The organism is Aeromonas sp. FDAARGOS 1406 (assembly GCF_019048565.1).
In the GTDB taxonomy this organism is placed as follows: Bacteria; Pseudomonadota; Gammaproteobacteria; order Enterobacterales; family Aeromonadaceae; genus Aeromonas; species Aeromonas caviae.
In genome coordinates this window covers 2,622,501-2,678,439 of the sequence record NZ_CP077378.1, presented here as the reverse complement: position 1 = coordinate 2,678,439, position 55,939 = coordinate 2,622,501, and the positions used below count along the sequence as shown (strand labels likewise).

47 protein-coding genes, 4 tRNA genes, 4 pseudogenes and 1 riboswitch (2 of these 56 only partly in view) are annotated in these 55,939 nt (G+C 61.0%); of the genes and pseudogenes, 22 read left to right on the top strand and 33 right to left on the bottom strand.

The window, feature by feature from the left end; genetic code table 11:
* Positions 1-403, bottom strand: partial view of a valine--pyruvate transaminase gene (locus I6L36_RS12575; protein ID WP_053287955.1) — the beginning only. The gene continues 848 nt to the left of window position 1, outside the view; 403 of the gene's 1,251 nt are visible here — the first part of the coding sequence; its start codon is at positions 401-403; the stop codon falls past the left edge of the window.
* A 283-nt stretch (positions 404-686) separates the two neighbouring features.
* Between I6L36_RS12575 and I6L36_RS12570 the strand changes: the two genes are divergently transcribed.
* Complete coding sequence (locus I6L36_RS12570; protein ID WP_041214189.1) at positions 687-920, top strand: hypothetical protein; 234 nt, start codon at positions 687-689, stop codon at positions 918-920.
* Here I6L36_RS12570 and I6L36_RS12565 read toward each other — a convergent pair.
* Complete coding sequence (locus I6L36_RS12565) at positions 850-1,674, bottom strand: helix-turn-helix transcriptional regulator (protein ID WP_053287956.1); 825 nt, start codon at positions 1,672-1,674, stop codon at positions 850-852. The two genes, I6L36_RS12570 and I6L36_RS12565, sit on opposite strands and share 71 nt — an antisense overlap.
* A 92-nt stretch (positions 1,675-1,766) precedes the next feature.
* Between I6L36_RS12565 and I6L36_RS12560 the strand changes: the two genes are divergently transcribed.
* Complete coding sequence (locus I6L36_RS12560) at positions 1,767-2,894, top strand: MFS transporter (RefSeq protein WP_053287957.1); 1,128 nt, start codon at positions 1,767-1,769, stop codon at positions 2,892-2,894.
* Positions 2,895-2,898: 4 nt separating this feature from the next.
* On the opposite strand, the gene I6L36_RS12555 is transcribed toward I6L36_RS12560, so the two are convergent.
* The 10 genes from I6L36_RS12555 to I6L36_RS12510 form a co-directional block, all read right to left on the bottom strand.
* Positions 2,899-3,582, bottom strand: coding sequence for a response regulator (locus I6L36_RS12555; RefSeq protein ID WP_053287958.1), 684 nt, complete (start codon positions 3,580-3,582; stop codon positions 2,899-2,901).
* A gap of 38 nt (positions 3,583-3,620) precedes the next feature.
* Positions 3,621-6,209 carry a sensor histidine kinase KdpD gene (locus I6L36_RS12550; protein WP_216986704.1) on the bottom strand — a complete coding sequence of 863 codons (2,589 nt, stop codon included), beginning with the start codon at positions 6,207-6,209 and terminating at the stop codon, positions 3,621-3,623.
* A 102-nt stretch (positions 6,210-6,311) separates the two neighbouring features.
* Positions 6,312-6,839: a K(+)-transporting ATPase subunit C gene (kdpC, locus tag I6L36_RS12545; protein WP_053287959.1), complete on the bottom strand. Its 528-nt coding sequence runs from the start codon at positions 6,837-6,839 to the stop codon at positions 6,312-6,314.
* 60 nt (positions 6,840-6,899) lie between these two features.
* Entirely contained in the window at positions 6,900-8,957 is a 2,058-nt protein-coding gene (kdpB, locus tag I6L36_RS12540) for a potassium-transporting ATPase subunit KdpB (RefSeq protein ID WP_053287960.1), read from the bottom strand.
* 55 nt (positions 8,958-9,012) lie between these two features.
* Entirely contained in the window at positions 9,013-10,707 is a 1,695-nt protein-coding gene (kdpA, locus tag I6L36_RS12535) for a potassium-transporting ATPase subunit KdpA (protein ID WP_053287961.1), read from the bottom strand.
* A gap of 447 nt (positions 10,708-11,154) precedes the next feature.
* Positions 11,155-12,504 carry a glutathione-disulfide reductase gene (gene gorA / locus I6L36_RS12530; protein WP_053287962.1) on the bottom strand — a complete coding sequence of 450 codons (1,350 nt, stop codon included), beginning with the start codon at positions 12,502-12,504 and terminating at the stop codon, positions 11,155-11,157.
* A gap of 76 nt (positions 12,505-12,580) precedes the next feature.
* Complete coding sequence (locus tag I6L36_RS12525; RefSeq protein ID WP_053287963.1) at positions 12,581-14,539, bottom strand: ATP-binding protein; 1,959 nt, start codon at positions 14,537-14,539, stop codon at positions 12,581-12,583.
* 120 nt (positions 14,540-14,659) lie between these two features.
* Positions 14,660-17,740, bottom strand: a complete 3,081-nt coding sequence (locus I6L36_RS12520; protein WP_039040660.1) for a multidrug efflux RND transporter permease subunit — start codon at positions 17,738-17,740, stop codon at positions 14,660-14,662.
* A gap of 15 nt (positions 17,741-17,755) precedes the next feature.
* Complete coding sequence (locus I6L36_RS12515) at positions 17,756-18,862, bottom strand: efflux RND transporter periplasmic adaptor subunit (protein ID WP_053287964.1); 1,107 nt, start codon at positions 18,860-18,862, stop codon at positions 17,756-17,758.
* Positions 18,859-19,449 (bottom strand): TetR/AcrR family transcriptional regulator, encoded by a 591-nt coding sequence (locus I6L36_RS12510; protein WP_042864666.1) that lies wholly within the window; start codon positions 19,447-19,449, stop codon positions 18,859-18,861. Before I6L36_RS12510 ends, I6L36_RS12515 begins: the two co-directional genes overlap by 4 nt.
* Before the next feature lie 263 nt (positions 19,450-19,712).
* On the opposite strand from I6L36_RS12510, the gene I6L36_RS12505 reads away from it, so the two are divergent.
* From I6L36_RS12505 to I6L36_RS12485, 5 genes are all read left to right on the top strand, one after another.
* Positions 19,713-19,789, top strand: a tRNA-Arg gene (locus tag I6L36_RS12505).
* Between the two features lie 50 nt (positions 19,790-19,839).
* A tRNA-His gene (locus I6L36_RS12500) sits at positions 19,840-19,915 on the top strand.
* Positions 19,916-19,935: 20 nt separating this feature from the next.
* Positions 19,936-20,021 (top strand) — tRNA-Leu (locus I6L36_RS12495).
* 59 nt (positions 20,022-20,080) lie between these two features.
* Positions 20,081-20,157: transfer RNA gene (locus I6L36_RS12490), tRNA-Pro, on the top strand.
* A 171-nt stretch (positions 20,158-20,328) separates the two neighbouring features.
* On the top strand, positions 20,329-20,847 hold the full coding sequence (locus I6L36_RS12485) for a ricin-type beta-trefoil lectin domain protein (protein ID WP_053287965.1): 519 nt from the start codon (positions 20,329-20,331) through the stop codon (positions 20,845-20,847).
* Between the two features lie 70 nt (positions 20,848-20,917).
* On the opposite strand, the gene I6L36_RS12480 is transcribed toward I6L36_RS12485, so the two are convergent.
* The 7 genes from I6L36_RS12480 to I6L36_RS12450 form a co-directional block, all read right to left on the bottom strand.
* Complete coding sequence (locus tag I6L36_RS12480) at positions 20,918-21,721, bottom strand: Cof-type HAD-IIB family hydrolase (RefSeq protein WP_049637091.1); 804 nt, start codon at positions 21,719-21,721, stop codon at positions 20,918-20,920.
* A gap of 103 nt (positions 21,722-21,824) precedes the next feature.
* Entirely contained in the window at positions 21,825-22,865 is a 1,041-nt protein-coding gene (locus I6L36_RS12475) for an alpha/beta fold hydrolase (RefSeq protein ID WP_053287966.1), read from the bottom strand.
* Complete coding sequence (trmH, locus tag I6L36_RS12470) at positions 22,855-23,598, bottom strand: tRNA (guanosine(18)-2'-O)-methyltransferase TrmH (protein WP_053287967.1); 744 nt, start codon at positions 23,596-23,598, stop codon at positions 22,855-22,857. The genes I6L36_RS12475 and trmH overlap by 11 nt, the downstream gene beginning before the upstream one ends.
* 107 nt (positions 23,599-23,705) lie before the next feature.
* Positions 23,706-25,823: a bifunctional GTP diphosphokinase/guanosine-3',5'-bis pyrophosphate 3'-pyrophosphohydrolase gene (gene spoT / locus I6L36_RS12465; protein WP_053287968.1), complete on the bottom strand. Its 2,118-nt coding sequence runs from the start codon at positions 25,821-25,823 to the stop codon at positions 23,706-23,708.
* Positions 25,824-25,958: 135 nt separating this feature from the next.
* Positions 25,959-26,234, bottom strand: a complete 276-nt coding sequence (rpoZ, locus tag I6L36_RS12460; protein ID WP_005307060.1) for a DNA-directed RNA polymerase subunit omega — start codon at positions 26,232-26,234, stop codon at positions 25,959-25,961.
* 79 nt (positions 26,235-26,313) lie between these two features.
* Positions 26,314-26,940: a guanylate kinase gene (gene gmk, locus I6L36_RS12455; protein WP_053287969.1), complete on the bottom strand. Its 627-nt coding sequence runs from the start codon at positions 26,938-26,940 to the stop codon at positions 26,314-26,316.
* 256 nt (positions 26,941-27,196) lie between these two features.
* Complete coding sequence (locus tag I6L36_RS12450; RefSeq protein ID WP_053288182.1) at positions 27,197-28,297, bottom strand: glycosyltransferase family 9 protein; 1,101 nt, start codon at positions 28,295-28,297, stop codon at positions 27,197-27,199.
* Positions 28,298-28,435: 138 nt separating this feature from the next.
* Between I6L36_RS12450 and I6L36_RS12445 the strand changes: the two genes are divergently transcribed.
* Positions 28,436-29,149: a 3-deoxy-D-manno-octulosonic acid kinase gene (locus I6L36_RS12445; protein ID WP_010672321.1), complete on the top strand. Its 714-nt coding sequence runs from the start codon at positions 28,436-28,438 to the stop codon at positions 29,147-29,149.
* Between the two features lie 169 nt (positions 29,150-29,318).
* Entirely contained in the window at positions 29,319-30,182 is an 864-nt protein-coding gene (locus I6L36_RS12440; protein WP_053287970.1) for a sensor domain-containing diguanylate cyclase, read from the top strand.
* Positions 30,183-30,245: 63 nt separating this feature from the next.
* Here I6L36_RS12440 and I6L36_RS12435 read toward each other — a convergent pair whose 3' ends face one another.
* Positions 30,246-31,100: a carboxylate/amino acid/amine transporter gene (locus I6L36_RS12435; RefSeq protein ID WP_053287971.1), complete on the bottom strand. Its 855-nt coding sequence runs from the start codon at positions 31,098-31,100 to the stop codon at positions 30,246-30,248.
* Positions 31,101-31,142: 42 nt separating this feature from the next.
* Here I6L36_RS12435 and I6L36_RS12430 point away from each other — a divergent pair, with 42 nt between their 5' ends.
* Positions 31,143-31,613, top strand: coding sequence for a DUF6314 family protein (locus tag I6L36_RS12430; RefSeq protein WP_039040696.1), 471 nt, complete (start codon positions 31,143-31,145; stop codon positions 31,611-31,613).
* Between the two features lie 105 nt (positions 31,614-31,718).
* Here I6L36_RS12430 and I6L36_RS12425 read toward each other — a convergent pair whose 3' ends face one another.
* The gene (locus I6L36_RS12425) at positions 31,719-31,880 is read right to left on the bottom strand and encodes a hypothetical protein (RefSeq protein ID WP_010672325.1); all 162 of its coding nucleotides are present in this window, start codon (positions 31,878-31,880) and stop codon (positions 31,719-31,721) included.
* Complete coding sequence (locus tag I6L36_RS12420) at positions 31,865-32,764, bottom strand: DMT family transporter (RefSeq protein WP_042882104.1); 900 nt, start codon at positions 32,762-32,764, stop codon at positions 31,865-31,867. Before I6L36_RS12420 ends, I6L36_RS12425 begins: the two co-directional genes overlap by 16 nt.
* Positions 32,765-32,855: 91 nt before the next feature.
* On the opposite strand from I6L36_RS12420, the gene I6L36_RS12415 reads away from it, so the two are divergent.
* Positions 32,856-33,830, top strand: coding sequence for a LysR family transcriptional regulator (locus I6L36_RS12415; protein WP_039040672.1), 975 nt, complete (start codon positions 32,856-32,858; stop codon positions 33,828-33,830).
* Here I6L36_RS12415 and trpS read toward each other — a convergent pair.
* Both trpS and I6L36_RS12405 read right to left on the bottom strand, forming a co-directional pair.
* Positions 33,809-34,822, bottom strand: a complete 1,014-nt coding sequence (trpS, locus tag I6L36_RS12410) for a tryptophan--tRNA ligase (RefSeq protein WP_053287972.1) — start codon at positions 34,820-34,822, stop codon at positions 33,809-33,811. The genes I6L36_RS12415 and trpS overlap by 22 nt on opposite strands.
* A 191-nt stretch (positions 34,823-35,013) precedes the next feature.
* On the bottom strand, positions 35,014-35,448 hold the full coding sequence (locus I6L36_RS12405; RefSeq protein ID WP_010672329.1) for a universal stress protein: 435 nt from the start codon (positions 35,446-35,448) through the stop codon (positions 35,014-35,016).
* A 452-nt stretch (positions 35,449-35,900) separates the two neighbouring features.
* On the opposite strand from I6L36_RS12405, the gene fabV reads away from it, so the two are divergent.
* Positions 35,901-37,088: an enoyl-ACP reductase FabV gene (gene fabV, locus I6L36_RS12400; RefSeq protein WP_048209408.1), complete on the top strand. Its 1,188-nt coding sequence runs from the start codon at positions 35,901-35,903 to the stop codon at positions 37,086-37,088.
* Between the two features lie 18 nt (positions 37,089-37,106).
* Here the strand turns inward: fabV and I6L36_RS12395 are convergent, their stop codons facing one another.
* On the bottom strand, positions 37,107-38,891 hold the full coding sequence (locus tag I6L36_RS12395; RefSeq protein ID WP_216987141.1) for a GGDEF domain-containing protein: 1,785 nt from the start codon (positions 38,889-38,891) through the stop codon (positions 37,107-37,109).
* 209 nt (positions 38,892-39,100) lie between these two features.
* Between I6L36_RS12395 and ftnA the strand changes: the two genes are divergently transcribed.
* A complete protein-coding gene (gene ftnA, locus I6L36_RS12390; protein ID WP_010672333.1) occupies positions 39,101-39,625 on the top strand; it encodes a non-heme ferritin in 525 nt (174 codons plus the stop codon).
* A gap of 162 nt (positions 39,626-39,787) precedes the next feature.
* On the top strand, positions 39,788-40,972 hold the full coding sequence (locus tag I6L36_RS12385; protein WP_053287975.1) for an NAD(P)/FAD-dependent oxidoreductase: 1,185 nt from the start codon (positions 39,788-39,790) through the stop codon (positions 40,970-40,972).
* Between the two features lie 225 nt (positions 40,973-41,197).
* Here I6L36_RS12385 and I6L36_RS12380 read toward each other — a convergent pair whose 3' ends face one another.
* Positions 41,198-42,418, bottom strand: coding sequence for an MFS transporter (locus I6L36_RS12380; RefSeq protein ID WP_053287976.1), 1,221 nt, complete (start codon positions 42,416-42,418; stop codon positions 41,198-41,200).
* A gap of 211 nt (positions 42,419-42,629) precedes the next feature.
* Here I6L36_RS12380 and leuE point away from each other — a divergent pair, with 211 nt between their 5' ends.
* A complete protein-coding gene (gene leuE / locus I6L36_RS12375) occupies positions 42,630-43,268 on the top strand; it encodes a leucine efflux protein LeuE (protein ID WP_010672336.1) in 639 nt (212 codons plus the stop codon).
* On the opposite strand, the gene I6L36_RS12370 is transcribed toward leuE, so the two are convergent.
* Together I6L36_RS12370 and I6L36_RS12365 are read right to left on the bottom strand one after the other, a co-directional pair.
* Positions 43,178-43,966: a fimbria/pilus periplasmic chaperone gene (locus I6L36_RS12370; RefSeq protein ID WP_367948940.1), complete on the bottom strand. Its 789-nt coding sequence runs from the start codon at positions 43,964-43,966 to the stop codon at positions 43,178-43,180. The genes leuE and I6L36_RS12370 overlap by 91 nt on opposite strands.
* Positions 43,967-43,980: 14 nt before the next feature.
* The gene (locus I6L36_RS12365; protein ID WP_234716508.1) at positions 43,981-44,721 is read right to left on the bottom strand and encodes a hypothetical protein; all 741 of its coding nucleotides are present in this window, start codon (positions 44,719-44,721) and stop codon (positions 43,981-43,983) included.
* Between I6L36_RS12365 and I6L36_RS12360 the strand changes: the two are divergent.
* The 3 genes and pseudogenes from I6L36_RS12360 to I6L36_RS12350 all read left to right on the top strand — a co-directional run.
* A pseudogene (locus tag I6L36_RS12360) lies at positions 44,713-45,291 on the top strand (IS5-like element IS5B family transposase); the annotation flags it as partial. The gene I6L36_RS12365 and the pseudogene I6L36_RS12360 sit on opposite strands and share 9 nt — an antisense overlap.
* Positions 45,292-45,397: 106 nt before the next feature.
* Positions 45,398-46,429 carry an IS630-like element ISAhy2 family transposase gene (locus I6L36_RS12355; protein WP_001809438.1) on the top strand — a complete coding sequence of 344 codons (1,032 nt, stop codon included), beginning with the start codon at positions 45,398-45,400 and terminating at the stop codon, positions 46,427-46,429.
* A 7-nt stretch (positions 46,430-46,436) separates the two neighbouring features.
* Positions 46,437-46,754 (top strand): annotated as a pseudogene (locus tag I6L36_RS12350) (transposase); the annotation flags it as partial.
* 32 nt (positions 46,755-46,786) lie between these two features.
* Here I6L36_RS12350 and I6L36_RS12345 read toward each other — a convergent pair.
* Complete coding sequence (locus I6L36_RS12345; protein WP_019706001.1) at positions 46,787-47,734, bottom strand: IS30-like element ISAs2 family transposase; 948 nt, start codon at positions 47,732-47,734, stop codon at positions 46,787-46,789.
* Positions 47,735-47,838: 104 nt separating this feature from the next.
* On the opposite strand from I6L36_RS12345, the pseudogene I6L36_RS12340 reads away from it, so the two are divergent.
* Positions 47,839-47,940: pseudogene (locus I6L36_RS12340) on the top strand (IS5/IS1182 family transposase); the annotation flags it as partial.
* Between the two features lie 248 nt (positions 47,941-48,188).
* Positions 48,189-49,043 (top strand): AraC family transcriptional regulator, encoded by an 855-nt coding sequence (locus tag I6L36_RS12335; protein ID WP_234035509.1) that lies wholly within the window; start codon positions 48,189-48,191, stop codon positions 49,041-49,043.
* Between the two features lie 177 nt (positions 49,044-49,220).
* Here the strand turns inward: I6L36_RS12335 and I6L36_RS12330 are convergent, their stop codons facing one another.
* Positions 49,221-49,751 carry an ester cyclase gene (locus I6L36_RS12330; RefSeq protein ID WP_199769688.1) on the bottom strand — a complete coding sequence of 177 codons (531 nt, stop codon included), beginning with the start codon at positions 49,749-49,751 and terminating at the stop codon, positions 49,221-49,223.
* Between the two features lie 294 nt (positions 49,752-50,045).
* Between I6L36_RS12330 and I6L36_RS12325 the strand changes: the two genes are divergently transcribed.
* The gene (locus I6L36_RS12325; protein WP_216986703.1) at positions 50,046-51,026 is read left to right on the top strand and encodes an IS5-like element IS5 family transposase; all 981 of its coding nucleotides are present in this window, start codon (positions 50,046-50,048) and stop codon (positions 51,024-51,026) included.
* Between the two features lie 145 nt (positions 51,027-51,171).
* On the opposite strand, the pseudogene I6L36_RS12320 reads toward I6L36_RS12325, so the two are convergent.
* The 3 genes and pseudogenes from I6L36_RS12320 to purE form a co-directional block, all read right to left on the bottom strand.
* Positions 51,172-51,990, bottom strand: a pseudogene (locus I6L36_RS12320) (IS110-like element ISAeca3 family transposase); the annotation flags it as partial.
* 113 nt (positions 51,991-52,103) lie between these two features.
* Positions 52,104-53,228, bottom strand: a complete 1,125-nt coding sequence (locus tag I6L36_RS12315; protein ID WP_053287978.1) for a 5-(carboxyamino)imidazole ribonucleotide synthase — start codon at positions 53,226-53,228, stop codon at positions 52,104-52,106.
* Complete coding sequence (purE, locus tag I6L36_RS12310; RefSeq protein ID WP_029313402.1) at positions 53,225-53,734, bottom strand: 5-(carboxyamino)imidazole ribonucleotide mutase; 510 nt, start codon at positions 53,732-53,734, stop codon at positions 53,225-53,227. The genes I6L36_RS12315 and purE overlap by 4 nt, the downstream gene beginning before the upstream one ends.
* 206 nt (positions 53,735-53,940) lie before the next feature.
* Positions 53,941-54,119: riboswitch (cobalamin riboswitch) on the top strand.
* Between the two features lie 51 nt (positions 54,120-54,170).
* On the opposite strand from purE, the gene I6L36_RS12305 reads away from it, so the two are divergent.
* Positions 54,171-55,939: the 5' portion of a TonB-dependent receptor gene (locus I6L36_RS12305; RefSeq protein WP_041212100.1), read on the top strand. The gene runs 97 nt beyond the window's last position; only the first 1,769 of its 1,866 coding nucleotides appear in the window; its start codon is at positions 54,171-54,173; its stop codon lies off the right edge, out of view.

The following is a 55,939-nucleotide window of genomic DNA, read 5'->3' as shown; positions in this document are numbered from 1 at the left end:
GGGCCAGGGGGAACAGCACCTTCTTCTTGCGACCGTCGGCGAACTCGCCGGCCAGCAGGTTGAACAGATAGAAGAAGGCGTTCTGGCTGCCATTGGTCAGGGCGATGTTGCGGGACGAGATCGCCCAGCCCAGCTCCTTGCTGAGCAGGGCGGCCAGCGCCTTGGTGAACCTGTCCTTGCCCTGGGGGCCATCGTAGTTGGCCATGGCCTTGATCAGTTCGCCGTTGTCGAGCAGGGTATTGGCCTCGGCCTGAAAGCGTTCCAGCATGGCGGGGATGGGGGCCGGATTGCCGCCTCCCAGCATGATGGCGTCGGGATTCAGCAGCCCTTGATTGAGGTCGTCCATGAGTTGGGTAATACCGGCGTGGCGAGTGAACTTCTCGCCGAACAAGGAGAATTCCATTCGGTGGCAAATCCAGAGTCAGTTAAGGGGGGAGCTAGCACCATAGCTCACTTCAAAAGCGGGTGTCGATCAAAAAAACGGGGCGTTTCACGTGGAACAGGGTTGCCATGATGGAGGTGGTAAAAAAAACCATTTATAGGTTTTAAAATAACCAACATTCGATTCAGGAAGGGGGGTGGCAGCATCAAAAAATTATTTATATCAATAAAATCATGCTGTTATAAATCTGGCACAACTATTGGAATAGCTATCTGGTCATCTCAACCACACCGGAGCACGCCAGATGAAGATCCTGATCGCTACCCTGATTGCCAGCAGCCTGAGCCTGAATGCCATGGCCGCCGAGAACCCCAGACCCGAGCTGGACAGCGCCGCCCTGCAACAGGAGATGCTGGCCTTGCAGCAGCAGGCCTCCCATGACGTGGTGGCAGAGGCCATCCACAACCTCAAGCCGCTGGCCCTGGAGACCCTGGTGGTGGAGGCGAGTTCGGCCGATGCGACTCATCCCGAGAGTTGAGGTAGCGCAAGGGGGTCTGCCCCGTGTGCTGCCTGAAGAAGGCGATGAAGGCGCTGTCGCTGGCGAACTCCAGGGCAGCGGCCACCCGGCTGATGGGCTCGGCTTCGGCCAGCAGCTCCATGGCCCGCAGCAGTCGCCACTGCTGGCGCCAGGCCTGGTAGCTCATGCCGGTCTCCCGCATGAAGATGCGGCCTATGGTCTTGTCACTGGCACCCACCCGTTCGGCCAGCCGGTTGAGCCGATCGGGCAGGGTGTCACCCCGCTTTATCTCCTGCAGCCAGCCGGTCAGACGCCCGTCTGACGGCAGCGGCAACTGCCAGGATTCCCGCGGCGCTTGCGCCAGCTCTTCTTTCAATAATGCCAGTGTGCAGGTTTGCTCTGCTTCCGGCTTGTCCCAGGGCCAGAGCGCCATCCGCTCGATGATCTCCCGCAGCAGCGGGTTGACCGCCAGCACCGCCATCTCGTTTAGCAACGCGGGCTCCGGCTGGAAGTAGAGGGAGCGATAGGCCACTACCCCGCGCATCAACACCCGATGGGGCAGGCCTGCTGGCAACCAGGCCGCTCGCGTCGGCGGCAGCAGGCAGACCTGATCGTCCAGCTCTATGGTCATGCAGCCTGCCTGGGCGAACAGCAGCTGGTGGCGCTGGTGCTGATGGCGGCCGGAGTCGTGCCAGCCGAGGGCGGCGGCAATACCGATGGCGCTGCCGTCGTGCTGGTCCGGATCAAAGGGGTGATCGGGAAGAATAAAGGCCATGTGTCCGATTCTTGCTGTTTATAGTCCGCCTTATTGTAATCGGACAAGTTATCCCTCTCTAGAATGGCGACCTCTTGTGAAGGAGGTGTGTCATGAACAACAGGTTGCCACCGCGCTGGCTGGTGGTCGGATTGATGGTGTTTCCCCAGATAGTGGAGACCACCTACAGCCCGGTGCTGACCCATATCGCCACGGAGTTTCGGGTGAGCGAGGGGCAGGCGTCCCAGACCCTGTCGGTCTATTTTCTGGCGTTTGCGGCGGGCGTGGTCTGCTGGGGCAGGTTGTGCGATCTCATCGGGCGGCGTCCCGCCATGCTGGCGGGGCTGCTGACCTATGGCGCCGGCACTCTGCTGGCGTTGCTGGCCGCTCAATTTGAAACCCTGCTGCTGGCACGGGTCATCGCGGCCTTCGGTGCCGCCGTGGGTTCCGTGGTGACCCAGACCATGCTGCGCGACAGCTATCAGGGCAGCGATCTGGCGCGGGTCTTTTCGGTGATGGGCATCGCGCTCTCCCTCAGTCCGGTGCTGGGGCTGGTGAGCGGCGGCCAGCTGGCGAGCGGGTTCGGCTATCTCGGGGTATTCGGCGCCCTGCTGGTATTGGCAGTTGGATTGCTGCTGGTCACTTGCTGGCAACTGCCGGAAACCCGCCCGGCCATCACTCAGAGGGTCGCACTCTGGCCGCTGGCCTGCCGGATGGTGCGTGATACCGGCTTGTGGCGCAGCGCCGCCCTGGTGGCGCTGTTCAACACCATGCTGTTCGGCTACTACAGCCTGGCGCCGTTTCTGTTTGCCAGTCTGGGGCTGAGCGCGGGGGAATTTGGTTATTCCGGCATCGTGCTGGCGCTGGCGACCCTGGTGGGCAGCCTGCTCAACAAGCGCCTGCTGGGCCGTGGCTGGACGCCTGCCTCGTTAATACGGCTCGCCGCCGTGCTGGCGTTGGGTTCGGGTTGGCTGGTGTGGGCCAGTCAGGCATCGCTCTGGTTTCTGCTGCCCATGACGGGAGTGGTGATCGCGTTCGGGCTGGCTATCCCCAATGTGCTGAGCCAGGCGCTGCTGGCCTATCGGGAGGTGGCGGGCAGTGCCGGGGCCCTGTTCGGGCTTGGCTACTACCTGCTACTCAGCCTGGGGTTGGCGGTTGCAGCCAGCTTGCAGGATCTCGGACTGCTGCTCGGGGGATGCGGTCTGTTGGCACTCTGTTGTTGCTGGCGTCGTTCCACGTGAAACATCAGCTGCCGATAAAACGGTAGCCGATGCCGGATTCGGTCTCGATCAGCGTGGGTTGCTGGGGGTTATCTCCCAGCTTCTTGCGCAGACTGGCGATGACGATGCGCAGGTAGTGAGTGTCCTCCTTGTGGCTTGGCCCCCAGATGTCGATGAGCAGCTGGGTCTGTTGCACCAGCTTGCCGGGGTGGCACACCAGGGCCTGCAACAGGGCGAGCTCCTTGCGGGAGAGGGGGATCTCCTCGCCCTGCAGGGTCACCTTGTGGCTGCTGCTGTCCAGGGTCAGGCCACAGTGGGGGAAGTGTCGACACTCGCCGCTGGTGGCGCCGACTCGCTGGCGCAGCAGCACCCGGATACGGGCCATCATCTCCCCGACGCCGAACGGCTTGCTCATGTAGTCGTTGGCCCCCGCATCCAGCAGCCGCACCTTCTCCTGCTCCGAGTCCCGCGCCGAGAGCACCAGAACGGGATTGGCGTGATGCTCGCGGATGGCCTGCAACACCTGAATGCCGTCTCCGTCCGGCAGGCCGAGGTCCAGGATCACCAGGTCGGGGTTGAGGTGGCGATACTGCGCCATCCCCTCGGTGACGCCGACCGCTTCACTCACCTGATGTCCTTCGGCGATCAGGCTGATCCGCAAAAAACGGCGGATGGCCGCCTCGTCGTCGATGACCAGTATGTGAGCCATTCAGCCTCCCGTTTGCTGATTGAAAAGGGCGGCGACCATCAGGCCGCCGGTGCGTTGAGGGCCAGCGGCAGGGAGATGCGCATGCAGGTGCCGTTGCCGTTGGGGCCGGCGAATGCCCAGATGCGGCCGCCGTGGACCTCTATCATAGCGCGGGAAATGGCGAGGCCAAGCCCGGTGCCGCGGCTGCCGCAGTCGCCGACCGGCTGGGTGTAGAACAGATTGAAGATCTTGTCCCGATCCGACTCGGCGATGCCGACCCCGATATCGATGATGTCGATGATGAGGTCGGGGTCCGCAAGCATCACCTTGAACTCGATGGGGGTGCCGGCCGGCGAGTAGCGGGAGGCGTTGTCGAGGATGTTGACCAGCACCTGCTCGATCAGGGCACCGTGCACATAGAGCCGGGGGATCTGCTGATCGAAGTGCACCAGCAGCTTGTGCTGGCGCCAGGAGGAGTCGAGTCTGCGGCGGGCGCTCTCCACCAGGTCAGCCAGGTCAACCCAGTCCCGTTTCAACTGGAAGTCCGGTGAGCCGATGCGAGTCATGTCCAGCAGGTTCTGGACATAGCCGTGCAGGCGGCGCGCTTCGTCCTGCACCGAGTGCAGCAGTTCGATGCGGTCCTCCGCACTTATCCGGTCCCCGTATTCCAGCAGGGTGCTGCCGGCCCCCATGATGGTGGCCAGCGGCGTCTTCAGGTCGTGGGAGACCGAGGAGAGCAGGGCGGCGCGCATCCGGTCGGTCTCCGCCTGCAACTGGCTGTCCGCCAGCCGCTCGTTGAGATCGATCCGCGCCAGGGCGGCGCGGATATCGGTGAGCAGGGCCTGCAGCTGGTGCTCGGCGGCGGAGGTGAGCGGGCTGGCCAGCCGGATGCCCAGCACCAGGTCATCGCCGAGGTGATGATACTGAGCCTCGGCGGCGTTGAGGGTGGCGGTATGGGCACCGGCGCTCTGCTTCTGGGCCAGGCACCAGTCAATGGCGGCCTTGTCGGTCTGGCCCGGCCCGGTCTGGGTATCACCGGCCCGGTACTGGTAATCCCCATCGAGTGCGAACACGGGCTGCCCAAGGGCGAGGGCGATGGCCTGGGTTCCCTGTCTCAGCACGTCCACCGGGCTGCTGGCGGTGGCCAGTCCCTGGCTCAGGGAGAGCAGGGCGTTACCCAGCTGCTGGGTCTCGCGCAGACTGACCAGTTGCTGACGCTGGCGGGAGGCGAGGCGCCCGGCCGCGATGCCGACGATGAGCAGCACGAACAGGGTGAGCAGGTCGCTGTGGCTGGCCACGCTCAGGGAGAAGTAGGGGAAGGTGAACAGCAGATTGTGGCCGACGAAGCCCAGCACCGCAGCCAGGATGGCGGGGACCAGGCTGGTGGTGAGCGCGGTGGCCAGTACCCCCAGCACGAACAGCATGGGCAGGGAGGCGGGGGGCAGCCAGTGGGAGAGGGCCCAGACCGCGGCCGAGGTCCCCCCCATGATGGCCACCGCGAGCAGGCTCTGGCGAAGCTCACCCGGGCCTGCCGTTGGCAGGGTCAGGCCGGGCTTGCGCTTCTCGGTATCCACCAGCGTGATCTCGAATCCCTGCGCCTGTTTGAGCAGGTGCTGTACCAGGGATCGGCGCCAGGGCGGATTGCGGGATTTGCCGAGCAGCAATTGGGAGACCTGCTGCTGTTCGGCGGTCTCCAGCAGGGCATCGGCCACGGCCGGGCTGGAGAGGGTCAGCACTCTGGCCCCCAGCTGGGAGGCGAGGGCCAGCGCCTGCTCCAGCTCAGGGGAGCGCTGCCCCCTGCTGTCGATGTGCACCACCAGCCAGGGCAGTTGCCTGCGCTGGGCGAAACGGTGGCCGTAACGCACCAGGGCGGCGCCGTGCTCATCCCCGATGCAGACCATCAGCTTGCCCCGCAGCGGCAAGGTGGTCTTGCCGGCGGCCTGCCACTGCAACTGCAGGTCTCCCTCCACGTGGCTGGCGGCGGTCTGCATTGCCAGCTCCCGCAGAGCGGTCAGGTTGTTCAGAGAGAAAAAAGACTGCAGGGCGGCCTTGGCCTGGTGGGGCACATAGACCTTACCCTCCTTGAGGCGGCCGAGCAGCTCCTTGGGGGGGAGGTCGATCAGCACCAGGCTGTCGGCCTCCAGCAGCACCTGATCCGGCAGGGTCTCCTTGACCCTGACCCCGGTCAGCTGCCACACCAGATCGTTGAGGCTCTCCAGGTGCTGCACGTTGAGGGTGGTGTAGACGTCGATGCCGGCGCCCAGCAGCTCCTCTACATCCTGCCAGCGCTTCTCGTGGCGGCTGCCGGGGGCGTTGCTGTGGGCCAGCTCGTCCACCACGGCAATGGCGGGCTTGCGCGCCAGCAGACCGTCCAGATCCATCTCCTCCAGCCGCTGCTGGCGGTGCAGGTGCAGTGTGCGCGGCAGGATGGCGAGCTTGTCGAGCAGGGCCTGGGTCTCCTGGCGGCCGTGGGTCTCCACCACCCCGATCAGGATGTCGACTCCCTCCCTGGCCTGCTCCCGCACCGCCTGCAGCATGGCGTAGGTCTTGCCGACGCCGGGGGCCGCGCCGAGAAACACCTTCAGCTTGCCCCTGTGCTCCTGCTCCAGGCTCGCCAGCAGGGCGTCTGCCCTCACTTCATCACGCATCCCCGTGCTCCCGTTGCATCGGCCGAACTGCGGCCGTGACCTCATTGCTCATGCTTGTCCCCGTTGTCGAAAGGGAGCCTTCCCGAACGGCAAGGAGCGCCCTCAGGCGCCCTTTTGATGATCGAGTTGCAGGTTCAACTGGAGAATGTTGACCACCTGCGGGCCAAGGATACCAGCTTGTGCCGCCGACTTGACCTGCTCCGTCAACTGAACGGGATCCAGCCCCCGTTGCTCGGCGACCCTATCCACCTGGGCCAGCGCTGCATCGAGGGGCAGATGGGGATCGAGGCCGGAGGCGGAGCGGGTCAGCAGGGCGGGGACCCTGGCTTCCGGCTGCGCTCTGGCCGCAGCTGCGGCAAACTCGGCCCGTAGCGGCGAGCTCATCCCCAGGTTGCTTCCGCCGCCACCTATGGTGGCGAAATCGCTGGCGGAGGGGCGGGAGTGGAAGTAGTCGGCCCGCTCGAATTTCTGGGCCAGCAGGGCGCTGCCGACCACCTGCTGCTTGGCGTTGGTGAGCAGGCTGCCGTTGGCCTGCCAGGGGAAGAGCAGCTGGGCCAGCCCGGTGACGGCCAGCGGATATGCCACCCCCAGCAGCAGGGTCAGGGTCAGCAGGGTTCTGATTGCGATCATGATGTGTTTGCTCCAAATGTGTTGGGTGGATGCGGGCCTGCCCCGCATCCGGTGATGCCGTTACACCAGTCCCAGGCCGGTGATGACCAGGTCGATCAGCTTGATACCTATGAAAGGCACTATCAGGCCGCCGACGCCGTAGATCAGCAGGTTGCGGCGCAGCAGGCTGGCCGCCGTTCCCTTCAGGCTGACCCCGCGCAGGGCCAGCGGCACCAGCGCGACGATGATCAGGGCGTTGAAGATGATGGCCGACAGGATGGCGCTCTCCGGGCTGCCCAGCTGCATCAGGTTCAGCGCCCCCAGCTGCGGATAGGCGGCGATGAACAGGGCCGGCAGGATGGCGAAGTACTTGGCCACGTCGTTGGCGATGGAGAAGGTGGTCAGGGCGCCACGGGTCACCAGCAGCTGCTTGCCCACCAGCACCACGTCCAGCAGCTTGGTGGGGTTGGAGTCGAGATCCACCAGGTTGCCCGCCTCCTTGGCGGCCTGGGTCCCCTCGTTCATGGCCAGCCCCACGTCGGCCTGGGCCAGCGCCGGGGCGTCGTTGGCGCCGTCTCCGCACATGGCGACCAGCCGGCCGTCGGCCTGCTCCTGACGGATGTAGGCCAGCTTCTTCTCCGGCGTCGCCTCGGCGATGAAGTCGTCCACCCCGGCCTCGGCGGCGATGGCGGCGGCGGTCAGCGGGTTGTCACCGGTGATCATCACGGTGCGGATCCCCATGTGGCGCAGGATCTGGAAGCGTGCCTTGATGCCCGGCTTGATGATGTCCTTGAGGTACACCACCCCCAGCAGCTTCTCGTGGGTGCAGACCAGCAGCGGGGTACCGCCCTGGCGGGCAATGTTGTCCACCGATTTGAGAATGAGCTCGGGCACCGCCTTGCGATCGAGGGAGAGGTAGCGCAGCACAGCGTCCACCGCCCCCTTGCGATAGTGATGGCCGTTGCGATCCAGCCCGCTCAGCCGGGTCTCGGCGCTGAAGGGGATGATGATGTCGCTCTCCAGCTGGCTCGGTCTGGTGTGGCTCTTGCCCGCCAGGGTCAGGATGGATTTGCCTTCCGGCGTGTTGTCACCGAGCGAGGCCAGCATGGCGGCCTGAGCCAGCAGGGAGGGATCCACGCCGGGGGCCGGGATCAGCTCGTCCGCCATCCGGTTGCCGAAAGTGATGGTGCCGGTCTTGTCCAGCAGCAGGGTGCGCACGTCGCCGGCGGCCTCCACGGCGCGGCCCGACTTGGCGATGACGTTGAGCTTTACCAGACGATCCATGCCGGCGATGCCGATGGCGGAGAGCAGGCCGCCGATGGTGGTCGGGATCAGGGTGATGAACAGCGCCAGCAGATAGAGACGCGGGACCTGGGTGTCGTTGTAGTCGAGGAACCAGGGCAGGGTGGCCACCACCAGCAGGAAGATCAGGGTCAACCCCACCAGCAGGGCGTCCAGCGCCATCTCGTTCGGCGTCTTCTGGCGCTTGGCCCCTTCCACCAGGGCGATCATGCGATCCAGGGTGCTTTCACCCGGGTTGTTGCTGACCCGGATCCAGATTTCGTCGGAGACGACTGTGGTGTTGCCGGTCACGCCGCTGCGGTCGGTGCCCGACTCGCGGATCACGGGGGCGGATTCCCCGGTGATGGCCGCCTCGTTGACCGAGGCGATACCGGCGATGACCTCACCGTCTGCCGGGATCATCTCGCCGCTGCGTACCAGCACCAGATCGCCCTTGAGCAGGCTGGTGGCCGGCACCCATTCCCCTTGCCCATCCCTGGGGTCTGTGACACGACGAGCCTTGAGCTGGCTCATGCCCGCCTTCAGGCTGTCGGCCCGCGCCTTGCCGCGACCTTCGGCCAGGGTCTCGGCGAAGTTCGCAAACCAGAGGGTCAGCCAGAGCCAGGCGGTCAGCTGCCAGACCAGCGAAGGAGCGACGCCGGAGAGCGGCTGCCCCAGCAGCGACTCCAGGGTCGACATCACGGCCGCCAGCCAGAGAGTGAACAGGATGGGGCTGCCCAGCAGTGCCCTGGGGTTGAAGCGATAGAGGGCTTCCACCATGGCCTGCAGGATCTGTGATTTCTGTTTCTTGCCCTTCACCTTGAGGGTGTCGGTGCTCATTGAAGCGGACTTGCTCATTGGAAAGCTCCCAGCATCGAATAGTTGGTCACGCAGATCAGTCGGGTGTGCAGCATCAGAAGGCACCTCCCAGCAGGCTCAGGTGTTCCGCCACCGGGCCCAGCGCCAGCACCGGCAGGAAGGAGAGACCCCCCATCAGCAGCACTGTGACGATCAGCAGGGTGATGAAGAGCGGGCCGCTGACGGGGAAGTCCCCTTCACTTCGCTCCTGACGAGGGGCGCGGGCCAGCTGGCCGGCGATGGCCAGCACGGGGATGATGTAGCCGAAGCGACCGAGCAGCATGGCCAGCCCGATGGCGATGCACTGCCAGCTGTCGGCGGCGGCAAAGCCGGCGAAGGCGGAGCCGTTGTTGCCGGCGGCCGAGGCGTAGGCATAGATCAGCCGTGACAGACCGTGGGGGCCATCGTGACCGATGACGGTGGCGGAGTCTGGCATCAGCAGGGTAATGCCGCCGATCACCAATACCCCGACCGGCATCACCAGCATGCTGGCGACCACCCACTTCATCTCGGTGATGCCGAGCCGTTTGCCCAGATAGGTGGGGGTGCGCCCCACCATCAGGCCGCACAGGAACACGGTCAGCAGCACGAACAGCATCATGCCGTAGATGCCGGCACCGACGCCGCCGAACACCACTTCACCCAGCAGCATGTTGATCATGCCGACCATGCCGCCGAGGGGGGTGAAGCTGTCGTGCATGGCGTTGACCGAGCCGTTGGAGGCGGCGGTGGTCGCCACTTCCCAGATGCTGGACAGCACGGTGCCGAAGCGACTCTCCTTGCCTTCCCAGTTGCCGGCCAGAGTGCTTGCATCAGTGGTGAGCTGGGCGAGGGCGGGATCCGGCTGCAGCTCCTGGCCGATGGCGAGGCAGAGCCCCAGCACCAGCATGATGGTCATGGCGATGAGGATGGCGCGGCTGTGGGCCAGATCCTTCACGTAGCGCCCCAGGGTGCAGACCATGGCGGCGGCCAGCGTCAGCAGGGCGACCATCTCCAGCCAGTTGGAGAGGGCTGTGGGGTTTTCGAACGGATGGGCCGAGTTGACGCCGAAGAAGCCGCCGCCGTTGGAGCCGAGCTGCTTGATGGCGATCTGGGAGGCGGCCGGGCCGAGCGGCAGCAGCTGCTCCTGCCCTTCCAGAGCGTGGAACGGCAGGTAGGCCGACAGGCTCTGGGGCACCCCCTGCCATACCAGCAGCAGCGCCAGGATCAGCGCCATCGGCAGCAGCACGTAGAGGCAGAAGCGCACCAGATCCTGCCAGAAGTTGCCGAGGTGGGTGGTCTGCTGGCGGGCGATGCCGCGAAACAGGGCGATGGCGACGGCGGCGCCGGTGGCGGCGGAGACGAAGTTCTGGGTGGTGAGCCCCACCATCTGGCTGAAGTAGGAGAGGCTGGCTTCGCCGGAGTAGGCCTGCCAGTTGGTGTTGGTCATGAAGCTGACCGCGGTGTTGAAGGCGAGTTGCCAGTTCAGCCCGGGCAGTTGCTGCGGGTTGAGGGGCAGCAGCCCCTGCGCCATCAGGATCAGGAACAGCAGGCCGAAACCGGCGCCGTTGAAAGCCAGCAGGCTGAGGGCGTAGGACTTCCAGTCCTGCTCGCGCCCGTCCGTGCCGCAGCAGGCCAGGGTGGCGCGCTCAAGCGGGGCCAGCCAGCGACTCTTGCCTTCAAACACCCGATACAGGTAGTTGCCAAGCAGAGGCGCCGGCAGCAGCACCAGCAGCACGAACGCGACGGGATAGATGATCTCTTGCCACATATCCGGTTCCTCACTCATGAGTGCGCGCGAGGGCGCGCAGCAGATAGCCCGCGAGGGCGAGGACCAGCAGCAGATATAGCCAATTCATAACGACTCCGTTGAGGTAATTAGCGTCAGGGATCGATGCATATCCGTGTCGATCCCATAGGTCTCATTGACGCTCAAAGGGTATGTAAAACGGGCGTAAAGGCGCCATAAAGCCCAATTTGGCTGGCGTAAAATCGGCGTAAAGAAGGCGGGTTTTGTTGGCTGGTGGACGGGCAAGGCACAAAAAACCCGGCCTGGGCCGGGTTTGGTAGCAAGTGGTGGAAGCTGACCCGATGGTGATGAGGTCAGTTTCAACCCCGCTTATCGCATGGTCACAAACTCTTCCGCGCTGGTGGGATGGAGAGTGTAAACACAGTTGTAGAAGCTGGTCTGATAATGACAGGCCAGCTTCAACCCCGCTTATCGCATGGTCACAAACTCTTCCGCACTGGTCGGATGGATGGCGACACAGTTGTCGAAGTCCGCCTTGGTGGCGCCCATCTTCATGGCGACGCCGAAGCCTTGCAGGATTTCGTCCATGGCGAAGCCGATGCCGTGCAGGCCGACCACCTTCTCTTCCGGCCCGACGCAGACCAGTTTCATCCGGGTGGGCTGGCGATGCTGGGTCAGCGCCGAATACATGGCGGTGAACTGGCTGCGGTAGACCTTCACCTGATCTTCCCCGTATTCGGCAACGGCTTCCGGCTCGGTCAGTCCTATGGTGCCGATGGGCGGGTGGCTGAACACCACGGTCGGCACCAGATCGTAGTTGAGGTGCTCATTCGGCTTGTTGTTGAACAGCCGCTCCGAGAGGCGGCGGCCTGCCGCGACAGCCACCGGGGTGAGCTGGATGCGGCCGGTGTTGTCACCGACGGCATAGAGGTTGGCGACGGCGGTGTTCTGGAACTTGTCGGTGGGGATAAAGCCCTTCTCGTCCAACTCGATGCCGGTGGCAGCCAGATTGAGGTTGTCGGTGGCGGGCACGCGACCGATGGCCCAGATCAGGCAGTCGACGGTGAGGTGGCGGCCATCTTCCAGCTGCAGGGTCAGGCTGTCGTCGGCGTTCTTGATGACGGCCTTGGGAATGGCGTGGGTGTGCAGCCTGGGCCCTTCCTGCGCCATGATCTCCACCAGGGTCTCGTGGATCATGGGGTCGAAGTTGCGCAGCGGCGCGTGCTTGCGCACCACCAGGTGGGTCTCCGAGCCGAGCGCCTGCATCACGCCGGCGATCTCCACCGCGATATAGCCGGCGCCGACCACGGCGACCCGTTTGGGCTGGGCTTGCAGATCGAAGAAGCCGTCGGAGTCGATGCCCAGTTCGGCCCCCGGTATGGTCGGGACCTCGGGGCGGCCGCCGGTGGCGATTAGGATGTGATCGGCGCTGTAGTGCTCGCCGTTCACCTCGACGGTATGGCTGTCGACGAAGCGGGCGAAGCCCTTGATGACGGTGATCTGGTTCTTGCCCAGCACGTTTTGGTAGGACTGGTGAATGCGGCCGATGTAGGCCTGACGGGACTCGACCAGCCTGGCCCAGCTGAAGTGGTTGAGGGTGGTGTCGAAGCCGTAGTCGGCACCGTATTTCAGGGCATCGGCGATCTGGCCTGCATACCACATGGCCTTCTTCGGCACGCAGCCGACGTTGACGCAGGTGCCACCCAGCTCTTTGGCTTCGATCAGGGCGACTCTCTTGCCGTACATGGCGGCCCGGTTGGCCGAGGCGATGCCGCCGCTGCCGCCGCCGATGGCGATGTAGTCAAAATGCTGTGCCATTGCGAGGTTCTCCGCTCGTTGAGGATGCAATCACAGCATGATGGGGACAAAGCGGCCGGCTCACAAGAGCCGGTGCTCAGTTCTGCTGGATGGGCAGGCGAATGTGGAACTGGGCACCCTGTCCCGGTTCGCTGGCGCAGTGGATGCGGCCGCGCAGCAGTTGCACCACCAGGTTGTAGATGATGTGGGTGCCGAGCCCGCTGCCGCCATGGCCCCGCTTGGAGGTGACGAAGGGATCGAAGATGCGCGGCAGTATCTCCGGCGGGATGCCGCGACCGTTGTCGCTGTAGTCGATGACCAGCTCGTCTCCCTGCTGCTCCACCTTGATGGTGATCTTTCTGGGTCTGTCCCAGTCATCGAAACCGTGATGGATGGAGTTGAGGATCAGGTTGGAATAGATCTGGGTGAAGCTGCCAGGGAAGGAGTAGAGGGTCAGCTTGGGATCGCATTGAATGTCGACCTCGCACTGGGACTTCTTCAGCTTGTAGCCGAGGGAGACCACCACCTGGTGCAGGTTGTCGGCGAGGCTGAAGTTGTAGCGCGCCTCGGACGACTGATCGACCGCCACCTGCTTGAAGCTGGCGATGAGCTCGGAGGCCCGCCTCAGGTTGCCTTGCAGCAGCTGCATCGACTCGTCGAGATTCTGGGTGAACTCGTTGAGGTAGGAACGGGAGAGCTGCTTGGCCTCGAGGTGCTGCTTAAAGTCGGCGACCCGCTCCTGCAGATAGGAGGAGGCGGTCACGCTGATGCCGATGGGGGTGTTGATCTCGTGGGCCACGCCGGCGACAAGGGATCCTAGAGAGGCCATCTTCTCCGATTCCACCAGGGTCTGCTGGGCCTGCTTGAGATCGTCGTAGGCCTTGCCGAGCTGCTCGTTGGCATCGCTCAGGCTGCGGGTACGCTCCGCCACCTTGCCCTCCAGCTGCTCGTTGAACAGGGTGATCTCCCGCTCCACCTTTTTGAGGGGGGTGATGTCGTAGCCAAAGCCGATCAGGTACTTGAGATTGGGCCCCTCGTAGAAGGGGGCGAAGGTCCACTGCAGGACCAGCTCGTTGCCCTGCTGGTCGTGCATGGTGATCTCCCTGTCCTCCAGCGCCCCCTGTTCGGTCAGGATGGCGGCCAGCTCGTCGCGCTGCTCCTGGCTGACGAACAGATCCAGCCAGTTGTGCTGCAGCAGCTCCTCATGGTGATAGCCGGTCAGCAGTATTGCAGCCGGGTTGATGCTGGCGATGTTGAGATCCGGCTCCATGCAGCAGATGACCATGTTGGCGGAGTTGATCAGGGTGGCGGAGAAGTCCCGCTCCTGTTGCAGCTGATCGGCGGCCTGGTGGCGGGCCGTGAATTCGTCGTTCAGCCGGGTGCGCATCTGGTTGAGGGTGGCGGCCAGCGCATCGAACTCGTCCGGATGCTTGCGGGGCAGGGGGCGCCCCTCCAGGGTCAGCTCGACCGCCAGGCGATCCAGGCTCAGTTTCTGGGCGTAGCTGACGATGCGGTTGATATGACGGATCACCAGATAGTAGATGATGACCAGGATGCAGAAGGAGACCACCAGGGTCTTGATGGTCTGGCTGACCAGGATCAGCACGGACTTCTCGATGAGGCGCTGATAGACCTGATCCAGCGAGGCGGCGACGAACAGCTTGCCGACCACTTCCCCCTGGTAGCTGAGGGTGAATTCGCGGGAGATGTCGTACTGGGCCTGCTCCACTCCCTGGGTCAGCAGTGGCACCTCGGAGTTGCCCAGCATCTCCTTGACCATGACGAACTGCATGTTGGGCAGGTTCATGATGCCCTCGATCTGCACCTTGACCTGCTCTTCATCCAGGTTCCACAGGCTGGCGGAGATGGGCTGCAGGAAGGAGGCCTCGATCTGGTCGATGCTGGCCTCGATGACGGTCACGTCCTTGTTGTAGTCCCAGGCGAGCTGCAGCACAGTGATGGCCAGCGCCAGCAACGTGCTGCAGATCAGAATGTAGGAAAGCAGACGATAAGAGAGTCCGTTAAGGCCGACGGCCTTGGAGAAGATTCCTGACATGGCGTCCTTGCGGTCTGGATTGAGTGCGGTTTAGTTTAACTGCTTCATGGACTTATGTCGTGTGTCATCCAATGGATAAAAATAAGGCCCCTTTCGGGGCCTTGTTTGTGTGGGCTGGGATCAGTGACCGCCCTTGGCTTTTGCCGGGATGGATTCGTCGAATTCCGGCAGCGGCTTGTGCTCGGATGCCAGGAAGGTGTAGATGACCGGCAGCACGAACAGGGTGAACAGGGTGCCGATGGCCAGACCCGCCACGATGACAATGCCGATGCTGAAGCGCTGTGCCGCCCCCGCACCCGAGGCATAGAGCAGCGGGATAAGGCCTGCGATCATCGCCGCCGTGGTCATCAGGATGGGGCGCAGACGGACCTTGGCAGCCTGCATCACGGCTTGCATCCGGTTCAGACCATGGAGCAGCTGCTCCTCCTTCGCCACCTCGCAGATCAGAATACCGTGCTTGGTAATCAGACCGACGAGGGTGATGAGACCGACCTGGGAGTAGATGTTCATGGTGGCCATGCCCCACGCCAGGGCGATCAGCGCGCCACTGATGGCCAGCGGCACCGACACCATGATGACCAGCGGGTCACGCACAGATTCGAACTGGATCGCCAGCACCAGGAAGATGATGGCCAGGGCCAGGGCGAAGGTGGCGTAGAGCGCATTCCCTTCGGTCACGAACTGGCGGGCTTCCCCCATGAAGTCGTAACGATAGCCTTGGGGCAGCTTCTCTTCCGCGGTCGCCTTGAACCAGTTGATCGCATCCCCCATGGCCACGCCCGGTGCCGGCACGGCGCCGATGGTGGCGGAGTTCAGCTGGTTGAAGTGGGGCAGGGCACGGGGCTCTCCCTTCACTTCAATCTTGATCAGGCTGCCCAGCGGGATCGACTTGCCGTCGGCGGCACGCACGTAGTACCCCTTGATGGACTCGGGGTTGAGACGGAACTTGCGCTCCACCTGCGGGATCACCTCGTAGGAGCGGCCATCCAGGTCGATACGGTTGACGTAACCGTCCGCCATCATGGTGCCCATGGTGATGCCGATGTCCTGCATGGTGATGCCGTAGGCACCCGCCTTGTCCTTGTCGATGCTGATCTTCATGGTGGCCGAGTCGTAGTTCAGATCGAGATCCGAATAGACGAACTGGCCGTTGGCCTGGGTTGCCGCCAGCATCTCACCCGCGATCAGGAACAGGCTCTCGAAGCTGTTCGGGGTGGTGATGACGAACTGGATGGGCAGACCGCTCGAGGCCCCCGGCAGTTCCGGGAACTGGAAGGTGGTGATGGCCATCCCGGGGATGTCCTTCACCAGACCGGCGACCCGATCCAGCACCTCTTTCTGGCTCGCTTCACGCTGGCTCCAGGGCACCATGGAGGCGATACCGAACGCCTGATTGGAGTTGAACACCCCTGAGAATACCTGGGAGTAAGCGATCTCCGGCTGGTCGTCCAGGACTTTGTTCACGTCCGCCATGGTGTTTTCGATGTAGTCCAGGTTGGCGTTGGAAGGTGCCGTCCCCAGCACCGCCATGACGCCTTTGTCCTCGGACGGGGCCAGCTCGCTCGGAATGAACTTGAACAGCAGCGGCAGGCTGGCGAACACGATGACAGCAAACAGGATGACCACGATGCGCTTTTGCATCACGGCATGGAGCATGGCGTCGTAGCGGGCCGTCATCCGGTCCAGCAGATCGTGTACGGTACGCTCGAACTTGCCGGGCTCCTCGTTGGCCCTGAGCATCTTGGCGCACATCATGGGCGACAGGGTCAGGGCGATGATGCCCGAGACGAACACGGCGCCCGCCAGGGTCAGCGCGAACTCCTTGAACAGGGAGCCGGTGATGCCCCCCATCAGGGCGATGGGCGCATACACCGCCGCCAGGGTGACCGTCATGGCGATGACGGGCACGGCGATCTCCCGGGTACCTATGATGGCGGCCCGGAACGGCTCTTCCCCTTCCTTGATGTGACGGTCGACGTTCTCCAGCACCACGATGGCGTCATCCACCACCAGACCGATGGCCAGCACCATCGCCAGCAGGGTCATGAGGTTTATGGAGAAGCCGAACATGTCCATCATCATCACCACGCCGATGAGGCTCAGGGGAATGGTGATGATGGGGATGATGACCGCCCGGAAGGAACCGAGGAACAGGGTGATCACCACCAGTACGATGGCGGCCGCCTCCAGTATGGTCTTGATGACCTCGTGGATGGATTCGTTGATGGCGATGGTGGAGTCATACAGGACGTTCACCTGCATGGTGCTCGGCATGTTGCGCTTCAGGCTCGGCAGCAGCTCCAGCACATCGTGGGCGATGTTGATGGGGTTGGCTGTCGGGGCTGCGTTGATGGCCAGAACTACGGCCTCGCGGCCGTTGGCGCTGGCGCGATAGATGTCGTGGCTCTTCTCCAGGGAGACCTTGGCGATGTCGGAGAGACGGATCACCTTGCTGTCGCGGGTGGCGACCACCAGACGCTTGAGCTCTTCGATGTTGCCGACCTGGGTCTCGGCGTTGCCGTTGAACAGGGTGAAATAGCCGGTGGCCTGGCCGGTCGCGGACTGATAGTTGTTGCTGTTGAGCACCGTCATCACGTCGCTTGAGGTCAGGTCAAAGGCGGCCATCTTGGCCGGATCCAGCCACACCCGCAGGGCGAATTCGACACCGCCATACAGATCCACCTTGGAGACCCCGCCCACGGTAAACAGCTGGGGCTTGATGACCCGCTCCAGGTAGTCGGTGATCTGGCTGGAGTTGAGCTCCGGGCTGGTGAAGCCCATGTAGAGCACCGCCGTGGTGGAACCGGTGGAGGAGGTGACTGAAGGGTCTTCCGCCTCTTTGGGCAACTGGGAACGCACCGAGTTGACCTTGGCCAGGATGTCGGACAGCGCGGCGTTCGGATCGGTGTTGAGCTTCATGTACGCCGTCACCGTGGAACTGCCCAGCTGGCTCGAGGAGGTCATGAAGTCGATGTTGTCGGCCTGGGCGACCGCCTGCTCCAGGGGCTGGGTGATGAAGCCCTGGATCAGATCCGCACTGGCGCCATAGTAGCTGGTGTTGACCGTGATGACGGTATTGATCACCTCGGGGTATTCACGCACTTGCATCTTGAAGATGGCCTGGAAGCCCAGCAGGGCTATCAGGAAGCTGAGCGAGATCGCCAGCACAGGCCGTTTTATGAATATGTCAGTAAATCGCATCGCAGCTCTCCGCGCTTACAGCATCGGGGTTTGTGCCGGAACGGCAAGGGCATCGTTCTCGACCACGTGCACCTTGGTATCGTTGCTCAGGCGAACCTGACCCGACAGCACGATTTGATCGCCAGCCTTGATGCCGGACAGCACATGGACATCGTTGCCGCGACGCTCACCTGCCTTGACCACCACCTGCTTGGCGCGTTTCACGCCGTCAGCCTCGTGAATGACGTAGACGTTCTCGCCATAGAGGGTGAAGGAGATGGCGGACTGCGGGATCACGATCTGGTCTTTCACCGTGGGCAGTATGATGCTAGCGCGGGCGAACATGCCGGAACGGAGCTGGCCGTCGTTGTTCGGAATGTCTGCCTGCACCTGGATCAGGCCGCTCTGATAGTTGACCGCGGGCTCGATGGCCGTGATCTGGCCGTCAAACTGGGTCTGGGGATAGGCATCCACGTTGATCTTGATGGTCTGTCCCAGGGTGATTTTGGAGATGTCGGTCTGGGGCACGGTGAAGCGCAGGCGCATCACGCTGGTGTCTTCCAGGCGCACAATCTGGGTACCCGGTTCCAGATACTGGCCGAGGAAGACGTTGCGCAGGCCCACGGCACCGCTGAAGGGGGCTCGCACCTCACGACGGGCGATGGTGGCCTTCAGACTGTCGATGTCCGCCTCCAGGGAGCGGTAGCTTGCCTCGGCATCATCCAGCTGGTCCCGGGAGATGGAGTTCTTCTGATAGAGGTTCTTGTAGCGCTCGAACTTGGCCCTGGCTGCCGGCAGCCTGGCCTGGGAGGAGTTCAGATTGGCTTTTTCCACACTGGAGTCCAGGCTCAGCAGCAGTTGATCCGCTTTGACATGTGCCCCCGATTCGAACCGGATGCTGTCGATGGTGCCTGACAGCTCGCTGGAGAGGGTGACCCCCTGGTTCGGCTCGATGAAGCCGATGGCTTCAATGGTGGGGACCCAGTCCTGCGCCTTGGTGATCATGGCGGTGACCGGGAACTCGGGCTCGGGCCGATTGGCCATGAACTCTGCAATCTTCTTCTGCTTGAACATATTGAAGCCGATGACACTGCCAAACAGGGCGAGTGCTATCAGCAACATGATGGCCATCCACTTTTTCATGAACAGGCTCCTGTGATGGAAACATTAGGGTTTAAAATGGCATTCCAGCTGGCCCGGATGACCGTCTCCAGCTGTTCCTGCGTCAATTCGAAATCGTGAACCCGGCGCTGCTGTGCCAGGTTGGCCACGCAATCCAGACTCAATGCTTGCAACACCAGAATGGGGAGATCGATGAAGAGTCCCTGTTGGCGTCCTTGCTCAAAGAAGCGCTCAAGTGGCGCCCACGTCGCCATTATGACCGGATCCCGCTCCAATTCAGCCCCCAATGGAGAACTTTCGTACTGCAATTTGCACTTGAGTGCATTGGGGTAGCTGGTGAAGATGGCATCGATGTTGAGCCAGAGGCGTCGATACTGCTCATAGGACACCTCTTCTATCTGCACACCTTCCATGACCAGGGGATGACACTTGAGGATAGTGTGCTGATAGAGCTGGCGGATCAGGTCATCCTTGTCGCTGAAATAGCGATAGATGGTGCCTGCCGCCACCTTGGCTTTCTTGGCGACCACGGCAATGGAAAGGCCGTAGAAGCCCTGCTCGCCGAGGATCTCGTGAGCTGCTTCGAAAATGCGTTCTTTCTTATCCATGGTTATCAGAGGTCAACGACTGAATGAACGTTCATTCATTCTAGGTGGGCGCAAAGGCAAGTCAAGCATTGCCCATCATCTCTGGCCCTATGGGGTGAGGGATTCAAAAAGTAGTGGGGAATTGCTGGATCCAGCCTGAACAAAACAAAAATAGTTGAAAAGGGTCGGAAGTGATTGAAAAACAGGCACTTGATTCTTTGTGTCAAAAAAAGAGTAGACAAGGTCGGCATCATCATCAATAATGCGCCCCGTTCGACAGCGTAGCGCCCGTAGCTCAGCTGGATAGAGCGCTGCCCTCCGGAGGCAGAGGTCACAGGTTCGAATCCTGTCGGGCGCACCATCAAAAGTGCGCCGGTTAAACGGGCGTGTTGAAGAACGAAAACAGCTGTGGTGGCTGTAGCTCAGTTGGTAGAGTCCCGGATTGTGATTCCGGTTGTCGTGGGTTCGAGCCCCATCAGCCACCCCATTTTACAGCTTGTCAGGTACGCGAAGGTGGCGGAATTGGTAGACGCGCTAGCTTCAGGTGTTAGTGCCCCCCGGGTGTGAGGGTTCGAGTCCCTCTCTTCGCACCATACTTGCTGTATGACGAGGATGACCAGATGGTCATCTTTGTGTTTTTGGAATACCCCCTCGGTGATTAGCGCAGCCCGGTAGCGCATCTGGTTTGGGACCAGAGGGTCAAAGGTTCGAATCCTTTATCACCGACCACATTTGAAAACCCCGCTCAGGCGGGGTTTTTGCTTTTTGGCATTTCTCTTTCGCTTTTTCCTGTCACGTCTTTTTACACTTCTTCAGGCGCCTGTTCGCCACGAGTTCGCTATGCTGGGGCCCGGAGCCGCGAGACAGGGGACGCTCGGGCACGGACCAGATACAAGGCCTATGCATCACCATATCACTTCTCTTCAACTCTCCGTGCTGGCCATGGCCGCACTGCTGCTGGGCGGCTGCGCCCTGCAGCCAAAACCGGAAGATCTTCTGATGGGCGCCGCCCCCAAGCCAAAGGCCGAACTCGAGGCCACCTTGGTGACCAGTGGTGGCTTCTGCGTGACCCTGAGCGAGCAGGGCCGTCTGCTGACTCAGCCCTGTGATCAGCAATCGAACCAATCATTCAGCTGGGATGTCGGTGCCCTGCAACTGGCCGGGGATTGCCTGGTCGCCAAAGGGGAGGATGGTCTGGGGATGGAGGCGTGCCGGGAGGAGAGCCATCAATGGCAGTGGCAGGGGGATCGTCTGTTCAATCGGCAGGTGTCGCTGTGCCTGGATGTGGCGGGTCGCCGTCACAAGCCGGCCGTCCCCCTGCGCCTCGCCGAATGCTATGGCGGCGCAAACCAGAGCTTTGAGTGGACGCCCTCCGGCACGCTGTTGAACCGTCTGATGCACCCGGCTCTGGTGTGGTGACAAGAGGGCGAGAAGCAAAAAGGGTGGCCCATGTGGCCACCCTTTTTCGATCCGCGACGGGGGTACCGTATCAGCGGGTCTGGGAGGCGAACAGTTTCTCCAGATAGACGGCAACGCCATCTTCATCGGAAGTGAGGGTCTGTTCGTGCTCTGGCAGGGCCAGTTTGAGGCGATCGTGGGCGTTGCCCATGACCACGCCACGGCCCACCATGCTCAGCATCTCGAAGTCGTTCATGCCATCGCCGAAGGCCACGGCCTGGGACATCTCCAGGCCGTGCTGCTCCAGCACGGCGCGCACGGCATTACCCTTGTGCACACCGGCATGCATCACCTCGAGGCAGTCAGGCAGGGAGAAGGTGACGTTGAGTCGATCACCATATTGCTGGTTGAGGTGCGCCTCTATCTTCAGCAGCTTGTCGTGGTCGCCGATGTAGAACACCTTGTTGACCCTGTCCTTCGGGTGGCTGGCGAGATCCGCCAGACGGTAGCTGAAGCCGGAGTCGTGATGGAACTTCAGCAACCAGGGCAGCTCCTCTTCCACCAGCCACTCGTCGCCGTAGTAGACGTTGATGTGGATGGACGGGTCGCGTTCCATGGCGATCAGCTCGGCCGCCACCGTGCTCGGTAGCGCCTGGTTGTAGACCAGTTGATCCTGCTTGTCGTGTACCACGGCGCCGTTGGAGGTAATGAGGTAGATATCCAGCCCCAGTGCATCGCGGATGCTGCGCACATCCACATGGTGACGGCCGGTGGCGACCACGAACTTGACGCCCTGGTCGACCAGGCGGTGCAGGGTATCCCGGGTGCGGGAGGAGATCTGGTGCTGCCCGTTGAGCAGGGTACCATCGAGATCGGACACAACTACCTTGAACATCATTACCTCGACTTCAATTGAACGCCGGGGGAGTGTACCCCAGCGTCTGCCGTCACCCCATTTATTTAGGGATCCAAAAAATAACCAGCCCCTTCTGGTCGCGTCAGTAGCGCGCGAAGAAGGCCAGGGTTGCATTGAGCGCGGCGTGGCGCTGGGGATCCGCCTCGATGAAGAGCTCGTGCCAGGCCCCTTCGATACGCAGCGGCTTGCTCCCTTCACATTGGGCCTTGGCGCAGAAGGCCTCCTGGGCGGCGTTGTCCACCACGCTGTCCTCGCCGGCCTGCAGCAGCAGCAGCGGCGTCTTGATGGCGCCGGCGTCGGCCACGGCCGCGTCCGATCCTGTGATGGCCTGATGGATCCAGTGGGCGGTGGCGCCCCCCAGCCTGACCTGGGGATGCTGTTCGTAGATCTGGCGGAAGGCCTGATAACGCGCCGTGCTGTGGGTCAGCTCGTTGTCGGCAAAGCCGTGATCCTCATAGGATCCCTGACCCGGGCCGTAGGGGGGCTCGCCCACCCAGCCGCCGACCGTGCCGATGGTGGCCGCCAACCCCTTGGCCAGCCACTTGGGCAGGCCGCCGAGGTTGATGCCCATCATGGGGGAGGAGAGCACCGCCGCCTGGATGTCGTTCGGCCAGCGTTCCAGATAGCGGGCCGAGATGGCCCCCCCCATGGAGTGGGCCAGCAGGAACAGCTTGGCAGGCTTGTCCGGTACAATCACTTCGTCATGAAACTGTTTGAGATCGGCGACATAGTCGTCGAACTGGTCGACATACCCCTTCTCTTTGTCGGCCAGCATGCGGTCTGACATTCCCTGGCCGCGATGATCGATGAGGTAGAGGCTGTAACCCTGGCGCCAGAGATCCCAGGCCAGCTCCTGATACTTGAGGTAGCTCTCGACCCGGCCGTTGACGATGAGGATGGCGCGATCGATCTTGGGTTGGCGCAGGGCGGCATAGCGGAGGGTGACCCCGTCCTTGCCCTTGAACTCCCCCTCGACGGCATGCTGGCGCCAGAAGTCGGGCAGGGTCTGCTGATAGAGGGCGGGGACGTCGGCTTCAGTGGTCAGCTGGTAAGGATTGCTCACGGCAAGGGCTCCGGCAGAAAACAGGGTCAGGGCCAGCAGGGGCAGGTGGTTAAGCTTCATCAGTGTACTCTTCCGAAGGATCATCCGATTGTTGGGCGGCCCATCCTTTGCGGGTCAGCTGCATCTGCTGCCACCAGCGTTCGTCCGCCAGGATCTCGCCGGCCGGACCGAGCTGGGGGTAGTGCATCTCTTTCTCCTTGCAGAGCTGGGCATAGACGGGATAGCCCCCCTCGAACAAGATGGTGTTCTGCTCTTCCAGGCTGAGTGGACAGCCGCGCTGATAACAGCCGGCCAGTTCGCGCTGGCGCTGGGCCTCGTAAAGGATGGCGGCGGCGGCCACCGAGACGTTGAGGGACTGCACCATGCCTACCATGGGGATGACGATATGGTGATCGGCCAGGGCCAGCGCCTCTTCGCCGATGCCGTGCTTCTCCTGGCCCACCAGGATGGCGGTGGGTCTGGTGTAGTCGATGGCACGAAAGTCCACGGAGCTGTCGGAGAGGTGGGTCGCCAGGATCTGCATGCCGGAGGCCTTGAGTTCGGCCACCGCGCTGCCGATGTCCGGGTGCAGCTTCACGTCCACCCAGTTCTGGCTGCCGCGGGCAGTGCCCTTGCGCTTGTGGATCCAGCTCTTGGGCCAGACCGCGTGCACCCGGTGGATGCCGATGGCATCGGCGGTGCGCACGATGGCGGCCAGGTTGTGAGGTTTATGAACCTCTTCCATGCAGACGGTCAGGTCGAGCTGGCGCATGGCCAGCATGTCGGAAATGCGTTTGAAGCGTTCAGGAGTCATGTCGGTTTCTATGTCGTGAGGCCGGTGCATGCAACAAGGCTGGTGGCCTGCGGCATGGGGCCCTGGGTATCTCTTGAAAAGCAGCAGGCGGCTTGCGCCGCCTGTGTTCAGTTTTTCTGTCGGCTCACCCTGAGCACGTTGGGCATGACCCGGATCTTGCGCATGATGTTGGCGAGGTGGATCCGGCTCTTGGTGGTGATGAGCAGGGTGACCACATAGACCCGGCCATCCTTCTCCTCGGTGCTGATGGCGTGGATGTTGGCGCCGGTGGCGGCAATCACGTTGGCCAGCTCCGCCAGGGCGCCCTGGTGGTTGACGATCTCGATGCTGATGCCGGTGCGGAATTCCTGCTCCTGCTCCTTGTCCACCTCCCACTGCACCGGCAGGTATTTGTCCGGTTCGCGGCTGTAGCCCTTGATGTTGCGGCAGGACTCCTGGTGGATCACCAGTCCCTTGCCCGGGCTGATGTGGGCAATGATGGCGTCCCCCGGGATGGGGCGGCAGCAGTTGGCGAAGGTGACCAGCATGCCGTCGGCCCCCTTGATCGGCATCTTCTTGCTGGTGGATTTGGGCTGCTCTTCCAGCGGCAGTTCATCTCCCAGCATGCGGCGTGCCACCATGACGCTCATGGCGTTGCCAAGGCCCACGTCGGCCAGCAGCCCCTGCAGGTTCTCGTGTTTGGTATCGGCCAGCACCTGCTTGACGCGGGCTTCCGGGATGTCTTCGATGTTCTTGGCGCCGAGGGCATGGTTGAGCAGGCGGCGGCCCAGCACCACGGACTCTTCGGTGCGCAGGTTCTTGAGGAACTGACGTATCTTGGAGCGCGCCTTGGTGGTCACCACGAAGTTGAGCCAGGCCGCGTTCGGGCGGGCGCCGGGGGCCGTGATGATCTCCACCGTCTGACCGGAGTGCAGCGGGCTGCTCAGCGGATAGGGGTGGCGGTCGACCCGGGAACCGACGCAGGCATGACCGATGTCTGTGTGCACCGTGTAGGCGAAGTCCACCGGGGTGGCGCCGGCGGGCAGCTCCATGATGCGGCCCTCCGGTGTGAAGACATAGATCTCGTCGGGGAAGAGGTCGGTCTTGACTCCCTCGATGAACTCGAAGGAGCTGCCGGCGCTCTGTTGCAGCTCCAGCAGGCTCTGCATCCAGCGCTGGGCGCGGATCTGGGCCGTGGTGCCCGAGCTGTCCCCATCCTGCTTGTAGGCCCAGTGGGCGGCGACGCCCTTGTCGGCCATCTGGTCCATGAACTCGGTGCGGATCTGCACCTCCACCGGTACCCCGTGGGGGCCCACCAGGGAGGTGTGCAGGGACTGGTAGCCGTTGGTCTTGGGGATGGCGATGTAGTCCTTGAAGCGACCGGGGCGCGGCTTGTAGAGGCTGTGCATCTGCCCAAGCACCCGGTAGCAGGTGTCTATGTCTTTCACTCTCACTCTGAAAGCATAGATATCCATCACTTCGTGGAATTGCAGTTCTTTCTTCTCCATCTTGTTGTAGATGGAGAACAGGTTCTTCTCGCGTCCACTTACCTGGGCATCGATACCGGCTTCCCGCAGACGCCCCTCAATCTCGCTCTGGATGGAGTCGATGATCTCGCGCCGGTTGCCACGGGCGCGGCGCACCGATTCCCGCAGTACCCGGGAGCGCATGGGGTAGAGCGCCTCGAAACCGAGCTCTTCCAGCTCGTTCTTCATGGTGTGAATACCGAGGCGGTTGGCGATGGGGGCGAAAATCTCGAGGGTTTCCCGGGCGATGCGGCGGCGCTTGTCCGGTCGCAAGGAGCCGAGGGTACGCATGTTGTGAGTGCGGTCGGCCAGCTTGATGAGGATGACCCGGATGTCCTGGGTCATGGCCATCATCATCTTGCGGAAGTTCTCGACCTGCGCTTCCTTGCGATCGCGGAACTTCAGCTTGTCGAGCTTGGAGACACCGGAGACCAGCTCGGCGACGGCGTTGCCAAACTGCTCGGCAAGATCGTCCTTGGTGACAGGGGTATCTTCGATGACGTCGTGCAGCACGGCAGCCATCAGGGTCTCGTGATCGAGGCGCATGTCGCCCAGGATGCGGGCCACGGCAACGGGATGAGTGATGTAGGGTTCACCACTGGAACGCATCTGTCCCTGGTGAGCATCGCGGGCTACCACATAGGCTTGCCTGAGCTTCTCAACCTGCTCGGGTGGCAGGTAGGAACTGGCTATTTCTTTAAGATTTTCAAATAAATACAAGACAGTCCCCGCAGCGGTTAAACGGCAATCCGTGAAATTGAGGGTATGCCCTCGAGTTTGCGAGGTTTTCGAGCGGTTGTAAATGGGGAGAACAGCCGGCACCCGGGCGGGCGCCGACTATGGGAAGCGACTGACTTAGCCGCGACCTTCTGCGATGGCAGCAACGGCAGCCAGCTCGGCGGCTTCCTGCTCTTGCTGCTCGTAGCGGTCCTGAGTATCCATCACCTGGTTGTTGACCAGACCCAGTTCGATCTCGCGCAGGGCGATCACGGTCGGCTTGTCGTTCTCTTCGTCGACCAGGGGATCCTTGCCTTGTACCGCGATTTGACGAGCGCGGCGCGCGGCGACCAGCACCAGGTCAAAACGGTTACCTACCTGTTTTACAGCATCTTCTACAGTAACGCGGGCCATGCGGGACTCCAGTGTTTGGGCTTTCTGTGATTGAAAAAGCAGTGTTTAAAAATGACGCAAAAGTTTACTTGTTTTTGGCTTACTCTGCCAGTAGCTGTTTCAGCAAGTTTTGCTGGGCCTGCTGTTGCTGACGCATTTCCAGGCGCTGGCACTCGATGACGGCCCTGAGTTGGAACAGTGCCAGCTCAAAGTCTTCATTGATGATGACATAGTCATACTCGTCATAGTGCACCATTTCGGCAATGGCTTTCTCCATCCGGCCCTTGATCACCTCGGCGCTGTCCTGGCCGCGGCCGATCAGGCGGCGCTCCAGCTCCTCGCGGCTGGGAGGCAGGATGAAGATGGACTTGGTCGGCATCTGTTCGCGGATCTGGCGGGCGCCCTGCCAGTCGATGTCGAGGAAGACGTCGATGCTCTGCGCCAGGCAGGCCTCGATGGCGGCGCGGGAAGTGCCGTAGTAGTTGCCGAAGACTTCTGCCCACTCGAGAAAGTCACCGCGCTCGATCAGCGCCTTGAACTCTTCCACCTTGACGAAGTGGTAGTGCACCCCGTGCTCTTCACCGGGACGGGTGGCGCGCGTGGTGTGGGAGACCGAGAGTTGCATCTTGCCGGCGGCGTTGTGCTGGGTCAGCAAGGCATTGAGCAGGCTGGACTTACCGGCCCCGCTCGGGGAAGAGATGATATAGAGAGTGCCTTGTTGCGCCATGTCTGTACCTTTAAGCGATGATCCGCGCTTTGGTTGTAGCAGAGGCCGCCGTCTTGTGCCCGATAAGGGAGACGGTTGCTCGCAATGCGCGGAGGAATCAGAGTCAGGAGGATGTAAAGGCGGCGAATCTTAGCAGATGGGGGCGGATAAAAAAACGGCCGGAATCATATTCCAGCCGATCAAAATATCCGTAGCTTGCTGTGCGGGCGTTGCCCGCATAGAGGGCCATTCTGCCCACGGAGCCGGGGCCGGGCCATCAGATTATCCCTGCGCCAGGGCTCGGAATTTCCGAGTTGCCCTGGGTCGGTAGAAGATGCTTGTCGGTACAGAGGCGGTCGAAGGCGGCGATGACCCGCTCGCGGCTTATCTTGGCCATGGCGTCCGGATCCTTGAGGCGGGTGCGCCAGCCGAGCTCGGCCAGCGGCTTGCCGGTCTCCTGCTCAATCAGTTCCTGATAGACGCTGACCAGATAATCCCGGCACAGATAGGGGCCGGTACGCTCCGGGTTGTGGTGGGCGTAGAGGCCGATCACGGGTGTCCCCACCAGGGTGGCCATGTGGGCAGGGCCGGTATCCGGGGCCAGCACCAGGCTCGCCTCGCCAATCAGCGCCAGCAATTGCTTGAGGCTGGTCTGCCCCACCAAATCTGCCGGCTTGCTCTGGCTGAGGCGCTGGATCTCGGCGGCGAGATCCCGCTCCAGCCTGGCCGGTCCGCCGCACAGATAGACCTGAAAGCCCTTGTCTGCGGCGTGATCCGCCAGCGCGGCGTAGCCGGCGGCAGTCCAATTCTTGAATGCCTTGCTGGCAGCGGCGCAGATGAGCAGGGTCGGTTTGCCGCCGATCGTCTCCCGGGCCCAGGTCTGGTGCTCGGCGCTGATGGGCAGTTGCCAGTCCGGGGTCAGATCTTTTATCCCGAGCTCTTTGGCGAAGGCGAGAAAGCCGTCCAGCACGTGGGGGGAGGCGGGTGAGGGGACCCGATGGTTGGTGAACAACCACTGACCGTCGCTGGCGCGCTCCCGATCAAACCCGAGTTTGACCTTGGCCTTGATGCCGAGGGTGGCGATGCTGGCGCGCATGGCGGCCTGCAGGTGGAGCAGGGCATCGAACCTGCGCCCCTTGAGGGTCTGCCAGAGATCGCGATAGCCGCGCCACCCCTTGCTCTTGTCGAAGGGAATGACCTCGACCCCCGGCAGATCGGCGAACAGGGTCGCCTCAATCTTGCCGGTGATCCAGGTGATGCGGGTCTGGGGCCACTCCCGCTGGATGACGCGCACCAGCGCCAGCGCGTGGCAGCAATCTCCGATGGCGGAGAGCCGCAGGATGCAGATGGAGGAGGGCGGCGTTTGGAACAGCGGCATGATGTGGCGCAACGATGGCAAAATGGATGGATGGCATTATGCAAACTCCCCTGTGGATTGTAAAATTGCGCCGGTTGCCCGACCGGCACGGCTTTCTGAATGGATGCCCTGCCCCCACTATCGACCGGAATTCTCATCATGCTGACACACACCACCCACAACCAGGTCTGCTGGTATGCCGACGGAGTCTTCCGCGATCCTTCCCCTGCCTTGTTCGATCCTGTCTGGTGGCAGACCCATCGCCAGGTGGTGGGCTCTTCCATCGGCCGCGGGGTGACCTGGTTCGTGAAGGATGAGTCCCGTCACTTGGTGCTGCGTCACTACTACCGTGGCGGCATGGTGGGCAAGCTGGTGCGTGACCGGTTCTGGTTTGAAGGGGTGGAGAGCAGCCGGGCCATGGCTGAATATCGTCTGCTGGCGACCCTGAGTGAACAGGGGCTGCCGGTGCCGCGCCCCTTTGCGGCCCGCATGGTCAAGCAGGGGCCCTTCTATCGGGCCGACATCCTGATCGAGCGCATTCGCGGCGCCAAGGATCTGGTGGCCCTGCTCAAGCAGGGGCCGATCGCCGGTGAGGTGTGGCACAAGATAGGCAAAACGGTGCGCCAGTTGCACGATGCAGGGGTCTATCATGCGGATCTCAACAGCCACAACCTGCTGCTCGACAAGGAGGGCAAGGTGTGGGTGATCGACTTCGACAAAGGAGCCATCCGCTCCCCCGGCAACTGGCAGCAGGCCAACCTGGAGCGGTTGCTGCGCTCCTTCAACAAGGAGTCGCAACTGCACACCAGCTTCCACTTCGTGCCGGAGAACTGGCAGGCCCTGATGGCAGGCTATCAGGGCAAGGTGGCGTGACGTCGGGTTCCACTTCGTAGCTGGAGGCTGGCAGGCCCTGATGGCGGACCACCGGGGGCGAGAGGTGCGAGGCCAGCGATGCTGGCGCGGTTGCTCGGCGCCAGCACCAATGTTACTTATTGAGTGTGATTGCTTGGACAGATATTCAGATCCGGTTTCGAGGCGCGTGATGGAAAGGTATGAGACTCCCGGGGTTGAGGTCACCACTCCCCTTGAGGTGACGCTGATGGCACAGGCCATGGCGATGTTGGAGGCCGGGATCTGGACCTGGTCGGCCGGGCAGGGTCTGAGGCGGGACCCTTCCTGTCTGCAACTGCTGGGTCTGGAGGGGGGCGAGTTGGGGGATCTCGGCTGGCTGGATCGGGTACATCCGGATGATGCTCCCCGTCTGGCAGAGGCCCTGGAGGCCTGCCAGCATGGGCGCAGTAACGGGCTTCGACTCGAGTACCGCATCCTGCACCATCAGGGCCATTACATCCGGCTGGAGGAGCGGGTCCGTCGCGACGAAGGGGGTCAACTGCTGGGGGTGGTTCGCCATCTGGATGCCGCCATGGCGCCCCTGGAGGATCGCCACGACACGGATCCCCTCACCGGCCTCGAGAGCCGCAGCCACTTCGAGCTGTTGCTGGATGAACGGCTGGCCAGCGAAAGCGGCAGTTTCTGTCTGCTGCAGTTCAGCGTGGATCACCGCAGCAAGATCCTGCAGTTGTTCGGGGAGGCGGCCTGCGACGCCATGCTGGCCAAGCTGGCCCGCATCGTGCGCCGCGAGCTGCGCCGGGAAGATCCCTTCGCCCGTTGGGACGAAGACGGCTTCATCCTGATGCTCTCCCAGACCGATCGGCTGAGTGGCCTGGAGATTGCCGAGCGGCTGCGTCTCGAGATCGCCGACGCCAGCCTGCTGCCCCAGCGTCCGGTGACCGTGAGCATCGGCCTGGTGCAGAGCCAGAGTGCCGAGCAGCTCGATCACCTGCTGGCCCGGTTGGCCTCCTGCCACGGTCAGGCGAAGCGGGAACACAACGCCGTGGTCGGCTGACGGCCAGTCACTGTCCGCGTACCCATTGACGCCGATGGACCCATCAGCGTCAATGGTTTTCAGTCAGCGCTCACTGACCTGCTGACGCTGGCAGACCCAGAGAGAAGCCAGCATCAGCAGGGCGCCCAGACCGAGCCTGAGCAGGTCGGTATCCTTTCCCCAGAGCACCAGATTGACCAGCAGACCCGCGGGGATCAAGGCGTTGTTCATGATGGCCAGCACGCCGCTGCTGACCAGGGTCGCCCCCTTGTTCCACAGGAAGTAGCCGAGCCCGGATGCCCCGACCCCCAGCCAGAAGAGGATGCCCCATTGCAGGGAGCTGGCGGGATATTGAGGTTTGCCCAGCAGCCACCAGGCGGGCAGGGCGATCACCAGGGCGCCCAGATAGAAGCAGCCGAACACCGCCAGCTGGGGCGGCTGCTCAGCCTCCCGGGCCAGCAGCACCTTGTAGCCTACCTGGCCCAGAGCGAAGCAGACGTTGGCGCCCTGCACCACCAGGAATCCCAGTACATAGTTTTCGGTCAGGCCGTCGAAACGGATGACGGCCGCCCCCAGCACCGCCAGCAGGGCCCCCCACAGATAGACAGGCTTGAAGCGCCCTTCCAGCAGGTCGTGGATCAGGGTGACATAGATGGGGGTGAAGATGGTGAACACCAGCACTTCCGGTACCGTCAAGAGCAAGAAGGAGTGGTAGTAGAAGAGATACATGATGCCGAGCTGGATGGCACCGAGGGCCATCAGCTTGGCCACCAGATCGGGGCGCAGCCAGCGACGGCGCAGGAAGGGCAGAAACACCAGGCTGGCGAGCACGATGCGGGTCAGTACCGAGAAGTAGGCATCCACCTGACCGGCAAGGTAGACCCCGATCAGGCTGAAGGAGAAGGACCAGAGCAGGGTAACCCCTATCAAGTAGTTCATGTGATTGAATTGTCGTCAGTTGTCAATTTGGAGGGCGCTATGATGGCCGAGTTGGAAGGCGCGATCCAGCGTTTATGGGAAGGGTTGTCACAGATCGGAGCATTTGCCTTCGAGGCGAGCAACGGGGTCGGATCCGCCACCGACTGGTGCGGTCGCGGGGAGGGTGCCGTGGTGGTGACCGATCACCATGGGGGGTGGCTGTATGCCGAGACGGGTCGCTACACCACGCCCCATGGCCGGGAGCTGACCATGCACAACCGCTTCTGGTGGCAGCGCACCGCACGGGGGATCATGCTCTCCCACCTGCGCTACGAGCAGCCGGTGATGCTGTTCGAGCTGTTGCCCCGGGGGGACGGGCACTGGGTCACGGCCGAGCCTCACCTGTGCGGGCAGGATCACTACAGCGCCGAGCTGACCGAAACCGGCGAGGGTTTCCTGCTCGCCTGGCAGATAACGGGGCCGCGCAAGAACGAGCGGTTGAGTTATCGCTACGGACCAGAGGCGCAGAGATAAAAAAACCGGCGCAGGGCGCCGGTAGAGGGGACAAATCGGAGGTTTTGTTAAAACGGTCCCAAAAACAGGAGAGATACACTCTCGTCACACACGCAGAGAGGGTCTTCAGGCATTCAGTGCATAGTTCAGCATGGCTTGCAGCTTGCTGTCGAAGAACCAGGGCAGCAGCACCATCAGCAGACCCAGCACCCCGGCCAGCCGGTGGCGATACTGCCAGCCGGCTATCAGTACCAGACCGCCGCAGAGGGTGGTCAGGATGCCTGACATAGGGCAGCCTCCCGCTGTTGGCGGCGCTGCTGTGCCCACTGGTTGAGGGCGACCGAACCCAGGATCAGGGCCAGCGCCACGCCCGTGGTGGACTGGATCTGCTCGCCGAGGAACAGGGCTCCCAGCATGACGCCGAACAGCGGCACCAGGTAGTTGCTGAAGGAGGCGAAGGTCGGGCCCGCCTTCTGGATCAGCGCCATGTAGAGGAAGTAGACCAGGCCGGTACAGAAGATCCCCAGCATGGCGACGGCGCCCATGGCCTGCTGGCTCGGCAGGGTGAGGGTGCTCAGGTCGGCCACGAAGGGCGCGGCCAGCAGCAGCTGGATGGCCGAGGAGATCAGGATGTTGCGGGCCACGACCACAGGATGGTCCTTGGCGAAGCGCTTGATCATCAGCAGGCCGATGGCGAAGCAGCTGGCACCGAACAGGATGGCCATGGCACCGAGCAGGCCGGCATTCATGCCGCTGGTCAGCTTGGGCCAGAACAGTACCAGCACGCCGACGAAGCCGATGATCACGGAGACGAGGCCGCCCTTGGTGATTCTTTCACCAGAAATAAACAAGGGAGCCGCCAGAATGGTCACAAAGGGGATACAACCCATGACCACGGCCGCGATGGCGCTGTCCACATACTGTTGTCCCCAGGCCACCATGATGAAGGGGATGGTGGCGTCGAGCAGGGCGATCAGCATATAGGTTCGCCAGGGTGTGTGTTCACTCTTGAGGCGCATGAACAGGCAGAGCAGACCCAGGGTCAGGCTGCCGCACAGGGCGCGTCCGGCGGCCACCATGATGGGGGGCAGTTCAGCCACGGCCTGGTGCATGAAAATGAACTGGGAGCCCCACAACAGGCCGATCGCCAGCAACAACAGATAGCTACGCATTTGAATCTCCGATGTAATTCGCCTGCGCATTCTATGCAATCTGCTACTATGCCAAAAATGAATTGTCGTCATTCAACTATGGCCAATATCGATGGAACTGCCCCTCTCCCGCCTCGACCTCAACCTGCTCACCGTGTTCGACATGCTGATGCAGGAGCGCAACGTCACCCGTGCCGCCGAACGGCTGCACCTCTCCCAGTCCACCGTCAGCCATGCGCTGGGGCGGCTGCGAACGGCGCTTGACGACCCCCTGTTCGTGATGAGTCGGCGCGAGATGATGCCGACCGAACGGGCCAAGGCGCTGGCGAGCCCGGTGCGCCAGGCGCTGGCCATGCTGGAGCAGGGGCTGCGTCAGGCCAAGGGATTCGACCCGGCAAGTGCCCGGCGGATCTTTCGCATCGCCACCCCGGGCTCGGTGGAGCACGGCCTGGTGCCGGTGCTGGTGGAGTGGATGGTGCAGCAGGCTCCCCATTGCCGACTGGAAGTGTGCGAGCTGGCGGACAGCGACTACGAGCGGGAGCTGGAGAAGGGGGAACTGGATCTGGTGATCGGGTTTGCCGGTGCCAACCATCTCTCGCCCCGGTTGTGGCGCGAGGAGTGGTTCAGCAATCCGCTGGTCTGTTTGTCGCCCCTCGGCAGCGCTCTGCCCGACATGCTGGGGCCGGGAGAACTGGTCAGCCGCCCCCATATCCACACGTCCAGCTGGGGCCACAGCCAGGCCATGGTGGATCTCTGGCTGGCCCGTTTCGGGGTAGAGCGGGAGCTGGGGGTCAGGCTGCCGAGCTTTATGGCGGTACCGCCGCTGATGGCGACCGGCCGCTACCTGGTGGTGGTGCCCGAGATGATCGGGCGCCACTTCTGTCGCCACTATCCGTTGCGCCTGCACCAGCTGGAACCCGCCATCCCCATCGTCTACCTGATGGCGGGCCACCCGCTCAGTGCCCATGACGAGGCGATCGGTTGGTTCAAGGGGTTGTTGCACCGGCTGGCGAGGGAGCGCTACGGCGCGGATGCGCTCGGCCATCCCGCGCCGCAGGGGGCAGATCACGCCAATCCGGAGAAGTAGTCCAGCCCCATCGCACCCTTCACCTCGGCCAGCACCTCGTCGGTGAGGGCCCGGGCCTGCTCGGTGCCCTGCTGCAACAGGCGCAGCAGCTGGCGCTTGTCGGCGATGGCTGCCTCGCGCCGCTCCCGCATCGGAGCGAGCAGGGTCTGCAGGCAGTCGTTGAGTACCTGCTTGCAGCGCATGTCCCCCAGACCACCGCGCTGGTAATGGGCCTTCATCTCGGCCACCAGTGCCTTGTCGGGGTGGAAGGCATCCAGATAGGCGAACACCGTATTGCCCTCCACCTGACCCGGATCGCTCACCTTGAGGTGATTGGGGTCGGTATACATGGCGAACACCGCCTGCTTGATCTCGCCGCTCGACATGCCGAGTTCGATGGTGTTGCCAAGGGACTTTGACATCTTGGCCTTGCCGTCGATGCCGGGCAGGCGGCCGGTGTCGCTCAGGATGGGCTGGCACTCGGTCAGCACCTCTTTGCCCACCAGGGTGTTGAAGCGGCGCACTATCTCGTTGGTCTGCTCCAGCATGGGCAGCTGATCCTCGCCCACCGGCACGTGAGTGGCACGAAAGGCGGTGATGTCGGCGGCCTGGCTGACCGGATAGACGAGGAAGCCGGCGGGCAGGCTGCGCTCGAACCCTTTCTGCTGGATTTCGGCCTTGACGGTGGGGTTGCGCTCCAGCCGTGCGACGCTGACCAGGTTGAGGTAGTAGGTCGTGAGTTCGGCGAGGGCGGGCAGGGCGCTCTGCAGGCAGAAGGTGGTCTTGGCCGGGTCGAGGCCGGCGGCCAGGTAGTCGGCCATTACCTCCAGCACGTGATCGGTCACCTTGGCCGGGTTGTGGCCGTTGTCGGTCAGCGCCTGCAGATCGGCGATCATGACGAACTGGCGGTAATGGTGCTGGGCGGCCACGCGCTGGAGCAGGGAGCCGACGTAGTGGCCGATGTGCAGTTTGCCGGTGGGGCGGTCGCCGGTCAGGATCACGGGGTTGTGCATGTCACTCTCTCCAGTTGGGTGAGCCGGGAGGCGACAAAGGGATGAAAACAATGACCGCCTCTCGGCGGTCACGGTGTTTTCTTTGGGAAATTTTACATAGAAAAGCAGTGCCGCCTGTTTAGAAGCAGCACCACCAGTAGTTGTGATTGAATGAGGTCATATTCATGGCAAATCACACTACGCCTGTTCGATCACTTCTGCAAGGGCACGACCAGCATGTCGCAGGGCACGGTATTCATCAGCTGGCGTGCGCTCGAGGTGAGCAGGCTCCAGAAGCTCTGGCGATGGCCGCACACCAGCAGGTCGATCTGGTAGTCCTTGACCGCCTGGTTGACCCGCTCGCTCAGATCGCCGCAGATCACCAATTTCTTCTCGATGGGGTAGTCCACCGAGGCGAGGAAGGCTTCCAGCTTCTCCTTCGCTTCGGCGATCACCTGGTCCTGCACGTTGTCGATGTCGATGTCGATCATCTCGGTGTAGAGATCCTTGAGGTCCACATCCACATGGATCACCGACAGCTTGGCGCCGTTGGAGCGGGCCCGGTCGACCGCCTTCTCGATCACCTTGCGGTTGTCTTCCGACAGGTCGATCGCGGCCAGTACGTGTTTGTAATAGGTTCCATTCATGGGAGTTCTCCTCACTGATCCTGGGTCCACTATACCAATGTCTGCTGAAACTAAAACGGCATCGTCGCCACAGTTTCAGGATTTGCCTGACCCCGAACCGGAAGGCGTAGAGGTGCAGGTGGCCGGGGAGTGCATATTTTGAACAGGAGTTTGACGCCGGTCACAGGCGTGCTATTGCCCTCGGGAAGGTGGGGGAATAGGATGTGCCCGTGCTTCGCAATGAACACAAAACAACAAAAAGCATCTGAATACCGCTTTGGGGAGCCTCGTGCTCCCTTTTGTTTTTCTGCCCTCTTCCAGTCCATATCCCGTCCGACATCAAGGTAATCCCGCCCCCCTTGGTTATGCTGTAGCCAGTTCCCTTGGCAAAACGGCCAGGGCCCCTCACCTGCAACCGGGTGACGCTGTCATGGCCGTTTCTCATGCCCCACCGATGCACCGGAGAGTCCTTCATGATCATTCATCCCCAGATCCAGGGTTGTGTTGCCCGCAATTGCCACCCCATGGGTTGTCGCGCCGCCGTGCTGCAACAGATCGAACAGGTGCGGGCGGCGGGGCCGTTCAACGGGCCGAAACGGGTGCTGGTGCTGGGGGCATCGTCCGGTTTCGGGCTGGCGTCCCGGATCGCGCTCACCTTCGGCGCCGGGGCCGATACCCTGGGCGTCTCGTTCGAGCGGGGTCCCTCCGACAAGGGGCTCGGCAGTGCCGGCTGGTACAACAACATCTGGTTTCGTCAGGCGGCGGAGCAAGCCGGTCGCATCGCCGTCAACCTGATCGGAGATGCCTTCTCCGACACCATGCGCCAGCAGGCCATCGACGTCATCCGCCAGCAGCTCGGGCAGGTGGATCTGGTGGTCTATTCACTGGCGAGCGGAGTCAGGGTGATGCCGGATGGCACACAGGTACGCTCGGTGCTCAAGACCACAGGCCAGCCGCTGCAAGGCTGGGGGCTGGATCTGGAGCACGATGCGCTGGTGCAGCAGTCGCTGGTGCCAGCCACCCCGGAGGAGATCCGCGACACGGTCACCGTGATGGGGGGAGAGGACTGGCAGCGCTGGATGCAGGCATTGCAGCAGGCGGATTGCCTGGCCCCCGGCGCCCGGACCGTTGCCTACTCCTATATCGGCCCCGAGTCCACCTATCCCCTCTATCGGGACGGCACCATCGGCTATGCCAAGGAGCACCTGCACGCCACCGCCGAGACCATCAACCTGCAACTTGCCGGGATTGGCGGTCATGCCTGGGTGTCGGTTTGCAAGGCGCTGGTGACCAAGGCGAGCGTGTTTATTCCGGTGCTGCCTGTCTATCTGGGCCTGTTGATGGGGGTGATGAAGGAGCGTGGTGTCCACGAGGGCTGCATCGAGCAGATGCAGCGGCTGTTTGCCGACAAGATGTACGGGCCCAGAGGAGTCGTCGCCGATGGCAACCGGCTGATCCGGATGGATGACCACGAGCTTGAGCCAGCGGTGCAGGCCGCCGTCTCGGCGCTCTGGCCCAAGGTGACGCCGGAGAACTTCCGCACCCTGGGGGATTTTGCCGGGTTGCGCCAGGAGTTCATGCAGCTCAACGGCTTCGAGCTGCCGGGGGTGGATTACGGTGCGCCGGTGAACGTGGCGTCACTCACTGAGCTGGCGCCCTGACACCCGCACGAGGGGCCATCAGGCGACGTTGCAGGCCAGTTCAGGGGAAAGGTGGGGAGACTGGGCCAGCACGGTCTGGTTGCGCCCCTGGCGCTTCGCCTGATACATGGCCATGTCGGCCCGATGGATGAGCTGGCTCAGGCTGTCATCCTGCGTCGAGCGTTCCGCCACCCCGATGCTGATGGTCATGTGGGGGGCGGCCAGGTAGGCGATCCGGCTTCTCAGCTGCTCCGCCAGCCGCCAGCAGGTGGCCCCGTCCTGGGTCATGGCCACCAGAAATTCTTCCCCGCCCCAGCGCCCGATCAACTGCTGGTCCGGCGCCCAGCTCTTGAGCTCCCTGGCCAACTGCCGGATAGCCTGATCCCCCGCCTGGTGACCATGCTTGTCGTTGATCTGCTTGAAGTGATCGATGTCGATGATGAGCAGGGTCAGGGGCGTTTCGTGCAGCCACTGCTGACCCAGTCTCTCCAGCAGGGCGCGCCGGTTGGGCAGCCCGGTCAGCTGATCGAAGGTGGCGAGCTTGTAGAGGTGGCGCGAGCTGCGGTGGAGCCTGCGGGTGGTGAGCCCGAGCAGGATCAGGGCGACGGCCAGCAGCACCAGCAGCAGCAATTGGTAGTAGCGGGCACTCTGCTGGTTGAGCAGTTGCTGGCGCTTGTTCTCGTTCTCCTGCTGCAGCGCGCGATTGCTGGCCTCGCTGCGAGCCAGATCCATCTCGACCTGGAAGGCGGCCGCGTGCTGGCTCAGGGTCTGGTTGAAGTGCTGCTTGTAGTACTGCATGTAGCGGGTCATGGCCCCGTAGGCCTCGGGGTAGCGGCCCAGATCGGCCAGCAACCTGGCCTGCATCGCCCGACCATCCATGGAGAGAGGGGCGGTGTGCTCCATCAGCAGTTGCAGGGCCAGCTGCTTCTCGCCACGACCCAGCAGGGTTCTTGCCCTGATCTCGGTCAGACGGGAGGCCGCCTGCGGGCTATCCAGCCTGTTATAGATGGCTTGTGCCTCCTCCAGGCTGCGCCAGGCGGCGTGCCAGTCCGCCCGTGCGTTGAACACCATGGCCTGGTAGCCGAGGACGATGGCACGATAGTGGGGTGACAGGCTCGGCGTGGCCAGCAGGGTATCGAGCAACTGGCTGGCCCTGGCAGGCTGACCCATGTCGATGTAGAGCCTGGCCATGTTGGCCCGGATGATGGCCTGGCTGTTGGGTTCGTTGAGCTGCACCATCTGGCCGAGGGCATCCTGATAATAGGTCTCGGCCTCACGGTAGAGATTGAGGTCCGCATAGAGGTTGCCGAGGGTCATCAGCAGACGGCCGCACTGCAAGGTGGAGAGGATGGAACCCGGCTCTTTCTGCTTGAGGTGATAGGCGGTCTTGAGCTCGAGGATCGCCTCTTTCATCTGCTGGGTACGGTAGAGGGCGAGCCCGTTGAGGGCATGCCACTCCGAGACTTGCCTGGGGTGATGCCGGACTGCTGGCCAGAGCTGGGTTAGCAGATCGAGCGCCTGATCCGGCGTATCGGCATCCAGGGTCAGGGCAATCTGCTGCAACCGGAAGTCGAGCAGGCGAAGGGTCTCCTGCTGGGCATTGGCCAGACCGCGGGCGCGGGCATTGTCGCGCTGTGCCTGTGAATAGCGGCCAAGGGCTGCCTGGGCCAGGGACTTGGCGTAGAACAGTTCCATATCCTGCTGGGGACTGGCGTCGAGGCGCTGCAGATAGCCGACGGGATCGCGCGCCGCCTGCAATTCAGCCTCTTTCAGCAAGGAGGGAGCTGCCTGCAACTGGGTCATCCAGAGCAGCGCCAGTGCCATTATGAATCTCATTGAATCCTTTCCCCGACCAATGGCGCCATCATAATGGCTGATGTCACCTACACCATGTTTCTTTGCTTCTCTATAACCGTATGGGGGAGAGGATGAGGTGAAAAGTCGTCGCAACTGCGGGGTGCGTCGGTTGTCTCTGGTTGCGTCAGGATGCAACAGTGGCGACAATCGTGGGCAAATCACAGTGGAGAATCATCATGTTGGCCAAAGCCATGATCGAGAAGTTGAACGAGCAGATTAATCTTGAATTCTATTCCTCCAACCTCTACCTGCAGATGAGCGCCTGGTGCGAGGACAAGGGCTTCGAGGGGGCCGCCACCTTCCTGCGTCAGCATGCGGTCGAGGAGCGCCAGCACATGGAGCGCCTGTTCACCTACGTGAGCGAGACCGGCGCCATGCCGGTGCTGGGGGCCATCGAAGCGCCTCCCCACGAATTCAAGTCCCTGGGTGACATCTTCCGCACCACCCTGGAGCACGAGTATCACATCACCAAGTGCATCAACGGTCTGGCCCACGTCGCCTTCACCACCCAGGATTACTCCACCTTCAACTTCCTGCAGTGGTACGTGGCCGAGCAGCACGAAGAGGAGAAGCTGTTCAAGAGCATCGTCGACCGTCTGAGCCTGGTGGGCGAGGATGGCAAGGGCCTCTATTTCATCGACAAGGAGCTGGCCGAGCTGGCCAAGGGCGCCCCGGCCAGCATCATGGACGGCAACGCCTGATAGTCGTGGACACTTAGTGTTCAGTCAGTACAATGACGGCCCCTTGTAAAGGGGCCGTTTTCTATTTGCAGGTGTCCTTGTACCGCTGTGCTGGTGTCTGCCGGGTACAATGACGGTCCTTTAAGGTAAAGGGGCCGTTTTTCTTTTGATGGGTGAGTGACGATGAAACAGGTGGATGTGGTGGTGATCGGTGCCGGGGCGGCCGGATTGATGTGTGCGGCCCAGGCTGGCTACCGGGGTCGCTCCGTGCTGGTGCTCGACAACGCCAAGAAGCCGGGCCGCAAGATCCTCATCAGCGGCGGCGGTCGCTGCAACTTCACCAATCATCAGGCGGGTCCCCATGCCTTCCTTTCGGCCAACCCCCACTTCTGCAAATCGGCGCTGGCGCGCTATACCCAGCAGGATTTCATCGATCTGGTGGACAGGCATGGCCTGAACTACCACGAGAAGACGCTGGGCCAGCTCTTCTGCGACGACAGCGCCAAGGATATCGTCGACATCCTGCTGACCGAGTGCGACTGGGCTGGCGTGACCCTGCAGTTCCAGACCGAGATCCTCACCGTCAGCAAGACAGATGAAGGCTTCGTGCTCGACACCAGCAAGGGGGAGATCGCCTGCTCGTCGCTGGTGGTCGCCACCGGCGGCCTCTCCATGCCGAAACTCGGTGCTACCCCTTATGGCTTCAAGCTGGCGGAGCAGTTCGGCCTCACCGTGCTGCCGACTCGCGCCGGGCTGGTGCCCTTTACCCTGCATCAGGCCGACAAGGAGGCCTTCGCCGATCTGGCGGGGGTCAGCCTGCCGGTGGCGGTGACCGCCGAGGACGGCACCCGCTTCAAGGAGGCCATGCTGTTCACCCATCGCGGCCTCTCCGGCCCCGCCATCCTGCAGATCTCCTCTTTTTGGCTGGCGGGGGAGAAGATTCACATCAACCTGCTGCCGGATCTCGACATTCCAGAGACCCTCAAGACCTGGGCCCAGGCCCATCCTGCCCAGGAGCTGAAAACCGTGCTGGGGCGCGAGCTGCCCAAGCGCTTCGTCGACAAGCTGGTGGAGCTGGGATGGCTGGTGAGCAAGCCGATGCGCCAGTACAACGAACGGGAGCTGGAGGCGGTGGCCACCCTGCTGGGGGATTGGCAGATCCTGCCCAACGGCACCGAAGGGTATCGCACCGCCGAAGTGACCCTGGGGGGAGTGGATACCAACGAGCTCTCCTCCAAGACCATGGAGGCGCGCACCGTGCCCGGCCTCTACTTCATCGGCGAAGTGGTCGATGTGACCGGCTGGCTCGGTGGTTACAACTTCCAGTGGGCCTGGTCGTCGGGCTGGGTGGCAGGCCAGTACTGCTGAGGGATGCCGCATCCTTGCTGTGAATAGTCCCGTCAGCGGCCTCTCGGGTGACAACTTCCAGTGGGCCCGGTCGTCGGGCTGGGGGAGAGGCCGTACTGCTGACAAAGAGGCTCAGCGGATGAGTCCGAGCGGATCGGGCCGTGTCAGGCGGCCCGAGTGATGGAACCAGACGCGGCCTGCTCAGGCCGCGTTTTTTATGGTCGGTCGCTGGCTGCCGCTTGGCCTCTAGCCTCTCCTGATATTGGGCAGGAAGGCGGTCAGCAGGCCAATAAGGGGCAGATAGGCGCAGACCTGATAGACGGTTTCGATGCTGGTGGCATCGGCCAATTTGCCCAGCAGGGCGGCCCCTATCCCTCCCATGCCGAAGGCGAAGCCGAAGAAGAGGCCGGAAATGGTGCCGACCTTGCCGGGTACCAGATCCTGGGCGTAGACCAGGATGGCGGAGAAGGCCGACGCCAGGATGAAGCCGATGACGATCGACAGCACCGAGGTCCAGAACAGGTCGACGTGGGGCAGCAGCAGGGTGAAGGGAGCGACGCCGAGGATGGAGATCCAGATCACCCGCTTGCGACCGATGCGATCGCCGAGCGGCCCGCCGAGCACTGTCCCCGCCGCGACGGCAAACAGGAAGGCGAACAGATAGAGCTGGGCGCTCTCCAGCGACAGGTGGAACTTGTCCATCAGGTAGAAGGTGTAATAGCTGCTCAGGCTGGCCATGTAGAAGAACTTGGAGAACATCAGCAGACCGAGGATGGCCAGTGACCAGCCAATCTGGCGGCGGCTCAGGCCGGTGCCGGCATGGGCCTTCATCCGCCGATGGAAGCTGGCGGCATGGTGGCTGGACCAGCGGCCGACGAAGCTGAGCAGGATGACCCCGATGAGTGCGAACAACGAGAACCAGGCCGCACTGCCCTGTCCCTTCGGCACGATGATGAGCGCCGCGAGCAGGGGGCCGATGGCCGATCCCAGATTGCCGCCGATCTGGAACAGAGACTGGGCCAGACCAGGCTGGTTGCCGGCCGCCATGCGGGCGACCCGGGAGGATTCCGGGTGGAAGACGGAGGAGCCCATGCCGATCAGCATGGCCGACAACAGCACGGCGCCAAAGCTGCCTGCCTGCGACAGGTAGAGCAGCCCCACCAGAGTGAAGCCCATGCCCAGAGGCAGGGAGTAGGGCATGGGTCTGCGGTCGGTATAGAGGCCGATCAGGGGTTGCAGCAGCGAGGCCGTGAACTGGTAGGTGAGGGTGATGAGACCTATCTGGGTGAACGACAGATCGAGCCCCAGCTTCAGGAGGGGATAGATGGCCAGCAGTACCGACTGCATCATGTCGTTCAACAGGTGCGAGAAGCTGATGGCGGCGATCACCGGATAAGCGGTGGTAGTCGGGTTGTCCACCGCGGGCGGGGCGGTGATCGGGGTGTCGGTACTCAAGGTCTTGTCCATGGCTGGGGTATCACTCCCTCTACCATGCCCTATCCCGGCGCATCTGGGCATAACCAAAGTGGGCGAACGCCCGGATTGCGTTCGCGTGGCGCGCAGGCCGTTCATGCTGACGGCGTGTGGATGGCTGGTCAGATCTTGTGCTTGGCGCAGGGCGGATTAGTATAGAAGGCCTGCCGCCGTTATCCGGCCCATCACCCGCCATGGAGGGAACATGTTCGAAAGCCTGGGTGTCATCAACGTCTGGACCTATCTGGTCGGTCTCTTCTTCATCATCATCGCCCCGGGCCCGAACTCCCTCTACGTGCTGCGAACCGGTGCCGTGCGCGGCATAGGCCCGGGTTATCGCGCCGCTCTCGGCGTCTTCGTCGGCGATGCCATTCTCATTTTCTGCGCCTATCTGGGGATCGCGTCCCTCATTCGCACCACCCCATTGCTCTTTACCCTGGTGCGCTATCTGGGCGCCATCTACCTGCTTTATCTGGGGGTGAAGATCCTGCACGCGAACTTCATCGCCAAAAAGGCGGGACCGGCGTCCGAGATGGATCCCGGTGAGCGCTATTTTACCAAGGCCCTCACCCTGAGCCTCACCAATCCCAAGGCGATCCTGTTCTACGTCTCTTTCTTCGTGCAGTTCATCGACTTCAGCTATGCCCACACCTGGATCTCCTACCTGGTGCTGGCTGGCATGCTGGAAGCGATGAGCTTCGTCTACCTGACCCTGCTGATCTTCGGCGGTACCCTGATGGCCCGCTTTTTCCGTCAGCGCCAGACGGCGGCCCGTCTTGGCAACGGCCTTATCGGCCTCTTCTTCATGGGGTTTGCGGCCAGGCTGGCGACGCTCTCCTCCTGACCCTGGGGATTGCTGACCGTCCCGTGTCGGGCACCTAGTCTGGCCAGCAATCCTTGCCCACGGGGATGAAGCGGGACTGGTAGACGATGAGCTTCTGGTTGCCCGGTTGATTGATCCCGGGATTGTGGTAGGTCTCCCCGGGCAGCAGGTACTTGCTGTCCGCCTCGCTGTCCGCCCCGTTTCACCATGAACTCGAAATAGGTGTTGCCGGTATTGGTGATGGCGCTCTGTACCGGGTCCAGCTGGTATGCAAAACGTGACTGACGCGGGCGCACCACCAGGATGGACTGCAGGGCCAGTTTCACCTCGACGGTTCCCCGGTGCTGCGTCTGGCTGCCTTCATCCACCTGGGCTGCCGGTGACTCGGTGAAGGTGATGCGGTAGTAACGCTCATGGTCATCGGCGGGCCCCTTGTAGTAGAACTTGACGTTCTGGGCATGTCTGGCGTGCAGGGTGAAGCGCCTGGGGGCAAACAGCAGCTCACCGGGGACGGTGGGCAGTGTCCTGCCTCTGGCCGTGGGGTCGCTGATTTTTTCCATCTGTATGTCGTACAGCTTGGGTGAAGCACTGTTGTTGGTCAGGGTTCTGGTAATGAACTCCTGCTCTGGCGCCATGGCAAGAGTCATGGCGCCGATGTCGAGGGCGGCGGCCTGTGAGGCCAGCAAGCCGCCCAGCAAGGGCCAAAGTAGACGATGCATGTTGTACTCCATGGTCAGCGCCAGGTCCCCTTGATGGTGATGGTGCCGCTTTGTTCCACCTCGCCTTCCCACATCTCGTCGCCCATGGTGCGCTGCACCATGGGATCGGTCAGGTCGAATTCCAGCGCCAGCTTGTAAAACCGGGTGATGCCCTGGCCGTTGACGGGATCATTCCACTCCTGTGGTGGTTGATTGTCCTGTATTCCGAGGGTGCGAATATCCACCGGTGTGCGATCGCAGCGAATGGCGTGCCGTGAACCCGCTCCATGAGCCACCGAATCGAATACCAGCCTGGTAGGGATGGGGACGGCCTGTTCAGGTGCGAAGGTGCCTGCCGGATAGAAAGTGCAATATCCCCGATAAGGCGACCCCCTGTCCTGTGAAATAGAAATTTCCAGCATATCGGCACTGATGGGGCCGCTATCAGAGATATTGTATGAGAAGCTCAGAATGTCTTTTCCGACCTGCCCCTCCCTGTAAGGATTGCTGACGCCCTCCGAAGACAAGATGGATACGCTGAAGTCCCGTGGCTTTATATGAATTTCGGTTGTGCCGCTGAATTCATAGTATCCACTCTCGGGAGCATATCCATTCTTCATATTGAAGTTGATCAGACTGCGAGTCAGTTGATCTTGCAGTCCCAGCCTTACAACTTGTTTGAAGAAATTGCTGGACAAGGGAAGGTGCGAACAAGTCCCTGATATGAGATCATGTTTGTCATCTGGAGCCATGGAACAGGGTTCATCATGAGTCATCAACTTACCTTCGCCGACAGTGAATTCAGCAGTAAGCGCCGTCAGACCAGAAAAGAGATTTTCTTGTCCCGCATGGAGCAGATTCTGCCATGGCAAAACATGGTGGAAGTCATCGAGCCGTTTTACCCCAAGGCTGGTAATGGCCGGCGACCTTATCCGCTGGAAACCATGCTACGCATTCACTGCATGCAGCATTGGTACAACCTGAGCGATGGCGCGATGGAAGATGCTCTGTACGAAATCGCCTCCATGCGTCTGTTTGCCCGGTTATCCCTGGATAGCGCCTTGCCGGACCGCACCACCATCATGAATTTCCGCCACCTGCTGGAGCAGCATCAACTGGCCCGCCAATTGTTCAAGACCATCAATCGCTGGCTGGCCGAAGCAGGCGTCATGATGACTCAAGGCACCTTGGTCGATGCCACCATCATTGAGGCTCCCAGCTCGACCAAGAACAAAGAGCAGCAACGCGATCCGCAGATGCATCAGACCAAGAAAGGCAATCAGTGGCACTTTGGCATGAAGGCCCACATTGGTGTCGATGCCAAGAGTGGCCTGACCCACAGCCTAAATAGCTGTTCCGAATAGTAGATCACCGGAGGAAGGGAACTCAGTCCAGTTTGTGCGATCTGATTAGTCGCTAAACAAAACAAGCCACACCCAAAGGACTGAGTTGATGCCTATCCTACCACCTCTGCCACGACCACAACGGCGCCGCATTCACAAAATCATCCATGCCACCCGTGATAAAGGACATGCTCGTCGCTTGATGGCCATCTTGCTGTTACATGAAGGACGCACGATCACCGATGTTCATCACCTTACCGGCGCTGCGCGCTCGACCATCGGTCGTTGGCTTCGGTGGTATCGAGATGAAGGCATAGATGCGCTAGAAGCCTTACCGGCTGGCCGTGCCCCAGTCTTACCTATCGCCAAGATTGTCACCCTACTGGTGCTGCTCATGCAGTTTTCTCCGCAAGATTTTGGTTATCAGCGCAGCCGTTGGTGTACTGAACTATTGGCTATAAAAATCAATCGGTTAACAGGGCTCAATGTGGCAGCCTCCACGCTCCGCCGATGGTTACCTCGTATGGGCATTGTCTGGCGCAGGCCCGTGCCGACCTTGCGGATAAAAGACCCAGCCTATCAGGAAAAAATGGCGAATATCGACGCCGCGCTGGCCCGCTGTGATGCCGATAATCCGGTGTTTTATGAGGATGAAGTCGATATAGACCTCAATCCCAAATTAGGAGCCGACTGGATGTTCAGAGCGCAGCAAAAGCGGGTTGTCACACCGGGGCAGAATGCCAAGCATTATCTGGCAGGCGTTCTCCACGCAGGCAACGGAAGGGTACTTTACGTCAGCGGGATCAAGAAAAACTCATCGCTGTTTATTGCCATGCTGGAAAAGCTGCGCCACCACTACCGACGAGCCAAAACCATCACGTTGATCCTCGATAACTACATCATTCACAAAAGCAAACAGACCGAGCGATGGTTGAAGAAGAATCCCAAGTTCTGCCTGGTGTTCCAGCCAGTTTACAGCCCTTGGGTTAATCACATAGAACGGCTATGGCACAAGTTACATGAAACCATCACGCGCAATCATCAATGCAGAGGGATGGCAAACCTGCTGGCCCGAGTGAAACACTTCATGGATACCGTGTCTCCTTTCCCGGGGAATGGCTATGGCACAGCGAAGGTGTAGCACTATTGGGATCAGTTATTTAGTCACCACCGCGGCCAACGAGCATGACCTCAATCAGCTGGGTAATCTGCTGCATGGATAGGAGCAATTTGTCTCAGCCGATGCCGGCTACCAAGGGGCGCCACAGCGCGAGGAGCTGGCTGAGGTGGATGTGGACTGGTTGATCGCCGAGCGCCCCGGCAAGGTAAGAACCTTGAAACAGCATCCACGAAAGAACAAAACGGCCATCAACATCGAATACATGAAAGCCAGCATCCGGGCCAAGGTGGAGCACCCATTTCGCATCATCAAGCGACAGTTCGGCTTCGTGAAAGCCAGATACAAGGCGCGAATTCAACTTCGAAGTGCGACACTCGCCTATGCCGCCTGACGGTACTCTTCGAATACCTTGACAGGCTGCCTGAATCCGAGACATTTCCGAGGTCGTAGGTTGAGCCACTGCTCCGCTCTCCTGACATCCTCGTCCGTGACCTCTCTCAGGTCTGTTCCCTTTGGGATAAACTGCCTCAACAGCCCATTGCTGTTCTCGTTCAGACCGCGCTCCCACGAAGAGTAAGGGTGCGCAAAGTAAGTCTCGGCACCCAGCGCTTCCTCTATCGCCTTGTGTTCGGCAAACTCGCCGCCGTTGTCAAAGGTGATGGTATGCACCTGCTCGATGTAGGGCGTTAACATCTCGATTATCGCATCCCGCACCACCCCAGCCTGTTTGCTCGCGACCCGCTTGACCAGATAGAGCCGGCTCTTGCGCTCCACCAGGGTGACCAGTGCACCTGTGCCTTGCTTGCCCAGCACCGTGTCCGCCTCCCAATCACCGAGCCGCTCCCGGCTATCGACGATAGCCGGCCGTTCATCAATAGAGCGGGCTTCCTTGATGGGAGAACGCAGGCTGCTCGCCCCCTTGCGGTAGCGCTTGTGGCCCTGGCGCAGATGGCGGTACAACTGGCCACCCCGGGCTTTGTCGGCGGCCACATGGCGGTATATCCACTCGTGACTCACCATGAGGCCTATCTGCTTGCCCACCGCGCTTATCTGCTCCGGGCTCCACCACCAGGCGAGTGTCAGCTCGACAAACTGGATGACATCGGCAGATAGCCGAGATTTGGCCGCACTGGCCCGTCGGTGGGTGGCGTGCTGATGCGCATTGTCTGGCTGGTAGCCCTGCGGCCCGGCGTTACGACGCAGCTCCCGGTAGAGGGTGGAGCGATGAACGCCAATGGCGCGTGCGGTGGCAAGGATGGACATCCCCTGTGCGCGAAGCACCGATAACTGGTATCGTTGCCCCTCGGTCAACTGCTGATAGCTCATGGTGATACTGCTTTTACTTTGGCGAGCAGAAGGGTACCACCAATCAGCAGTTGGCCACCTCTCGCCATTCATCCATGAGTGTCGCACTTATTATCTGAATTCCCGAGGGGTTGCTGAAAAACGATAACCAACTGGCGATGTTATTCACGCTGGCCAACCTGTTTCGGGCGGACCAAATGATACGTCAGTGGGAGAGAGCTCACTAAAAACTGGGAATAGCGCCTTAAATGGCGAAGAAACGGTCTAAATAGGCTGATTCAAGGCATTTACGGGAGAAAAAATCGGCTCAAACATGAAGAAATGAAATGACTGCGTCAGCCGAGAAGAATTTCCCCGCTTATTCGCACCTTCCCTAATTTGTAAGTTTATGAATTACTTTATGTATGGGAAAATAGCTTAAACTTATTGAGCCTCGAATCCACTATAGGAAATCAGGCGATCTATTTTGGACAAGATGATGATATATAACCTACCGGAAGATTTGCTTACGGAGTCACAATGCAATGAGGATATTATTATCCGTCATTATGTCACTAAGGAAGCATCTAATAAGAATAAAATTCAGCTAAACAGAGTCATGGTGAACATATTATTATCTGGAGAGAAAACTGTGTTGACTCCGGAGTTGAGTGTATCGGTCAAAAAAAATCAACTTGTAATGTTGAATTCTGGAAATTTAATGACCTCCGAGGTTATTCCGGATAATAATCCTTTCAGCAGCATTGTTATTTACATTAAAAATGAAACGCTAGAAAAATTATTGTCAAACGTTGAGTTTCCCCGTAAATCTAATCGACCTTCCCCATGCCAAATTTTTAATCAGGATGATTTCATCCGGCATTATGCTCGATCACTTAGGCTCTTGTTAACCAGCGGCCCTATAAGTTCAACCGTAAAATGGGCCAAATTATTAGAACTTTTTGGGTATCTAGAAACAACTCAGATAGAGGGATTACAGTCGTTTTTTTGCAGTGTACATAGCCGATCTCGCTCAGAAGTTGCATTGAGCCAAGTCATTCAAAGTAACATGTACTCTAATCTCTCTTTACAAGAGTTGGCTTTTTTATGCAACATGAGCTTATCTACATTCAAACGAACCTTTATTAGCATATTTAATCAGCCACCAAGAAAATGGTTGAATCATAAAAAAATGACATACGCTCAAAAGCTTATATGTGAGCATAAAGTGCCATTAGCTGAAGTATACTCACAGCTTGGCTATAGTGAATATTCAAGCTTTAGTCATGCTTACAAGAAGCATTTTGGTGTCAGTCCTCGTGAACATATAGGAATGCCTCCGAACTCTTGACGTAAGTAACAACAGATTGCTTTCGTTTTGAAATAAGCCAAGTGATTGTGGTTAGTAGTAACAGCTTTCAGATCTAAACAGATTACTGCTTTTCTAGGAATGGGGGCATCCCACGCATAAAAACAACGTCGTGGGATAATTTTGAAGACTTTGAATAATAGCTGGTAAATTATTCGTTTAGTTTTCAGCAGATTTTAACTCTTGTATCACCGCACCAAAAGTATTTAACCCCCAGTGTTCTGCGTATTGTCCATTTTTAACTCGTATTATGTCAATGACATCAATACTTACATCTCGCCCTGTGGCTTCAATGCCCATAAGACTTCCTGTATGACGGCCAGTAATTCTCTTACGTGTCACCACTTTATCACCCTCAACGATTTGATCGAGTATTTCGACGTTGAGATTGCTAATTGCTGGGTGCAGAACGTTACTAAATGTATTCCACATGCTGTTTGGACCATTATCAGTGCCAGAGGCAGCAGAGTGATTGATGAAGTCCGTAGACATTAATTCATCGAAGGATTTTCTATTTAAATCAACAATTACTTCCTTATTGAAACGTTGAACTATTGTCTTACTATTGTTTTCATTCATAAAAAACTCCGAATTTTTACACTCACTTTGGTCGGCATATGACTTAACTGTAATAAACATTAATATAACAGCCATCATTAGCACACCACCAAGTTTCATTAAATTTCTCATGCCATATCCCTTTTATTTTCTCATCTTTCCGATTTAGTAAGTATATAGAAAATATGGATAATGTAATTGGTCGAAAAGGTCAGAAACTTGTTTAAAAGACTCGAAAGGAAGATAGAGTAAGCCTAACATGGTTAGTCCACAGTGAATCGCCACTGGCATAGTAGCCACTTGGTGTATGACTATAAGTATGCCAAATCACCAGTCGTTGAAATAATGAATCGACTAGGGAAGGTGCGAACAAGTCCCTGATATGAGATCATGTTTGTCATCTGGAGCCATGAAAAAGGGTTCATCATGAGTCATCAGCTCACCTTCGCCGACAGTGAATTCAGCAGTAAGCGCCGTCAGACCAGAAAAGAGATTTTCTTGTCCCGCATGGAGCAGATTCTGCCATGGCAAAACATGGTGGAAGTCATCGAGCCGTTTTATCCCAAGGCTGGTAATGGCCGGCGACCTTATCCGCTGGAAACCATGCTACGCATTCACTGCATGCAGCATTGGTACAACCTGAGCGATGGCGCGATGGAAGATGCTCTGTACGAAATCGCCTCCATCCGTCTGTTTGCCCGGTTATCCCTGGATAGCGCCTTGCCGGACCGCACCACCATCATGAATTTCCGCCACCTGCTGGAGCAGCATCAACTGGCCCGCCAATTGTTCAAGACCATCAATCGCTGGCTGGCCGAAGCAGGCGTCATGATGACTCAAGGCACCTTGGTCGATGCCACCATCATTGAGGCACCCAGCTCGACCAAGAACAAAGAGCAGCAACGCGATCCGCAGATGCATCAGACCAAGAAAGGCAATCAGTGGCACTTTGGCATGAAGGCCCACATTGGTGTCGATGCCAAGAGTGGCCTGACCCACAGCCTAGTCACCACCGCGGCCAACGAGCATGACCTCAATCAGCTGGGTAATCTGCTGCATGGAGAGGAGCAATTTGTCTCAGCCGATGCCGGCTACCAAGGGGCGCCACAGCGCGAGGAGCTGGCCGAGGTGGATGTGGACTGGCTGATCGCCGAGCGCCCCGGCAAGGTAAGAACCTTGAAACAGCATCCACGCAAGAACAAAACGGCCATCAACATCGAATACATGAAAGCCAGCATCCGGGCCAAGGTGGAGCACCCGTTTCACATCATCAAGCGACAGTTCGGCTTCGTGAAAGCCAGATACAAGGGGTTGCTGAAAAACGATAACCAACTGGCGATGTTATTCACGCTGGCCAACCTGTTTCGGGCGGACCAAATGATACGTCAGTGGGAGAGATCTCACTAAAAACTGGGAATAGCGCCTTAAATGGCGAAGAAACGGTCTAAATAGGCTGATTCAAGGCATTTACGGGAGAAAAAATCGGCTCAAACATGAAGAAATGAAATGACTGAGTCAGCCGAGAAGAATTTCCCCGCTTATTCGCACCTTCCCTAAGATTTTTGTCGCCACGCTTGCTGATACCCTTCAGGTTTGCCCGGCCCCCAGTACTGTACTGGCGTGGCACCAATCCGACTGACGCCGCGAAATCACGACTACATCGATAGTGTTTTCCGTCACCGAGCTCGGCGGCCAACACGCTGGCAGTGATCGGGCCGACACCAGGGATTGTCATCAGACGCTGACCAAGATCGTCATCGCCAAGCTGGCTGGCCAGTTCCTTGTCGATCTCGGCAATTTGCTGCTCCAGATACTTGAAATGGGCATGCAGCCTCTCCAACATGGTAATCAGTCGCGCTGGTAACTCGTGTTCAGCCATCACAGAAGGCAGGCGCTTGATGGCGGCATGACCGACGGGCAGACTGATGCCAAATTCGAGTAAAAAGCCGTGTATCTGGTTCGATGCCTTAACCCGATCGCGCACAAACGATTCGCGCACACGATGCAGTGCTCCCAACGTTTGCTGGCTTTCGGTCTTGGGCGTTACAAACCGCATGGAGGGACGGCAGGCTGCCTCGCAAATAGCTTCAGCATCGATGAAGTCGTTCTTGTTGCTCTTGACGAATGGGCGCACGAATTGAGGCGAAATGAGCTTACTCTCATGCCCAAATTCAGCCAGCCGACGAGCCATGTAATGGGCTCCGGCACATGCCTCCATGACGATGGTGCATACAGGAAAAGTTGCGAGGGATTCGATGAGCTTTGTCCGGTTGAACTTCTTGCGAAGAAGAGCCTTGCCGAACCGGTCTTGACAGTGAATGTGAAAAGAGTGTTTACCGAGATCAATACCAATAAGCGCAACGTTTTCCATGATGGCCTCTCCTGAAAGAAAAACACCCTGTCAGCGTACCGCTCACAGGGTGGGGGTGACCATCTCATTAGACCCGGGCCTTGGCCCGGGTCTTTGCATGTCAAGGGGTGGACTCAGCGCGGAGGCAGACCCAGCAGGGCGCGCAGCTGGTGCGCGGTGGCCTCGACGGCGGGCCAGTCGCGGCCAGTGACGGTGACGTGGCCCATCTTGCGGCTGGGGCGGGCTTCGCCCTTGCCATAGAGGTGAAGGTGTACCCCGGGCAGGGCCAGGGCGCCGGCCCAGTCCGGCGTGCCGTCTTGCCACAGATCCCCGAGCAGGTTGAGCAGGATGGCGGGCTGAACCTCGGCCTGTGCCGGCAGCGGCAGATCGCACAGGGCGCGCACCTGCAACTCGAACTGGCTGCAACCGGCGTTGTCGATGCTGGGATGACCCGAATTGTGGGGCCGGGGGGCCATCTCGTTGACCAGTAGCTCACCGCCGACCAGGAAGAACTCCACCGTCAGCACGCCCACATAGTCGAGGGCGGCGATGATGTGCTCGGCGATGCGCTGGGCCTCGCGCTCCAGGGCGGGCACATTGGCCGGGGAACGGGTCTGATCCAGGATGCCGCCGCTGTGCCAGTTCTGCACCAGGGGCAGTGCACTGATGGCACCGCTCGGACTGCGGGCCAGGGTGAGGGCAAACTCCCCCTCCAGTGGCAGGCGTTTTTCCAGCACGCAAGGGACACCGCTGGCGGCCAGGGCCGCTGGCAATTCGCCCGCATTGTGGATAGTCCACTGCCCCTTGCCATCGTAGCCCTCGCGGGCGGTCTTGAGGATGGCGGGGAAGAGGTCGCCGGGCAGGGCGGGCTGCGGCTCGCCCGGCAGCAGGGTCAGGTTCGGGGCAACCGGTACGCCGGCGCGGGTCAGGAAGGCTTTCTCTTCCCGGCGATCCTGACAGACACGTACTGCACTCGCGGCCGGGCGCACCGGCTTGTACTGCTCCAGCAGGGCCAGGGAGGCGGCGGGCACGTTTTCGAACTCGCAGGTGATGGCATCGCAGCGGCTGGCCAGATCGCGCAGGGCATCGGCATCGTCATAGGCGGCAACGATCTGCTCGTCGGCGGCTGCACCGGCGATGCTGACGGGGTCCGGGTCCAGCACGATCACCTTGTAGCCGAGACGGTGGGCAGACATCACGAAGTAGCGGCCGAGCTGGCCGCCACCGAGCATACCCAAAGTGGCGGGGGGCAGTATCATGCCGGCTCCTCCAGGGTGAGCGCCAGCACCCGGTCGCGCTCCTTGGCGCGGAAGCCGTCGAGCTGCTGGTGATAACGGGGAGCGTCGCCATCCTGGGCGACAGAGAGCAGGGACACGGCGAACAGACCGGCATTGGCGGCACCCGCCTCGCCGATGGCGAAGGTGGCGACCGGCACGCCCTTGGGCATCTGCACGATGGAGAGCAGGGAATCCATCCCCTTGAGCTGGCGGGTGGGGATGGGCACGCCCAGCACCGGGATCGTGGTCTTGGCGGCCAGCATGCCCGGCAGGTGGGCTGCGCCGCCGGCGCCGGCGATGATGGCGCGCAGACCACGATCGCGCGCACTGGCGGCATATTCAAACAGGAGATCCGGGGTGCGATGGGCGGATACGACGCGCGCTTCATAGGGCACGCCGTGCTCCTTGAGGATGCGGGCGGCGGCCTGCATCACGGGCCAGTCAGAGTCGGAGCCCATTACCAGGCCGATCATAGGGGGGGTCGTCATTACGGCTTCCTCGGATGTCAAACGTTTGCCGCATGTTACCAAAAAGCCGTGGGATCTGGCTCAACATTTCTTGTGTTTGACCCGCTCGAATGACGGTCAACGAGCCTCAAGGTACGAGAGGGGCGAGGATCTGCGCCACTTGGCACCGACTTTGGGTAAAAACGACATTAGAAATCCAGATGGCTATACATCCAAGACAGCTCTGCCTATAATCCCCCCGCTTTGGCGCATCATGCTTAAAAGGGAATCCGGTGAGAATCCGGAGCTGGCGCGCAGCGGTAAGGGGGAACGAAGCGACATCAGGGCACTGCCGTCAGGTGGGAAGCCGTCGCCGTAGGCCATCAGCCCCCAAGCCCGAAGACCTGCCAAAGTTCGTATTTCGGGCCGAGAGAAACCGGCCACGAAGTAGATGCTTACGCGAACTTAAGGATCTCTCATGTCCAAGACATTATTGGCGGCTGCCCTGTTGCCAACGGCGGCCTTTGCCCAACAACTGACCATCCCCGTCAATCCCACCATGGTGGTGACCGCTACCCGTGTCGCCCAGCCTGCCTCCAGTGTGCTGGCTCCCGTCAACGTGGTGACCCGTGACGAGATCGATCGCCTGCAAGCCCAGACCGTGACCGACGTGGTCAAGACCCTGCCCGGCGTGGAAGTGGTCAGCAACGGCGGCCGCGGCCAGCTCAGCTCGCTGCGGGTACGTGGTGGCACCTCTTCCCAGACCCTGGTGCTGGTGGACGGGGTGCGCAGCGCCTCTCTGACCGCCGGGATGACCGAGCTCAACAACCTGCCCCTCAACCAGGTGGAGCGGATCGAATATATCCGCGGTGCACGCGCCACTATTTATGGGTCCGATGCCATCGGTGGGGTCATCAACATCATCACTCGCCCGGACCAGGGGACCAATCAGCACAAGTTCAACCTGGGCGCGGGCTCCCACAAGCAGCGTCAGGCTGCCTTCAGCAGCGCCAGCCAGGTGGGTGATGCGGGTCAGATCAAGGTCGCTGGTGGTTTCGATGACGAGACCGGCTACAACGTGCATCCCATCGTCGGGGTGAACGATGGCGACAAGCATGGACACCGGGGCTATAACGCCATGGTGGATTATCAGCAGGCGCTGGCCAGCAACTGGGATCTGTTCGGTACGACCCGCTGGTTCCGCAACATTGCCCAGTACGACAGATCCTCTGCCGCTTCCGCCTGGGGCCCGGCGTTTCATCAACGCAACGAGACCTGGACCGAGAACCAGAGCTACCAGCTCGGCTCCCGCTATCATGACGAGCGCTACCTGAGCGAGCTGCGCGGCGCCTTCTCCAAACAGGATGCCTACGACTACCCGGATACCAGCGGCCGCGATCAGTCCGCTGATCGACTCTATACCCGTCAATACACCCTGAACTGGGTCAACAGCGTCAAGCTGGACGAGAGCTGGACCCTGGGGGGCGGCGCCGACTGGCAGCGCGACATGCTGGACGATAGTTCCCGCTCCTCTGGCGTCGCCTTCCCGAGTGAGGCCGATGAGCGTGACAACACCGGGCTCTATGCCCTGGCCCAGTTTGACAACCAGGTCTGGCAGGCCGAGCTGAGCGGTCGCAGCGATGACAACGAGCAGTTCGGACGTCACAACACCTGGCAAACCGGCGCTGGCTGGCGCTTCGTTGAGGATTATCGCCTCAGTGCCCGTTACGGCACCGGTTTCCGTGCCCCCTCCTTCAACGATCTCTACTACCCGGGGTCCGGCAATCCGGATCTGAAGCCGGAAGAGTCGAAAAGCCACGAGTTGATGCTGGACGGACAGACCGCTGGTGTGGAGTGGCGCTTGACCGGTTATCGCAACGACTTCGAGCAGATGATCCAGTGGGCACCGGACAGCCAGGGCATGTGGACGCCGCAAAACGTCGGCAAGGCGCGGATTGAAGGGGTTGAGCTGGAAGGGGAGTTCGAGACCGGCTGGCTGAGCCATCGCGTTTCCGCCGAATACAAGGATCCCAAGGACAAGGTCACCGACAAGCAGTTGCAGCTGATCTCCCGCAAGGGGGCCAAGTGGGTGAGCCAGGCGCAGTGGCAGCAGTTCGATGGCTCCCTGAGCTGGATCTACCAGGGTGAGCGTTATGGTGACGCGGCCAATACCACCCAGCTGGGCGGTTACAGCGTGTGGAACCTGGCGGTGGGCTATCAGGTTGCACCGTCCTGGAAGGTCTCCGG

What these genes read in the sequence shown, in the direction of transcription:
- I6L36_RS12345 (WP_019706001.1), bottom strand. Translation starts at nt 47,734, where the DNA reads ATGAGCTATCAGCAGTTGACCGAGGGGCAACGATACCAGTTATCGGTG.
- I6L36_RS12445 (WP_010672321.1), top strand. Translation starts at nt 28,436, where the DNA reads ATGCTGACACACACCACCCACAACCAGGTCTGCTGGTATGCCGACGGA.
- kdpA (WP_053287961.1), bottom strand. Translation starts at nt 10,707, where the DNA reads ATGTGGCAAGAGATCATCTATCCCGTCGCGTTCGTGCTGCTGGTGCTG.
- I6L36_RS12415 (WP_039040672.1), top strand. Translation starts at nt 32,856, where the DNA reads ATGGAACTGCCCCTCTCCCGCCTCGACCTCAACCTGCTCACCGTGTTC.
- I6L36_RS12555 (WP_053287958.1), bottom strand. Translation starts at nt 3,582, where the DNA reads ATGGCTCACATACTGGTCATCGACGACGAGGCGGCCATCCGCCGTTTT.
- I6L36_RS12365 (WP_234716508.1), bottom strand. Translation starts at nt 44,721, where the DNA reads ATGACTCATGATGAACCCTGTTCCATGGCTCCAGATGACAAACATGAT.
- I6L36_RS12330 (WP_199769688.1), bottom strand. Translation starts at nt 49,751, where the DNA reads ATGAGAAATTTAATGAAACTTGGTGGTGTGCTAATGATGGCTGTTATA.
- I6L36_RS12525 (WP_053287963.1), bottom strand. Translation starts at nt 14,539, where the DNA reads ATGTCAGGAATCTTCTCCAAGGCCGTCGGCCTTAACGGACTCTCTTAT.
- rpoZ (WP_005307060.1), bottom strand. Translation starts at nt 26,234, where the DNA reads ATGGCCCGCGTTACTGTAGAAGATGCTGTAAAACAGGTAGGTAACCGT.
- I6L36_RS12385 (WP_053287975.1), top strand. Translation starts at nt 39,788, where the DNA reads ATGAAACAGGTGGATGTGGTGGTGATCGGTGCCGGGGCGGCCGGATTG.
- fabV (WP_048209408.1), top strand. Translation starts at nt 35,901, where the DNA reads ATGATCATTCATCCCCAGATCCAGGGTTGTGTTGCCCGCAATTGCCAC.
- I6L36_RS12395 (WP_216987141.1), bottom strand. Translation starts at nt 38,891, where the DNA reads ATGGCACTGGCGCTGCTCTGGATGACCCAGTTGCAGGCAGCTCCCTCC.
- I6L36_RS12520 (WP_039040660.1), bottom strand. Translation starts at nt 17,740, where the DNA reads ATGCGATTTACTGACATATTCATAAAACGGCCTGTGCTGGCGATCTCG.
- gorA (WP_053287962.1), bottom strand. Translation starts at nt 12,504, where the DNA reads ATGGCACAGCATTTTGACTACATCGCCATCGGCGGCGGCAGCGGCGGC.
- I6L36_RS12485 (WP_053287965.1), top strand. Translation starts at nt 20,329, where the DNA reads ATGCATCACCATATCACTTCTCTTCAACTCTCCGTGCTGGCCATGGCC.
- I6L36_RS12480 (WP_049637091.1), bottom strand. Translation starts at nt 21,721, where the DNA reads ATGTTCAAGGTAGTTGTGTCCGATCTCGATGGTACCCTGCTCAACGGG.
- I6L36_RS12405 (WP_010672329.1), bottom strand. Translation starts at nt 35,448, where the DNA reads ATGAATGGAACCTATTACAAACACGTACTGGCCGCGATCGACCTGTCG.
- kdpB (WP_053287960.1), bottom strand. Translation starts at nt 8,957, where the DNA reads ATGAGCAAGTCCGCTTCAATGAGCACCGACACCCTCAAGGTGAAGGGC.
- I6L36_RS12565 (WP_053287956.1), bottom strand. Translation starts at nt 1,674, where the DNA reads ATGGCCTTTATTCTTCCCGATCACCCCTTTGATCCGGACCAGCACGAC.
- I6L36_RS12510 (WP_042864666.1), bottom strand. Translation starts at nt 19,449, where the DNA reads ATGGATAAGAAAGAACGCATTTTCGAAGCAGCTCACGAGATCCTCGGC.
- I6L36_RS12450 (WP_053288182.1), bottom strand. Translation starts at nt 28,297, where the DNA reads ATGCCGCTGTTCCAAACGCCGCCCTCCTCCATCTGCATCCTGCGGCTC.
- trmH (WP_053287967.1), bottom strand. Translation starts at nt 23,598, where the DNA reads ATGACTCCTGAACGCTTCAAACGCATTTCCGACATGCTGGCCATGCGC.
- I6L36_RS12380 (WP_053287976.1), bottom strand. Translation starts at nt 42,418, where the DNA reads ATGGACAAGACCTTGAGTACCGACACCCCGATCACCGCCCCGCCCGCG.
- I6L36_RS12420 (WP_042882104.1), bottom strand. Translation starts at nt 32,764, where the DNA reads ATGCGTAGCTATCTGTTGTTGCTGGCGATCGGCCTGTTGTGGGGCTCC.
- I6L36_RS12515 (WP_053287964.1), bottom strand. Translation starts at nt 18,862, where the DNA reads ATGAAAAAGTGGATGGCCATCATGTTGCTGATAGCACTCGCCCTGTTT.
- I6L36_RS12475 (WP_053287966.1), bottom strand. Translation starts at nt 22,865, where the DNA reads ATGAAGCTTAACCACCTGCCCCTGCTGGCCCTGACCCTGTTTTCTGCC.
- gmk (WP_053287969.1), bottom strand. Translation starts at nt 26,940, where the DNA reads ATGGCGCAACAAGGCACTCTCTATATCATCTCTTCCCCGAGCGGGGCC.
- kdpC (WP_053287959.1), bottom strand. Translation starts at nt 6,839, where the DNA reads ATGATCGCAATCAGAACCCTGCTGACCCTGACCCTGCTGCTGGGGGTG.
- leuE (WP_010672336.1), top strand. Translation starts at nt 42,630, where the DNA reads ATGTTCGAAAGCCTGGGTGTCATCAACGTCTGGACCTATCTGGTCGGT.
- I6L36_RS12560 (WP_053287957.1), top strand. Translation starts at nt 1,767, where the DNA reads ATGAACAACAGGTTGCCACCGCGCTGGCTGGTGGTCGGATTGATGGTG.
- I6L36_RS12430 (WP_039040696.1), top strand. Translation starts at nt 31,143, where the DNA reads ATGGCCGAGTTGGAAGGCGCGATCCAGCGTTTATGGGAAGGGTTGTCA.
- I6L36_RS12435 (WP_053287971.1), bottom strand. Translation starts at nt 31,100, where the DNA reads ATGAACTACTTGATAGGGGTTACCCTGCTCTGGTCCTTCTCCTTCAGC.
- I6L36_RS12335 (WP_234035509.1), top strand. Translation starts at nt 48,189, where the DNA reads ATGATGATATATAACCTACCGGAAGATTTGCTTACGGAGTCACAATGC.
- I6L36_RS12570 (WP_041214189.1), top strand. Translation starts at nt 687, where the DNA reads ATGAAGATCCTGATCGCTACCCTGATTGCCAGCAGCCTGAGCCTGAAT.
- I6L36_RS12440 (WP_053287970.1), top strand. Translation starts at nt 29,319, where the DNA reads ATGGAAAGGTATGAGACTCCCGGGGTTGAGGTCACCACTCCCCTTGAG.
- I6L36_RS12315 (WP_053287978.1), bottom strand. Translation starts at nt 53,228, where the DNA reads ATGATACTGCCCCCCGCCACTTTGGGTATGCTCGGTGGCGGCCAGCTC.
- purE (WP_029313402.1), bottom strand. Translation starts at nt 53,734, where the DNA reads ATGACGACCCCCCCTATGATCGGCCTGGTAATGGGCTCCGACTCTGAC.
- I6L36_RS12355 (WP_001809438.1), top strand. Translation starts at nt 45,398, where the DNA reads ATGCCTATCCTACCACCTCTGCCACGACCACAACGGCGCCGCATTCAC.
- ftnA (WP_010672333.1), top strand. Translation starts at nt 39,101, where the DNA reads ATGTTGGCCAAAGCCATGATCGAGAAGTTGAACGAGCAGATTAATCTT.
- I6L36_RS12370 (WP_367948940.1), bottom strand. Translation starts at nt 43,966, where the DNA reads ATGCATCGTCTACTTTGGCCCTTGCTGGGCGGCTTGCTGGCCTCACAG.
- trpS (WP_053287972.1), bottom strand. Translation starts at nt 34,822, where the DNA reads ATGCACAACCCCGTGATCCTGACCGGCGACCGCCCCACCGGCAAACTG.
- I6L36_RS12425 (WP_010672325.1), bottom strand. Translation starts at nt 31,880, where the DNA reads ATGTCAGGCATCCTGACCACCCTCTGCGGCGGTCTGGTACTGATAGCC.
- I6L36_RS12325 (WP_216986703.1), top strand. Translation starts at nt 50,046, where the DNA reads ATGAGTCATCAGCTCACCTTCGCCGACAGTGAATTCAGCAGTAAGCGC.
- I6L36_RS12550 (WP_216986704.1), bottom strand. Translation starts at nt 6,209, where the DNA reads ATGCGTGATGAAGTGAGGGCAGACGCCCTGCTGGCGAGCCTGGAGCAG.